Genomic DNA, 57671 nt, shown 5'->3' with positions numbered 1-57671 from the left:
CCTGACCGCCCTGCCCGCGCGGCCCGAACAGGAAGAAGCTCAGGTTCGGGTACGCGTGCCCGCTCGGCGCGTCGGCCACCCGCCGGTAGTGCTCGGCCAGGAACTCCTCGATCGTGACCGCCCGGTCGTACGCCGCGCCGTTGCCGTCGGCCAGCTGCTCGGCGAGCCGTTGGATGGCGTCCGGCACGTCCGGGCCCACCGCGAGATAGCGCGCGACCGCCTCACCCGACGGTGACTCCGCCGTGGGCAGCAGGTTGAGGTCCGGCGTCTGCAGCTGCGAGGTCACCACGTACTTGAGCCCCGGCGTCAGCCCCTCGGGCCGGATCATCGTGCCCGTGGCCGCGTCGAAGGCCACCCGCGCCCCCTGCACCGCCGTCGGCGTGGGCACGACCGGCAGCAGCCGGCCCGTCAGCCCGTTCACGATCACGCTCTGGTGCACCTCGGTCAGCTGCGTGTCCGGCAGCCGCGGCTGCGCCGGCAACACCCGTCCCGCGTTGCGGTAGGTCGCCCCCACCCGCCACGTCACACCGTCGTAGTCGGGCAGCACCGCCAGCCGCAACCGCAGCCTCTTGCCCGGCGACGCCGACGCCCGCGACACCTTGAGCAGCGGTTCCTTCGGCGTCAACGCCCATCCGGAGATCCGGTTGAGCGGGCTCTCGTCCAAGCTGTCCACCTGCGGCGGTTGCACGTACTGCCGCGGATCCACCGGCGTCGTCCCGACCCGTCCACCGATCCACGGCCCCACCGCGACGATCAGCGCGAGCACCGCCGCCAGCCCCGCCGCGGCCCTCGCCCGTACGGGAACCCGGGTCTTTCCCGGCCCGCCGTCGCCCCGGTCCGCGCTGCGCGCACTCGCCGCCAGCGCCACCACCGCGAGCCCCGCGAAGACCAGCGTCGGCGTGCCGCTGGTGTCCGCGTTCGGACCCACCACATAGAGCGCCCCCGCATAGAGACCGGTCACCGGTACGAGGCCCAGCAGCACCCGCCCCGCGCGGACCCCCACTTCCGCCGCCGCCAGCCCCGCCAGCCAGGCCGCCACCACCGGCACCACCACGGTGTCCGGCGTGGCCTCCACCGGGATCATCGCCGTCAGCAGCCGCGGAATCCCGTTGCGCACGCTGTCCTCGACCACCTCGGCCAGCGGCTCCACGTTCCCCGCCCGCGCCGCCGCGATCTTCAAGGCCACGACCGTGTACGCCGCCATCAGCACAGCCGACAGCGGAGCCACCACCCAGTTCGGCAGCCGCCGGCACGCCAGGCTGAGCCCCACCGCCCCCACGCCCGCGCCCGCCATCAGCTCGACGAGCAGCGCCCCCGCAAAGATCCGCCCGAGGACGACCCCCGCCAGCCCGATCATCCCCGCCAACACCGCCGCGACGACGGCCGCCCGCACCCACCTACCCATCAGCGCAGCCCCGCCCGGGCGCGCGGCAGCCCGCCCTCCGCCTCAGTCCTCGAACAGCGTGCCCGACGACCCGATCCAACGCCACGGAGCCGTACCGCCTGAGCCGGGCCACTCGCCCAGCCCGTCCGGCACGCGGGTCCCTCTGTGCCGCTTCTTCCGGAGGCGCCTTCTCGGGGCGCGCTTCTCCCGGGCGTGCTGCTTCGTCCGGGAGTGCTGCTTCTCGGCGTGCTGTTTCTGCCGTGCGCGCTGCTTGCGTGCGTGCTGTTTCGTGCGGGCGCGCGGCGAGGTCCGGGCGTGCTGTTTCTGCCGCGCGCGTTGGTTGCGGGCGTGCTGTTTCGTCCGGGCGCGCTGTGTGGTCCGGGCGCGCTGTTTCTGCCGTGCGCGCTGCTTGCGTGCGTGCTGCTTCGTCTGGGCGCGCTGCGCGATCCCGGCGCGCTTTGTCCCGGCGAGCTGCGGGCGCAGATCGCCGCGCCGCCGACCCAACCGGGTGGGTCACCGCCCTCCACGGCATGGGTGCGCCCGGAGACGCCCGCCGGTCGTCCCGCGTACTCACCATCCGCGGACCCCGTCCCACGCGGCCGCGAACTCCGTGCCGTCCGCCGCCTCGACCACGATCAGCCCGTCCCCGCCCGACACCGGAGCCCCGTCGCGGTCGCCGAACAGCCCCGCCATCACCACCGGGTACGGCCCCCGCAGCGCGCTGACCGCCCCGAGCTCGTCCCGCCCGCCCGGCCCGGTGAGGAACACCAGCGTGTCCCCGAGCCGCTGCGCCCGGACGCGCCGCAGCGTCGCCGCCAGATCCCCCCGCTGCAGCGTCGCCTGCGTCAGCACATCCAGATACGGCCCGCTCGCCACGCTCGTCACCAGGTGCAGGCTGACCGGAATGTCCTCCCGCACCGCAGCCGCCACGATGGACGCCGCCGCCTCGCACGCCGACTCGAACGAGTCCGCCACCCCGTCCCGCACGTCCGGGTGCGCCTGCGCCCGGTCGTCGAGCAGCACCACGATCGTCGGCTCCGACGTGTCGAGCTGCTCGCGCACCATCAGCTCGCCGACCTTGGCGCTCGACCGCCAGTGCACCCTGCGCAGCTCGTCCCCGACCACGTACTCCCGCAGCGAGTCGAACGTGATCGTCCCGTGCGGCACCTTGTCGATGCGCCCGTCCAGGCTGCGCGCCATCCCCGCCGGCACCGCCCGCAGCAGGTGGATCCGCGGGTGCACCCACACCTCGGCGATCCCGCCGTACGTCCGAGCCAACGTGACCAGCCCCAGCGGATCCCCGCGCGTGACCCGCAACGGCCCGACCGGCACCACCCCGCGCCGGCTCGTGGGCACCGGATAGTCCACCGTCGTGTCCTTGCCCGGCCGCAGCCGTAACAGCGGAACCGCCACCGCCCGGTTCCCGCACCGATCCGAGGCCACCAGGTTGGCCGCCCGCAGCCGGCTCGCATTACGCACCGTCAACGTCATCCGCGCCGGTTCGCCCCGGGCCACCCGGTCCGGTTCCGCCACCCTCTCCACCCCGAGCCGCGGCCGCCACAGCGCCACCACCACCGCGCAGGCCAGCGCTATCCCCGCAGCCGCTCCCAGCAGCGCCAGGTCCGGATACCCATACCGAAACCCTGCGACCAGCAGCCCCACCGTCGCCAGCACCACGCCATACCCACGCGCCGTGATCCCGGTCGCCCGCCGCCACTTCCGCAGCCCCTTGCCCGCCCGCCCCGGCATCCGCCCGCGCTGCCTCCTGCCGCGCGCGGCTTCCGACGTACGCGGGGCGCCGCCCGTCGCGCTCCCGGCACCCATCTCAACCTCGGCGCCTGGAATGTTGTGGGAGCCCATTCCGTCTCCGGTGCCCGCCGTGTTGTGGGGCGTCGCGCCGGTTCCGGTGCCCGCCGCGTATCGGGGTTTCGCCGCAGTTTGCTTGCCCGGAGCACCTCCAGTGGCCGGCGCTGTCCCACCGCCCACTGTCACCCCACCGCCCGGCGCGATCCCTTCGCCCGATGCGGGCGCGGGCGCGGAGGGGCCGCCGCCGGTCGGCGGAGCGCTGCCGTCCGGCAGCGGCGGCTCTCCGTCGGCTCCCCGCGCGCTCACGCCCCCGCCGCGACGCGGTTGCTGTCCGGCAGCGGCACCGGCACCGACCGCACCGCGTCCGCCAGCACCTCGCCCGCGGTCACCCCCCGCAACTGCGCGTCCGCCGACAACAGCACGCGATGCGCGAACACCGGCTCGATCAGCTCCTTGAGGTCCTCCGGCAGCACGTACCCCCGCCCGTTGATCAGCGCGTACGCGCACGCCGCCCGGGTCAGCGCGATCACCCCGCGCGGGCTCACGCCGACCCGCACCTGCGGATGGTTGCGCGTGGCCGCCGCGAGCCGCACCGCGTACGTGTAGAGCGGGTCCGCGATGTGCACCCGCATCGCCATCCGCACCATCTCGCCGACCGTGGCCGTGTCCGTGATCGGCTCGAGCGCGTCGGGGGAGCGCAGCGCCGCCCCGCGCAGCACCTCGACCTCGACGTCCTCGCTGGGGTAGCCCACCGACAGCTTCACCAGGAACCGGTCGAGCTGCGCCTCCGGCAGCCGGTACGTGCCGTCCATCTCGACCGGGTTCTGCGTCGCCACCACCAGGAACGGCTGCGGCACCGGATGCGGCACCCCGTCCACGGTGACCCGCCGCTCCTCCATCACCTCGAGCAGCGCCGACTGCGTCTTGGGCGACGCCCGGTTGATCTCGTCGGCGATGACGATGTTCGCGAACACCGGCCCCGGGTGGAACTCGAACCCGCGCGACGCCTGGTTGAAGATCGTCACGCCGGACACGTCGGAGGGCAGCAGGTCGGGCGTGAACTGGATGCGCCGCCACTGCCCGCGGATCGACGCGGCCAGCGCCCGGGCCAGCGTCGTCTTGCCCACGCCGGGCACGTCCTCGAGCAGCACGTGCCCCTGCGCGAACAGCGCGGTCAGCGCCAGGCGCACCACCTCGGGCTTGCCCAGCACGACCGCGCCGATCCGGTCGGCGAGCGCGGCCGCCACCTCGGCGAAGCCCTGGACGTGCTGCGGCGGCAGTGGTTCTGTCACGTTCTTACCCTCATGTGGCTCAGCAGGTGGGCAGGTCGTTCAGGTCGTCGCCGCCTTCGAGGTTGAGCCACGCCCACGGGATGTAGTTCTTGCCCTTGTAGTTCACCTGAATCCACCAGGGACTGCGCTTCTCGTTGTTGTAGATGTACGCGTAGATCGACTCGCCCGACTTCTTGCAGTACGCCTGGAGCCGTGTGCCGGGCTTGGCCCAGCCCACCTGCTTGTCGTTGTCCTGTCGGGCCACGCTGAAGATCTCGTTGCCGTTGCGCCCGTCCACGTCCTTGTCGCAGTACGTCGCTTCCTCGCCCGACGAGCCGTTCTTGCACGTGGCGATGCCGTAGAGCGCGTCGGTCGTCGCGGTCGTCGTCGCCTTGACCGTGCCGGCGGCGTTCTTGGCCGTGACCGTGAACGTGTATTTGGTGCTCGGCTTGAGGCTGCCCACCTTGAGGCTGGTGCAGTTGCCGTCCGCCGAGCCCGCGCCCGAGGCCGCCACCGAGCAGCTCGCCGTGCCGCCGCCCGCGTCCACGCTGAACGACACCGTGGCCGTGTTGAAGGTCGGGTTGACCCCGGTGACCGTGATCCGGGGCAACGCGACCGTACGCGCGGTGGCCGTACCCGGCTCGCTCTCGCCCGCCTCGTTGACCGCGCGCACCTCGACCGCCACCGTGGCGCCCGACTCGAACCCGGTCAGCGTCGCCGCCGTGCCGTCCACGACGTCGGTGTTCTTGCCGCCCGCGCTCACCACGTACTTGGTGATCGGCCGCCCGTTGTCCGCCGACGGCTGCCACGCCACCGAGATCGAGCCGGCCTGGTCGCCCGCGGTCGCCGCGTCCACCCCCTCGGGCTTGCCCGGCTTGGTGAACGGCACCACGCTGCCGCTGACCGGCGACGCCTTCGACCCCGCGCCGCGCTCGTTGACCGACACGACCGTGAACGCGTACTGCTTGCCGTACTCGAGCTGGCCGTCCTTGATGGTCAGCGTCGGCTCGGTGGTGTCGCCGATCGGCGCGCTGCCGCCCTCGGAGATCGCGGTCACCGTGTAGCGCCGGATCTCGAGTCCCTGCCCGTTCGCCGGCGGCCAGCCGACCACGACCGTGCCGTCGGGCTTGGCCTCGGCGGTCACCGCGGTCGGCGCGTCGGGCACCTCGGAGGTCGGCCGCACGGCGTTGCTCGTACGGGCGGGTCCCTGCCCCTTCTTGTTCACCGCGGACACCGCGAACTGGTACGTCTGCCCGTTGACCAGCCCGGTCACCGTCAGCGCCCGCTGGTCGGCGCCCACCTGGAAGCTGCGCCCCGCGCCCACCACGACGTACCGGGTGATCGCCGCGCCGTTGTCCTGCGCCCGCTGCCAGGTCACGCGCGCCTCGGCGTTGCCCGCGGCCGCCCGCACGTTGCGCGGCGCGCCCGGCTTGGTCACCACCGGCTTCTTCGGCTTCGGCGGCGGGGGAGGGGCCTGCGGCGGCGTCGGCGGCTTGTCGCCCCCGAGCACGTCGTCGGCGTACTTGTCGACCGTCCGCACCGCGTGCGAGCTGTCCACGACCCGCGCGCTCGACGAGCCTGGCGCGTTGATGAACAGGTAGCCCTCGCGCACCTCGAGCTCGAGCTTGCCGCCCGGGTCCGGGAAGCTGATGCCCTTCTGCGGCTTGCCCGCCGCGTCGAACACGTGCACCCGCCCGCTCGCGTCGGCGACGTAGAAATAACCCTCCCACGCCACCGCCGGCTGCAGGCCCTCGCCGTCGCCCGGCACCACGAACTCACTGCGCAGCCCCTGCTCACCCACCACGTAGACGTGGCGCGAGTCGGTCACCGTCACCGGCACCTGATCGCCGTCGGTGTGCGGTGCCAGCGACCCCGGCCCGGCCAGCGGCAGCTCCCGCTTGTCGGCGCCCGGCTCCCCGTCGCGCACCGTGGAAAGCATGTTGTTGGTGCGGTTGAGCACCGCCACACCGTCGTCGAGCGTGGACAGCGTGAGGTCGTGCGCGGGCGGCGCGACGGACTCGGTCCGTACGCTCTGGGGACCCGGCGCCGCCGCAGCGCCCGTGCCCCCGCCCTCGGCCGGCGCCGCCGACGAGGTCGCCCCCGGCTCGATCGCCGTGACGGTGCCCTCGCTCGGCGAGGCCACCCACAGCTTGCCCTCGCCGTCGAACACGCCACCCGCGAGCCCCGGCGCGAACCTCAGCGGACTGCCGATCGGGCCCAGCGTCTTCGGGTCGAGCTGCTGCACCTGCCCCTGCACGGCGTCGATGACGAACACCGCGTCCTCGTGCAGCGCCACCCGCACCCCGATGCCCGAGGTGGAGGTCGCGTTCCAGTACTCCTGCAAGGTCGTCAGGTCCATCGAGCCGATCGCGCCCGTGTTCACGTCGCGCAGGATCACGAAGCGGTCGTTCTGCACCACCTGCAGTTCGTGACCACGCGCCTTGGGCACGTCCACCCGCGTGTCGACCTTGGCCGTGACGCCGTTGATCCGCGCCACCTCGCCCTTGGCCCGCGACCACACCCACGACGCGGCATCGAAGCTCGCCACCGCCTGGTCGGCCGAGCCCAGCCCGAACACGGTGAGCCCGAGACCGCCCGCCAAGCTCAGAACGGTGGCCATAGTGACCAGATAACCGCGGCGCCATCGACGCCTCGGCCGGTCCACTGTCACCTCGTCTGCGCTGGTCACTGCGGCTTCCTCCCCCGTCGGCCGGCTGTGGTGCTCTCCAGGACCCGGCCATCATAGGGGGACTGCCGTCGGCGTCGATAGTTCGCAAGTGACTCTTGTGGATAACTCCCGTCGCGGTCCGTGATCAACCTCTCGGAGAGCGACGACCCTCTATCGCGGCGTAGCCGACGCCCGGCTCGTACACGCCTGCGGCGACGTCGCGAACTGGTTACCGCTGTAGACCGCCACCACCGCGAAGCAGTAGTTCAGTGTCCGATTGAGCCCACTCATCTCGAACGATGTCCGCCCAGGCACCAGCGTCCCCACCGGCTTCAGCTCCTGCTCCGGATGACCCATGATGACCATGAACGACACGGTGCCGTCCGTCGGGTCCTGCCACGCGATCCGGACAGCCGTCCCGTTGTCGGTAAGCTTGACGTCGCTGGGCGGGGGACCGGCCAGAGTTGGCACATCGGGCCCGTTGCCCGGGTCACTCGTCCGGTTGGCGAGCACGAACACCAGCGCCGCCACCGCGATCACCGCCGCCAGCACCGCGGCGATCGCCGCGAAGACCCCGAGCCCCTTGCGCCCCGTCGTGGTCGCGCTTCCTTGCCCGTACGCGGTGACGCCCCCCATCGCCGCAGCCGGGCCGGGCTGGGGAAGTCCCGGCATGTTCCCGTACGCCGGCCCGCTGCTCGGCGGGTTGGGATAGGGCGGCGCGCTCGAATAGCTCGGCCCGCTGCTCGGCGCTTCCGGATATGCCGCCCCGCTGGCGGGCGTGCCCGGGTAGCCGGGTGTCTGCCCGCTGGTGGGTGCGCTCGGATAGCTAGGTGTCTGCCCGCTGGTGGGTGCGCTCGGGTATCCCGGCGTCGCCCCGCTGGAAGGCGTACCCGGACGGCCGGGCGCAGGCCCGCTGGTGGGCGCGCTCGGATAGCCCGGCGCCGACCGCTGCGTAGGCACGCTCCCGACCTGCGGCGGCGCTTGATACCCCCGCGGCTCGACGACCGGCTGGGCGACGGTCGGCTCGTCGATCGGACTGCTCCGCGGCGCAGGCACCCTCCTCCCCGGCGTCGCGTCGGCCGGCGGCCCCGTCCACACGTGCTGGTTGCCCGCAGACGGCGGCTGCACAGTCTGCCCGCGAGGCTCCGCCGGCACCGCGCTGATCACAGTTGTCGGCGCGTCCTCCTCGCCACGTACGGGAGCCCCCAGATACGCCCGCGCTCGGGCCACCGCCGGATGCTCCCCACCCAGCGCCGCAGCCCCTAGCTCCGCCACCCGCCCGAACGCCTTACGCGCCTCGTGCCGGTTGCCCAGCTCCTCCGCCACCACCCCGATGTCGTGCGAGATCAGCACCATCAGCGGATCGGCGTCCCCCAGCCGCCACTGCCCGGCCGCGTACGCCTCCTCCAGCACCCGCCTGGCCGCCGACGGATCGTCCGCTTGCTGCAGCACCGTGCCCAGTTCGTAGGCCGTGCGCAGAACGTCCGGATCGTCCTCGGAGAGGTTCACCTTCCCCAGCTCGACCGCCTGCTCGAGCAACGCCCGGGCCGCCGCCAGGTCCCCGGCCGAGGCCAGCGCGTGCGCCCGCTGCCGGGCAGGTGCGAGGGGTGAGGGCTGAGACACCCCGCCATGCTGCCCGCTACCTTGCGTCAATGCCAGGCCACCCCCGCCGGCTCCCCGCCTATGCCCCGCTTTGTCCCCACCCCCACCCTCCCTGCATCCCCCTGTCGAGGCCGTGTACAGTTCTCTCCTGTGCGGCCCGCCGGGACGCCGACTCCGTCGGCCCCGACAGGCTCGCAGTGCAGGTCCGGGTGGCGGAATGGCAGACGCGCTAGCTTGAGGTGCTAGTGCCCTTTATCGGGCGTGGGGGTTCAAGTCCCCCTCCGGACACACACCAAGCAAACGGCCGAGGTCGGCGATGACCTCGGCCTTCAGCGTCTTTGAACTCGGTTTGCAGGTCATCCGGAGCCCAATGCGGCTGTAGAGTTCCGCCTTGTCGCGCGGGTCCGGCCTCCCGAGGACAGTTCCTGCTCGTCGCGGCGGTTGGTGGCGATGTCGCCGCCTTGCCGTAAAAGATGACGCAGTCGGCGCGGTTCCCGGATTCGACGACGTTGAGGTTCTCGAGTTCGCGCGGGCGCGCCATCCGGCGAGCACCCGTGTGGCGACGTCGTCGAACAGATCACCGGGCAAGCCGATCGTCCGGGTTGCGCACAGCTTGCGGATTTCGGCGACTATCGACTCCAGGCTCACGTTGCCCGACACCGAGTTGAGCAGTGCAAGCAGCGACTCCTCGCCGGCGTCGTCGTCCGGGACGTCGACCGCGACCAGGTGCGTACGTGGCCCGCGACGGCAACTGGCGGCCTAGCCGCGATCGGGGCGGTCAGTGCCTGGACGGCCTGGTGCGGCACCGAGCGCACGCTCCGGTCGATCCACCCGGTCGCAGGCGGCTGGATCCGCTCGGCCGGGCAGCGCACCAGCACCTCGTCGCAGCCCAGCTCTGGGTGCCGCTCGACCTTGCACACTGCGGCGGCCGTGCGAGCAACCAGATCCTCAGCTGGTCAGGACCCATTCGGCGCGCACTCATGGGCAGCGGGCGAAGAACTGCTGCGGCGTGCGGCGGATAGCATCGATGGTAATCGTCACGCACGCGTTGTGGTCGAGCATTCTGTTGATAAGAATGATGTCCGCGCCGATGGTAGCGGCGGTGATTTTGCCGATACCCGGGATGAAGCCGGATCCGATGCCTACGACGCCGATCCCGCCTGCGAAATCTCTTGTCTCCCTCTGGTCCAGGTACCAGGTGCACTTGACGCCGGACCAAGTGCACTTGCGCCTGGCGGCTTGGGCCGGGGCGGCCGGAGAGGCGAGCGTGAGGGCGGTGATCGCCGCAAGGGAGGCCGCGGCGGTAGCCGGCATTCGGCGCCTGAGGATGCTGGAAGACATTCGATTCCTAAGGTCAAAAGTACAACTTTTCCAATCGTCTCAAATCACAATATTTGCCGCATCTCTCTCAAGGATGATCACCCGGGCGGTGATCACGACGATCTGGAGCGGCTGGTCGCTGCGCCGGCGGAAGGGGCATCAGGGCGCCTGGCCGGCATCATTCGAGCCCTGGGCGACGTGTTCTCCTCCGTCGCCGGCCATCGTCACCCTCGTCGCTGTACTCAATTCCCGCAGCGGCGACTGGCCCCGGAACCAATCGGATCCGATGAAGGCCGGAAGGCAGGTTTGGAAAGGTGCGCGTCACGATTACCGGGTGATGAGCATTGCCTGTGGCTGCGCACACGTCGTCAACGTCGCCCGCGAGAAACGGCACGGACCAGTTCGACAGGCGCAGATCTCTCACAGGCTTGAGGCAGTTCGTTGAGCGCCTTGATCCGATCGTCCCGTCGGATGCACGGGTCATGGCCTGCTGAGCGCCGCGGTGGTGCGCCGGACGGCCAGGGTGGGCGACAGCTTCACGTGGACCGTCCGGCGTTCCCGGTCGGCGATGCGGGCGACGAGCAGCCGGGCGGCGTCGGCGCCCATCTGGCGGCCGTCCTGGTCGACGCTGGTCAGCGAGACCGGGCCGAACGCGGCGAGCGCGCTGTTGTCGTAGCCTGCCACCGAGATGTCGCCGGGCACGGACAGGCCGGCCTCGGCGATCGCCTCCAGGGCGCCGAGCGCGACGACGTCGGCGCCGGCGAAGATGGCGGTGGGCAGCCGCGGGCGGGCCAGCAGTTCCTTGGCGCCGAGGTATCCGCCCTCGTGGGTGTAGCTGGTCGAGGCGATGTCGATCTCGGCTTCCAGGCCGCGGCGGCGCATCGCGTCTTTGTAGCCCTCGGCGCGCTGGGCGTTGGGCATCTCGGCGAGGCGTACGCGGTCGGTCTCGTGGTGTTCGATGTGTGCGATGCGCCGGTGCCCGAGGTCGGCCAGGTGGTCGACGACCAGGGCGGCGCCGGCGACGTCGTCGTCGGTGACGGTGTCGTAGGCGGGTGACGAGCCGTGCCGGCCGACGACCACCGTCGGTACGCTGCAAGCCACCTCGGTCAAACGCTTCTTCGCCGACACCGGGGCGATGAGGATCAGGCCGTCCATGTTCCGGTCGGTCATCGCGTCGATGACGCGGGCCTCGGCCTTCTCGCCGTTGCAGCCGGGCGCGATCAGCACCTGGTAGTCAGTACCGCCGAGCTGGGCCGTGATGCCGTCGATGATGTCGGCGAAGAACAGGTTGCGCAGCTCCGGGATCATCACGCCGATGGTGTAGGTCTGCCCGCGCAGCCCACGCGCGGCGGCGGAGGGCCGGTAGCCGAGCTCGGCGATCGCCTGCTGCACCTTGGCGCGCATGGCCGGGCTCGCCCCGTACGCGTTACGCAGCACCTTGGACACGGCCGTCGTGGAGACCTGAGCGTGGCGGGCGACGTCGACGATTGTGATCCGCCTGGTTGACGGCTTGTCCATGGGTCCGAGCCTACTGATCACTCGGCCGCACCCGCCGTCGAGTGCCGAACGACCAACTTGGGGGAGAGCCTCACCTGGGTCGTCGGACGAGCGGGGTCGGCAATGCGGTCGAGCAGCAACCGCGCCGCGGTGGCGCCGATGCGGTGCCCGTCCTGGTCGACGGTCGTCAGCGAGATCGGCCCGAACGAGGCGAAGGCGATGTTGTCGTAGCCGGCCACCGAGAAGTCTCCGGGTGCCGACAGCCCCGCCTCGGCGAGAGCGTCGAGCACCCCGAGGGCAACGACGTCGGCACCTGCGAAGATCGCCGTCGGCGGCCGCTGACGGGCGAGAAGCGCACGAGTGCCGAGGTAGCCACCCTCGCGGGTGTACGACGTGGAGACGACATCCTCGGGCAGGCCGTGAGTGCGCATGGCGTGGCGGTAACCGTCGGCTCGCACCGCATTGGGCATCTCCGCGAGGCGGACCGGATCAGTCTCCGCATGTTCGATGTGAGCGATGGCGCGGTGTCCAAGACCCACGAGATGTGTCACCACGAGCCCCGCGCCACCGAAGTCGTCGTCGGCGACGGTGTCGTATGCACCGGAGTTGCCGTGCCGGCCGATGACCACCGTCGGCACGGTACGCGCGACGTGCTCGAGGCGAGAGCGCGCCGATATCGGCGCGATGAGGATGACGCCGTCCATGCTGCGGTCGATCATCGCGTCGGCGACGCGGGCCTCGCTCTCCTCGTCGTCGCAGCTCGACGCCATGAACAGCTGGTATTCGGAACCGGCCAGGTGGTCGGCGGCGCCGTCGAGCACGTCGGCGAAGAAGGGGTTGCGGACGTCGGGCAGCATCACGCCGATCGTGTAGGTGCGGCCGCGCAACGCACGCGCGGCCGCCGAGGGGCGATAGCCGAGCTCGTCGATCGCGGCGCGTACTCGGCTGCGCATCTGCGGGCTCGTGCCGTACGCCTCCCGCAACACCTTGGAGACCGCTGTGGTGGAGACGCCTGCTCGCCGGGCCACGTCGACGATCGTCACCCGTTTGACCATGCGCACTCCTCATCGTGTAAATCGTTGCCCACTCTAAGGACTGCTGCCGGAGAAGGCCAAGGCCAGGAGAGCAGACGAATCAGCCACGTCGAGGTCTTGACGGCGTTCGGCACGCGCTCGTAAGGTCGGCGAAACATTTGGAAAACGTTACCCACGTCTCACCCCCCGCATCTGAAACGCTTCAACGAAGTGGGTTCCCGTGACACTCGACGTGAAAGACCCCCCGGCGGCCAAGACCGTCACCGCGGCCCGATCCGGTGGCCGGCGCACCGCACCGCCCTGGTGGTTCGTCCTTCCGGCCCTGTTGCTGTTCGCGTTCGTCGTGCTGGTGCCCAGCGCGCGTGGCGTGTACTACGCCTTCACCGACTGGGACGGCCTCGACCCCGACTTCGCTGTCATCGGCCTGCGCAACTTCACCGACATGCTCAGCGACGGCGACGCGTTGTCGGCCGTCTGGCACACCGTGATCATCGCGGTGGCCATCACGGTGATCCAGAACGGTATCGGCCTGCTGCTCGCCCTCGGCGTCAACAGCATGATCAAGACCCGGAACTTCCTGCGCGTGCTGCTGTTCGCGCCGGCGGTGGTCACGCCGATCGTCACCGCCTACCTGTGGCGCAACCTGCTCGGCCCGGACGGCGCGGTCAACAGCCTGCTCGGCGCGGTCGGCCTCGGCTCCTGGCGGCAGGACTGGCTCGGCGACCCCGACCTTGCCCTCTGGATGATCGTGCTTGTCGTGGTCTGGCAGTTCGCTGGCTACTCGATGGTCATCTTCCTGGCCGGCCTGCAATCGATCCCGCGCGAGATCTACGAGGCGGCCGCCATCGACGGCACCGGAGCCGTCCGCCGCTTCTGGTCCATCGTCCGGCCGCTGCTGGCGCCGGCCATCACGATCAACCTGATGCTGTCGATCATCGGCGGCATCAAGCTCTTCGACCAGGTGTACGCGCTGACCGGCGGCGGCCCGGGCCATGCCACCGACACCATCTCGACGCTGATCTACAAGGACGCCTTCACGCTCGGCGAGTTCGGCTACAGCATCGCCCTGGCCGTCGTCCTGACGATCATCGTCGCGATCGCCTCCGGCGCCCAGTACACCGTCCTCAACCGCAACGAGAGGGCGGCGTCATGAACCGCTACACCAGGCGCACGTTCGCCCTCGAAATGGTCATGGTCGCCGTCGGCATCATCTTCGCCTTCCCGGTCTACGTGCTGGTCAACCTCGCGATCCGGCAGCCCTCGGACAACTCGTCGCCGATCAGCCCGACCACCTCGCCCACATTCGCCAACTTCAGCGGGGCGTGGCGCGAGGCCGGGCTCGGCGGCGCCCTGATCAACAGCGTGGTCGTCACCGCCGTCAGCACGGCTATCGTCCTCGCCGTCTCCGCGCTCGCCGCCTACCCGCTGGCGAGAAGCGCGGCTCGCTGGTCGCGCGGCACGTTCCTGCTGATCATGCTAGGGCTGATCTTGCCGTTCCAGCTGGCGTCGTTGCCGCTCTATCAAACGGTGCGCGATCTGGGTCTGCTGGGCTCGGTCTGGTCACTCGTGCTGTTCTACGCCGGCCTGCAGGTCCCCTTCACGACCTTCCTGTACGTCGGGTTCCTGCGCGCCCTGCCCCGCGACTTCGAGGAAGCGGCGTCGATCGACGGCGCCACGCCGTTCACCACGTTCCGCCACGTCGTGCTGCCGATGCTCAAGCCGATCACGGTCACGGCCCTGGTGCTCAACGCCGTCGCGGTCTGGAACGACTTCTTCACCCCGCTGCTCTACCTCAGCGGCAGCGACCAGCAGACCGTGCCGGTCGCCGTGGCGGGCTTCGTCGGCCAGTTCGTCTCCGACTGGAACCTCATCTTCGCCGCCCTGCTGATCAGCATCATCCCCGTTCTGGCGGTCTACCTCGCGCTGCAGCGCTCCATCATCAACGGCTTCGCCGGAGGGCTCAAAGGATGACACCGTACGGCCTCACGACCGAACAACTCACCGAGCCGCTCGGCCTCGGCGAACCCCGGCCCCGGCTGTCTTGGAAACTGCGATCCGACCGCCACGGCGCGGCGCAGAGCGCGTACCGCATCACCGCGACCGTGGAAGGCCGGCTGGTGTGGGACAGCGGTCGGCGCGACAGCGACGAGACACTCCTGATCGAGTGGGACGGCCCCGCCCTTCAGTCGGCGACCCGCTACCAGTGGCGCGTCGAGACGTGGGACGAGAACGGCCGACCGGCCGGCCACGCGCAGAGCTGGTTCGAGACCGGCCTCCTGCACCGCGAGGACTGGACCGCCGTGTGGATCGGCCGCGACCCGGTCGGCCTGCCGATGGTCGACCCGCCCAGCGACGAGGAACGGTCGTTTCCCGATCCGGCTCTGGCACCGCTGTACCTGCGGCGCAGCTTCGAGGTGGCGGAGCGGCCGGTACGGGCCCGGCTGTACGCCACTGCCCGCGGCGTCTACGAGCCGAACCTCAACGGCGGCCGCGTCGGCGACCTCGTGCTGGCCCCCGGCTGGACCGAGTACCACCACCGGCTGCAGTACCAGACGTACGACGTCACCGAGCAGGTACGCGTCGGGACCAACGAGATCGGCGCGATCGTCGCCGACGGCTGGTGGAGCGGGCACGTCGGCTTCGACCCGAGCCGGCCGGCCCGCCACTACGGCCTCGCGCCGGCCTACCTCGCGCAGCTCGTCCTCGATTTCGCCGACGGATCCCGCCGGGTGATCGCCACCGACAGCACCTGGCAGGAGGGTCCCGGTGCCATCCGGGCGGCCGACCTGCTCATGGGCGAGTTCGTGGACGCCCGGCAGTCGCCGCAGTTCCGGCCGGTCGCGGAGCTCGACCGCGAGCCCGGGCCGCTGGTGGCCGAGCCGGACCGTCCGATCCGGGTCACCGCCGACGTTCCCGCCGTGGCGGTCGACGGCAACATCGTCGACTTCGGGCAGAACCTGACCGGCCGCGTCCGGCTGCGGATCCGGGGCGCTCGGCCCGGGCAGCGGATCGTGCTGCGGCACGCCGAGGTGCTCGACGACGGCGAGCTCTACGTGGCCAACCTGCGCCGGGCCAGGGCCACGGACACGTACGTGTGCGCGGGCGGCGACGAGGAGCTTTTCGAGCCGCGGTTCACCTTCCACGGCTTCCGCTACGCCGAGATCACCGGGTATCCCGGCGAGGTGACGGCCGATGACGTGACGGCTCGCGTTCTGCACAACGACACGCCCTTCACCGGGACGTTCACGTGTTCCGACCCGATGGTCGAGCAGTTGCAGGCCAACATCGTGTGGGGGCAGCGGGGCAACTTCGTCGCGGTACCCACCGACTGCCCGCAACGCGACGAACGGCTGGGCTGGCTCGCCGACGCCCAGGTCTTCGCGCCGACCGCGACCCGCAACGCCGACGTGTCCGCGTTCTTGGCTCGCTGGATGAAGGACGTGGTGGACGGCCAGGACGCTGACGGCGCGTTCCGCGACATCGCGCCGGTCATGGTGTTGGACCGGGAGGGCGCGCCGGCGTGGGGCGATGCGGGCGTCATCATCCCGTGGCTGCTGTGGCGCACGTACGGCGACCGGCGCACGCTCGAGCGCAGCTTCGACGCGATGGCGGCCTGGATCGGGCACATCCGCCGGCACAACCCCGATCTGTTGTGGCGCAACCGCACCGGCAACTCGTACGGCGACTGGTTGCAGGTTGACGCCGAGACGCCGCGTGACGTTCTTTCCACCGCCTACTTCGCGTACAGCACGCGGATCGTCGCCGACGCCGCCGACGTGCTCGACCGGCCGTCGTCGGAGTACCGGGCTCTGCACGCCGCAATCAAAGAGAAGTTCATCGAGACGTACGTCGGGGACGACGGCAGCGTCGAAGGCGGTACGCAGACTGCGTATTTGCTGGCCCTGGCCTTCGATCTGCTGCCGCCGGATCTCGTCGGTCCTGCCGTCGAGCATCTGGCCGCCGACGTCGAGAAGCGCGGCAACCGGCTCACGACCGGCTTCGTCGGGGTGTCCCTGCTGTGTCCGGTGCTGACCGAGCACGGCCGCGCGGACCTGGCGTACGCGTTGCTGCACCAGGAGGAGTTCCCGTCCTGGGGCTACTCGATCCGGCACGGCGCGACCACGATCTGGGAGCGCTGGGACGGCTGGACCGAGCACGGCGGCTTCCAGTCGGCCGCGATGAACTCGTTCAACCACTACAGCCTGGGCAGCGTCGGCGAGTGGCTCTACGGCCGCGTCGCCGGCATCGACCAGGCGCCGGGCTCGGTCGCCTACCGGGAGCTGCTGCTGCGGCCCACGCCGGGCGGCAAGCTCACCTGGGCCCGGGCCGAGCAGGAGACCGTACGCGGTTCGGTCTCGTGCGGCTGACAGGTGGACGGCGACCAGATCACCGTCGTCGTCGCGGTGCCACCCGGCAGCACCGCCGTCCTCGAGATTCCCACCCCCGACCCGGGAAGCGTCCGCCACGACGACGCTCCCGTCGCGGCCGAACCTTCCGCCCACGGCGCCACCGTGCGGCTGACGTCCGGCCGTTTCACCCTCACCGCCACCTCTCATTGATCTCCAACGCAGGAGCGATCATGAAGACACGTAGATTCGCGGCCGTCGTCTCCGCCTTGACGGCGGTCACCCTTGCCGCAGCGTGCAGCAGCGGCACCAACGCCAACTCCGGCTCCGACAGCGGCGGCGACAACAAGACCCTCACCCTCGCCTCGGTCGACCAGGGTTCCATCGAGGAGGTCATCAAGGCGTTCGAGGCGGCCAACCCCGGCGTGAAGGTCAACTTCACCACCAGCGGCGCCGACCAGTACCAGGCCCAGATCCGCACCCAGCTGTCCTCGGGCACGGCGCCCGACGTGATGACCGTGTGGCCCGGCAACGGCAACCCTGGCGCCACCTACGTGCTGGCCAAGCCGGGCTACCTGCTCGACCTGTCCGACCAGCCGTGGGCGGCCAAGCTACCCGACGCGTTCAAGCAGGTCGCCCAGTACGAGGGCAAGACCTACAACGCGCTGTTCGGCCTCAACGGCATCGGAGCGGTTTACAACGACGAGGCCCTGTCCAAGTCCGGCCTCAAGGCGCCGACGACCTGGACCGAGCTGCTCGGCTTCTGCCGCGACGCCGCGGCCAAGGGCACTCCCGCGTACGCGCTGGGCATCCAGGACAACTGGGTCACCCAGTTGGTGCTCTACGGATTGGCCGCCACCGTGGTCTTCGGCCAGGACAAGGACTTCAACACCAAGCTCGCCGCCGGCCAGACCACTTTCGCCGGCTCCGCCTGGACCCAGGCCATGGCCAAGTACCAGGAGATGAACACAGCCGGCTGCTTCCAGAAGAACCCCCTCGGCACCAGCTACGAGGCCAGCCAGACTCTGGCTGCGACCGGTAAGACGCTCGGCATCGTCCAGGGCAACTGGATCATCGGGCTGCTCAAGGGCAAGAACCCCAACGGCAAGTTCACGATGACTCCGCTGCCGGCCACCGACGATCCGACCACCTTCCTGATGCCTGCCGCCGCGGGTGCCGGTTACGGCGTGAACGCCAAGGCCAAGAACAAGGAGCTGGCGCTCAAGTTCATCACCTTCGTCATGTCGCCCGAGGGCATGAAGCTGTTCAACGAGAAGCAGGGCAGCCTGCCGACCCTGCCCGACGCCGGCACCACCGTCGACCCGGGCCTCAAGCAGCTGACCACCTTCGTGCAGGAGAACCGCACCGTGCCGTTCATGGACCAGCTGTGGCCCAACGCCAAGGTGCAGCAGACCATGCTCAGCGGCCTGCAGGAGGTCTTCAGCAACCAGGCCACCCCCGACGCGGTGCTCAAGGACATGGACGCGGAGTACAAGAAGGGCTCCTGAGGTGACCGATTTCCCGGAGGACTTCCTGTGGGGCGCCGCCACCGCTGCCCACCAGGTCGAAGGCGGCAACACGAACAACGACTGGTGGGACTTCGAGCACGATCCCACCACCGCGGCCCGGGAGTCCTCCGGGGACGGCATCGATCACTTCCACCGCTACTTCGAGGACTTCGAACTGCTGTCCTCGCTCGGGCACACCGCGCACCGCCTCTCGGTGGAGTGGTCGCGCATCGAGCCCGCGCCCGGCGAGTTCAGCCGGGCCGCGCTGGCCCACTACCGGCGCGTCCTCATGGCGCTGCGCGACGAAGGTCTGACCGCCTTCGTCACGCTGCACCACTTCACGCTGCCGCGCTGGTTCGCCGCCCGCGGCGGGTGGCTGGCAGCCGACGCCACCGCCACCTTCGCCCGCTACGCCGGTCGCGTCACCGCCGAACTGGGCGAGCTGATGCCGTACGTCTGCACCATCAACGAACCCCAGATGATCGCCCTGCACGGCTATCTCGAGGGCTACCACCCGCCTGGCATCGCGAACCCGGTCCTGTGGAGACGGGCCGGCGAGGCCTTGCTGGAGGCCCACTTCGCCGGCGTCCGGGCCGTGCGCAAGGAAGCGTCCTCGTTGACCGGCCTCGCGGTGCAACTGCCGTTGCTCGCGCCGGCCCGCGAGGACGACGCCTGCCGAACCCTGTACGAGCACCTGCAGTACGAGATCGTCGACCGGTACCTCGACGGGCTCACCGGCCCCGACCGCGGCGACTGGCTCGGCGTGCAGTACTACCGCAAACAGTGGGTCGACCCGGCTTCGCCCACCTGGTTCGGCACGCCACCGCCCGGAACCGAGACGACCCAGATGGGCTGGGCCGTGCACCCCGACGGGCTGCGGCAGATGCTGCACCACGCCGCCCGCACCGGACTGCCCCTCTACGTCACCGAGAACGGCATCGCCACCACCGACGACACCGAACGCGTCACCTACCTGCACACCCACCTGGCCGCGCTGGCTCAGGCGATGGCCGAAGGCGTCGACGTGCGCGGCTACCTGCACTGGTCGGCCTTCGACAACTTCGAGTGGAGCGAGGGCTACCGCCCCAGGTTCGGGTTGATCGCCGTCGACCGCGACAACGACTTCGCCCGCATCCCCAAACCCAGCGCCCACGCCTTCGCCCGCGTCGCCGCCACCCACCGGCTCGACGCCCTTCCCAGGCTCGTCAGTTCCCCACCACGGATGGAGTAGGAATCTGATGTCCCCGATCAGAAGACCCGTGATCCTCACGACGACAGCGCTACTGCTCACCCTCGGAGCCGCCGTGCCGGCCCAGGCCCACTCCGGATCCGCCGGCGGCGTGCGTGTTACCCGGCTCAGCGTCGACGGCCGCTACGACTCCCCGCTGGGCCTCGACAACGTCCGCCCCACTCTGGCCTGGCAGATGACCCAGACCGGCGACTGCCGGCAGCGGGTTTGCGCAGCCGACCGGCAGACCGCGTACGAGGTCCAGGCTGCCTCCACCGTTGCCGAGCTGCACGCCGGGCGGCTGCTGTGGCGTACCGGAAAGGTCGCGGGCGACAACCAGCAGGTGCGCTTCGGCCGCGACCTGCGCTCCCGGGACACCGTCGCCTGGCGCGTACGAGTATGGGACGCCAACCGCAAAGCCTCCGCCTGGTCAGCCGCGTCGACTTGGACCACCGGCCTGCTCAACCAGGCCGATTGGGGCACGGCGCGCTGGATCGACTACCCGGACCGCGCCGAGAACCAGCCGATGCCGATCTTCGCTCGCCAGTTCGCCGTGCCCCGGAGCAGGAAGGTGGCCGACGCCCGGCTCTACCTCTCCGGTGTCGGCCTGCACCACGCCACCGTCAACGGCCGCGAGATCACCGACGAGGTCCTCGCCCCCGGCAACTCGAACTACCAGCTGTCGAGCGAGTACCGCACCTACGACCTGACGTCCGCGCTGCGCTCCGGTGCCAACGCCGTCGGCGTCGAGCTCGGCAACGGCCCGGCCTACGTACGCCGCAGCGTCACCAACCCGGCGGTCGGCCGCACCTCGCCGTACTCGTGGTGGCAGAGCCAGCTCAAGGGCAACGGCACCCTCACCGCCGACGCCCCGGCCGGCGCCACCAGCATCGCGGTCAGCGACACGGCCGGCTACCACGTCGGTGGCACCGTCAACGTCGACACCGGCGGGGGAGGCGACCGGCTCGAGTCGCGGGTCATCACCGCTGTTTCCACCGGGACAATCGCGTTCACCCCAGGTCTGACCGGCGCGCATGAGGCCGGTGCCAAGGTCACTGGTTCGGGCAACAACATCGCCGCCAGCGACGCCTCGGCCGGAGCGGCCGTCACCCCGCGCTTCATCGGCCGCCTCGAGATCCGGTACCGCGATGGCAGCCGCGAGACGATCGTGACCGACCGGTCCTGGCGTACGGCGCTGGGCCCGCTGGTCACCGACGCCTGGTACTCCGGCTCCGACTACGACGCCCGCCGCGAGCAGCCCGGCTGGAACACGCCGGGCGCCGACCTCGGCGCGTCCGCGAAGCGGCGCGACGGCACCGCCACCGGCTGGATCGCCGCCGGCATCGCGCCGCCGCCCAACCTTGCCACCAAGCTGGTGGCCCGCACCGCCGAGCCGATCACCGTGCAGGAGACGTTCAAGCCGGTGTCGGTGACGAACCCGGCCCCGGGCACCTGGGTGTTCGACTTCGGCCAGAACATCGTCGGCTGGCCTCTTCTGCGGGCGAATGAACTCCCGGCCGGCACGACCGTGAAGATGCAGCCGGCCGAGTCGCTCAACCCCGACGGCACGGTCAATCAGGCCTCGCTCATGGGCGGGGGCGGCTCGCGCGGGGTCGACCTGTTCAACACCTACACCGCCGCGGGCGGCCGCACCGAGACGTGGCACCCGAACTTCAACTACTTCGGCATGCAGTGGGTCCAGGTCAGCGGCCTGCCCGCGGGGTTCACACCCACCAAGGACCTGATCACCGGCGTACGCCTGCAAGCCGACACGCCGATCGCCGGCACGTTCAGCTCCTCCAACGCGCGCGTCAACCGTGTCCACACGATGTCGCGGTACTCGTTCGCCTCGAACATCATGAGCGTGTTCACCGACTGCCCGGGCCGCGAGAAGCTGTCCTACCCGGCGGACTACACGATGCCGATGGGCGCGATCCACCGCGACTTCCAGCTCAACGCCTTCATGAAGACAACCATGAGGCACCTCGTCGAGGGGCAGTCCATCGCGGACACGCCGATGGCCGGCAACGTCGCGCTCAAGACGCCGGTGTACGACTGGGGCTACAGCGGCCGCTTCGGCGACGAGATCAACTGGGGCAACGCGATCGTGCTCGTCCCGGCGATCCTGCATCAGCTCTACGGCGACACCGCCACGATGAGCGCCTCGTACGACCGGCTGGTGCGCTTCGTCGACTACATCCAGCGGCAGAAGGTGGTCGACGGCTACTACGTCGACGCCGCCCTGGCCGACTGGGTCAGCGCCGAACCGGTCTCCGGCCGCATCACCGGCACCTGGGGCTACTACCTCACGATCCAGTCGATGGCCCGGATCGCCGCGCTGACCGGGCACACCGCCGACGCTTCCCGGTATGCGGCGTTGGCCGAGGAGATCAAGGCGGCGTTCAACCGCGCCTTCTTCGACGCTTCGGCTGGGCGCTACGCCGGGCCCCAGACAGCGCAGGCGCTGGCCCTCGACGCCGGGCTGGTGCCGGCGGGGAGCGAGGGCAAGGTGCTCGACGCTCTGGTCGAGCAGATCTATGCGTTCCACCCGAATGGCACCGGGCCGCACTTCAGTGGCGGCACCATCGGGATGGGCCCGATCGTGCGGGCGCTCATGAACGGCGACCGCGACGACGTGCTGTGGGACGCTCTCCAGCAGAACGACGAGCCGAGTTACGGCTACTTCATGGAGTCGACGCCGGCCAACCCGGGCGGCATGACCACCATCGGCGAGCGCTGGAACCGCGGCGACTCGAAGAACCACATGATCCTGGCCCAGATCGAGGAGTGGTTCCACGCCGGCATTGCCGGGATCCAGGCCGCGCCGGGCTCGGTCGCCTACGACCGGCTCGTCTTCAAGCCCAAGCCGGTCGGCGACTTGACGAAGGCGAGCGGCTCCTACGAGACCCCGGCCGGCTCGGCGCGCTCGGCGTGGACGAAGACCGGCAACCACTTCGCCCTCTCGGTCACCGTGCCGGCCAACACCCAGGCCGAGGTATGGGTGCCCGCGACCGACAAGCGCCTGGTCGACGCGTCGAGCCGGGCGGTGTTCCAGAGCTCCCAAGGCGCGTACGTCGTCTACACCGTGTCGTCCGGATCGCACACCTTCACGGCACGTTCGGCTTCCTGATCCGCATCACCCGGGGCGCCGCCGTTCGCGGCGCCCCCTCGACTCGAGGAGATCCCTTTGAAGATCACCCGCAGGGCCATGATCGGAGGGTCGCTCGCCGCGGCCGCTGCAGTCGGCCTGCCGCTGCCGGCGCAGGGGCACGGAAGGGGCGGGACCGACGAGGCTGTCACCCGGTACGGCCGCGTGCGCGGCCGGCGTGAGGACGGCATCGTGAAGTTCCTCGGCGTCCCGTACGCCACGCCGCCGCTCGGCAAGCTGCGGTTCAAGGCTCCGAAGCCGCCGCGACCGTGGTCCGGCGTCCGGGACACGGTCAACTTCCCCAACCGCGCCTACCAGGTCGCCGGCGCCGAGATGGGCACCGGCCGCATGCCGGCACCCTCCGAGGACTGCCTCTACCTCAACATCTGGACACCCGCCGCCGACCGCAGGCGACGGCCGGTGATGTTCTACAACCACGGCGGCGGCTACATGATCGGCTCCGGCTCCGCCACCGGCCAGGACGGCACCAACCTCGCCAGGCTCTACGACGTCGTGGTGGTCGAGTCCAACCACCGGCTCGGCCTGCTCGGCTACCTGTTCCTGGGCGACCTCGCCGGCGGTGACCACGCCGCCAACCAAGGGATGCTCGACATCCTCGCCGCGCTGCGCTGGACCAGTGAGAACATCCAGCACTTCGGCGGCGACCCCGACAACATCATGGTCTGGGGCGAGAGCGGCGGCGGCGCCAAGACCGCAGCCGTCTACACCATGCCCGCCGCCGCACCGCTGTTCCGCAAGGCCTCCATCGAGAGCGCCGCGCCGCTGCGCTTCCCGACCCGCTCCGGAGCGACTGCCCGCGCTGAGCGCACGCTGTCGCTGCTGGGCCTGACCAAGGCGGAGATCCCCAAGCTGTACGACATCCCGGCCGCGCGGCTGCTCGAGATCCAGCAATCCGAAGCGGCCAACGGCGTCGCACCCTGGGGCGACCCCGCCCCGCTGCCCGGCTTCGGCGCCTTCGTCGACGGCCGGATCATCCCGCGGCACCCCTTCGCCGACGGCGCCGCACCCTGGTCGGCCGGCAAGCCGCTGATGGTCGGCACCTGCCGCGACGAGACGGTGTTCTTCAGCCTCTTCGGGCCGCCCGACATCTTCCGCATCGACGAGGCCGGCCTGCGCAGCCGGCTCAGCGGCACCTATCAGGGCGCCGAGCTCGACCGCATCATCGCCACGTTCCGCCGGTCGCGACCGGGGGCGACGCCGGCCCAGCTCTACTTCGCCATCACCACGTCACCGATCTGGCGCGACGCCATCAAGATCGCCGAAGCCAAGGCGGCCCAGCACGCCGCTCCGGTGTTCATGTATCAGCTCGCCTACCGGAATCCCACCGTGGTGCCCGGCACCGACTTCCCGCTCGGATCCCCGCACGCCTCCGACATCAACCTCAAGTTCGCCAACACCGACAAGAACCTCGACGACATCCTGTACGCCGACCGGTCGCCGGGACGGCTGGCCACCGCACGGCACATGAGCGGCTTGTGGGCCGGCTTCGCCCACACCAGTCGCCCGCACGCGGCCGGCGTACCGAGGTGGCCGTCGTACACGCCGAAGACCCGCTCCACGATGTGGATCGACGCGCAATGCCGCATCGTCGACGACCCGGATCGGGCTGAGCGCCTGTTCTGGGAGAACCGACCCTCCACCGCAGGATGACGGAGCGAGGCTGAGGGCCGGCCGTCACCGCCCCTCAGCCTCGCTCGTGTTGTCGATGGCCGCCGGCGAACCGCGGATGCCGAGGCCAGGCCAGACGCCTTCCGCTGCGCTCGCCACCCATGCTACGACGCAGACGGCGTAGCAGGGACGCACTATCGGTACACCCTGCGGACAGCTCGGAACGAATGAGGCGGTCGCTCGGCACCGCCGCCAGGGGGAGGTCACCGGTGGTGAGGCCGTCGTCCTCGCGGTAGCGCTCATACAGCGGGATCGGCGCCCCGGACGCCACGAAGACAGTGACCAGCGGCGCCACGGCGGCGTTGAAAGACAGAGGCCGGCGCGCACCGGGAAAAGCGACGTTCGTGGTCACCGCTTGTTCGCGACCTCGTACACATGGTCGGCGACCGGCTCCAGCCACGTCGTCGGGTCACTGCCGTCCGGGTTCGCCTCGAGCATCGCGAAATGGTTCATGAACGTGTCAGCGGTTGCGCCGTGCCAGTGCTCCTCGCCGGGCGGGCAGATCACGGTGTCGCCGGCCCGGGCGCGGACCACGCTGCCGTCGCGGGTGCCCACCAGGGCGACGCCCTCGGTGACGTGCAGGGTCTGACCGACGTCGTGCCGGTGCCAGTTCGTACGGGCGCCGGGCGTGAACCGCACCAGCGCCACGGTCATCCGCGACGGGGCGGACCCGAAGTAGATCGGCGTCATGTAGACGTCGCCGGTGAAGGTGGTTCCCGGCTGCTTGACGGTCGGGCTCACAGTCTTGAGTTCCATGGCTTTGGACAACTCCAGTCATCGGGCTCGTGGGAGGGCTTGGCGAAGCACGGCCCGTCTACGCTCTGCGACGTTGCATGACAGCCGACCTCGCATTTCGATCAACAGGCAAGGCGCAGCCCGCACCGAGTCGGTTGAGGCTTCGTTGTGCGGCCCGGCTGGTAACCGGTGCGGCAGGACCGTGCCGCGCGATTCGCACGAGCTCGTCCGGCGCCTGGTCACGAAGTCGCGCGTACTTCCGACCGGCTGTCGATGCGTCGAGCCTATGCCGCTCGACAGCGATCAGGGATTCCCTGTCGGTACACCCATCATCAAGGACTTCTTCGTCTGTGGGCGGGCACGTTGACTCGATGCGTAGGCCCTGGGGGGCGAGCCCGATCTGAGTGAACGGAGCACACCACGATGCGTGGAGTCGTCATGTACAAGCCCGGGGACGTACGGGTGGAACAGCGCCCGGACTCGGTGATCGTCGAGCCGACCGACGCGATCGTCCGGCTGGCCGCGACCTGTATCTGCGGCAGCGACCTGTGGCCCTACCGCGGCACTGAGCCGGTCGACCACCAGGTGATGGGGCATGAGTACGCCGGTGTCGTGGAGGCGGTCGGGTCCGAAGTACGTACCGTGAAGGTCGGTGATTTCGTCGTTGGCTCCTTCTGGGCGTCGGACAACACCTGCGAGATCTGCCAGGCCGGCTACCAGGCGTACTGCGTGCACCGCGTCCTGATGGGCACCATCGGCACCCAGGCGGAGTTGGCCCGCATCCCGCTGGCCGACGGTACGCTCGTCGCCACCCCGGGGCAGCCGTCGCCGGATTTGATTCCTTCGCTGATGGCGGCCTCTGACGTGCTCGGGACCGGCTGGTTCGCGGCCGTCGCCGCCGAGGCGGGGCCTGGCAGGACCGTCGCGGTCGTCGGGGACGGTGCGGTCGGCCTGCTCGGTGTCCTGGCCGCCCGGCAGCTCGGCGCCGAGCGCATCATCGCGGTCAGCCGCCACCCCGACCGGCAGGCCTTGGCGCGGGAGTTCGGCGCCACGGACATCGTCGCCGAACGCGGCGACGCCGGTGTCGCGGCAGTCAAGGAACTGACTGGCGGCCTCGGCGCGCACAGCGTGATCGAAGCCGTCGGCACGCAGCAGGCCATGATGCAGGCCATCGGGTCCGCCCGCCCCGGCGGCCACGTCGGCTTCGTCGGAGTCTCGCATGACGTCGCCATCCCCGGTGACGAGCTGTTCGGCTCCGGCGTGCACCTGCACGGCGGCCCGGCGCCGGTCCGGCGGTTCCTGCCCGAGCTGATCCAGCTGATCTGGGACCGAACGATCGACCCGGGCAAGGTGTTCGACCTCTGCCTGCCGCTCGACCGGGCAGCGGAGGGCTACCAGGCCATGGACCAGCGCACCGCCACCAAGGTCCTGCTCACCCTTTGATCGGGAGATGCCATGGTCACCGCACGCACGCACGACCGTCCGCGTGGCGTTGCCGGCGGTCCTCGGCCTGATGCTGGCCGCCTGCGGCGGCAACGGTCGGGCCGGCGCCCCCGGCGACGCAACGCCCACGACGGCGCCTGGCAGCACCAGCCCGGCCACAGCAGCGCCGAGTGCCACCGCCGCACCTCGAAGAGAGCAGATGAAGATCCAGATCACCATCAGCGGTCAGCGCCTGCAGGCCACGATCTTCGACAGCGATGCCGGCCGCGACCTGTTCGCCCAACTGCCGCTGACCATCGACATGACCGACCACGGCGGCGTGGAGAAGACCGGCCCACTGCCATCGCCCCTGTCCCTGGACGGCCAGCCGGAAGGTGCTGACCCCGGCGTCGGCGATGTCGGCTACTACGCCCCCGGCAAAGACTTCGTCCTGTACTACGGCGACCAGTCGTACTTCCCCGGCATCGTGGTCATCGGCCACCTCGACGGCGATGCCGCGAGCCGCATCGCCGACATGGGCGGCGCCGTTACCGCGACCGTCGAACCCGCCTGACCTCTCCGGGGGACATCATGAACCCCACCTAAGACCTCACCGGCCAGGTCGCCATGGTGACCGGTGCCGGCTCCGGCATGGGGCCGGCGACCGCGCAAGCGTTCGCTCAAACCGGAGCCGCGGAAGCTCGTCGATCGCTGCTGGTTGAGGCTGCAGCCGGGGGAAAGGCAAACCACCGGATTTGCGGATTCGCTCCCTCGCACTCTGTCAACGCCTCAGTGAGCAGACGCGTTTTGCCACGGCCTCCGGGCCCGGCAACCACGACGACTGCGGGATAATTGTTCGATCGGTCGAGCGCAGTCCGCAGGGCGGCAAGTTCGGCGTCCCGTCCGATGAGGGGTCCACGGTCGTTGAGCGGCGCGGACCTGCGCGCACATCGCGGCGCTGGTGCGAAACCGGGAGCGCAGCACCTCCCGCTGTGACTGGTGCCCGAGCAGCAGAAGCAGCGCCTGGTGGGCGGGGTCGGCCAGGTCGATCGTTCCATCGGCTTCAGGGAGCCAGACGGCGATGTTGTGCCGTTGGAAGAACGGCATCAGCTTGTGGAACTGGCGTCCGTAGAAGGCAAATCGAAGCCGGCCCGGGGCGGGCGTCGCGTGCTGTCCTCGAATGCATTTGCGGGCGGCGGTCTGCAGCCAGCTGTCGAGGAGGTCGTTGTTGTTGGCGTCAACAGGGGCGTCATCGCGATCACCTCATCCAGAGCCTGATACAGAACCAGACCTGGTTTCCCTTCGTCGATGACGCGATCCCAGCCGACGTCACCCAGGCGGCAACGACACCCGTCCGCTGAATTGACCGACGCCGAGAGGTCCCCCGTGCGCTGGTCTTCAGCGTTCGCCTGATCAACTGAACTGGCCAGTGAGCTCGTTCCATCACCGGACCGGCGAGTGGTCGCCGCCCCCTACGTAGGCGTCGACGGGTGCCATTTGAGAGTCAGGTGGCCTGTCCGGCGATGGTCACGCGGCTGTCTGTACATGTGTGATCACTGTCGCTCGGGCTGACGCCGGCTGTTGCTTTGTCCGGGCGTGCCGCGACGCCCCGCGTCTCCATGCCCATCCGCGCCAGCAGCGCGTCCAGGAAGCCCCGGGACGGGCACACGTTCACGCTCGACCTCGAACCGAGTGACAAGCTCACCGATCTGTCCGTACGGGCGGCCGGCAAGCGCGCCCATCTTCTCCCGGAGTTGTTCCGCCAAGCCGGCGCTGGGCGCATACGGCCGATGCGCCTGGCCAGGATGGGCTGGCTCCGGCCGGCGCCCTGGCTGCGACGATAACTATTACAGTCGCATTCGTGAGCGCAGATCAGGGTCTTGTCCGGGTGTCCGATTCGTTCGGCGTACGCCGTGCCCGAGCTGGATCAATCCTTGCGGATGACGGGACGAACTATCAGGTCAAGTGGGATGACACCGGTGAGGAAGAGCTTGTCCCACGGGGCGCCGGCGTTCACGTCGCGACGAGGGGTTCGCTGCGTTTCCTGGCTCTGTCCGACTCCCGGCTGTTCCACGCCGTCTTCGCCCAAGAGCCCCTCGCGGTGGTTCTCCACCTGTTGGCCGAGTCGTCGGTCCCGCTGAAGGTGCGGGAGATCCGGGAGCGTCTGGCCGAGCTCGGTCTCCGGAACGAGACCTGGGCCCGGCACGGGCCCCGGGCGCTGGCGGTTCTGCCCAAGTGGCCGAATGTCGTCCGACGGCAGAAGGGCGACACTCTGGCCTACGCCTGGGTGGGGGACGACCTTCCCGAACTCCCGTCAGCGGCCGAGCCTGACCCGGGGCCGGCACCTACGCCCGCGCCTGTGTCGAAGCCTGCTCCTTCTCCCGCCAAGCCGATCGCGGCTGCGACACCGGCCGAACCGGCTGTGCCGTCCGCCGAGCGCCTTGGGCGCCAGATGAGCGCCGCGCGGAGCCTCGGCGAGGTCGCTCGCCTGCTCACGCTCCCGAGAGAGTTCGTGGCTGAGTTGTCACCGGAGGTGGTCGCCTCCGCGCTCCGGCGGGTCGCCGCTGAGGACCGGCTGGTCGCGGGCTGGCTCGACGCCCTGACCGCCTCCGGGCCGATCGGTGCGCTGACCGAGGAACTGGCGACGGCCCGGGCGGCGAACGCCGCACTCCAGAGCCGGGTCGATGAGCTGGAGGAGTGGTGGACGGCCCTTGAGCAGAGCACCGATCCGGGCACCGCAATCCGTCAGCCGGGTAGCTGAGGAGCTCCTGGTGCGCCGGCTCGGAGTGCTGGCCTGGTTTCGCTTACCGCGCCAGGGCCGCGAAAGTTGAGGCCGTCGCCCGCGCCTTGCTCCTCGAACTCGACGAAGGCATCTACCGCGCCGTAGCCGCCACCACCCCTGGCGGCTACCCCGGCCTGCGTTGCGGGCAGCGCGCCTACGCCGTGCCGTTCGCCGCCGATCCGCCGCAGCGAATCCTTATCTCTCTGTCGTTGTCATCGGTTGAACACGCCGACCGCTGACAGCAACGCGGTTGCGTCCGGACCGCTTGGCGGCGTAGAGCGCCTCGTCCGCCGTCCGGACCAGCTGCGCGCCGTCTACGACGTGCCCGAGCCCTGTTGCCACGCCGACGCTGACGGTGATCGCGCAGTCCCAGTGTTGCGACTGCTGCTCGACATTGCGCCGCACCTCCTCGGCGAGCCGTTCGGCGTCGTGGGCCGAGCAGCCCGGAAGGATCAGCCCGAATTCCTCGCCGCCCAGGCGGGCCACCAGGTCGGTCTTGCGGGCTGTCCCCCGCAGCACCCCGGCCACCCGGGCGAGCGCGTCGTCCCCGGCGGCGTGGCCCCGGCTGTCGTTGAGCTTCTTGAAGTAGTCGAGGTCGAGCACGAGCACCGACAGAGGCGAGTCCGGAAGGTGCTGGCGGGCGCACTCGTGGGCCAGCCTCTCGTCCCAGCCCCGCCGGTTGTACAACCCGGTGAGCCGGTCGGTCCGGGCCTCCAGCTCGCTGGCCGCGAGCACCGCCGCCAGCCGCCGGCGCAGATTGGCCACGATCAGCATGGTCACGACCGACGTACCGACCAGGTACGCCGCCGGAGTGATTCCCGGGTTGCCGAGCAGGTTGATGGCCATCGGCGGGTACAGCAGGGCGATCAGCGCGACGTTGAGCAGTGCCGCCCGGATCGACAGGAAGTAGGCCGCGTACAGCACCGGCCAGATGTAGAGCAGCTCGCTGCCGTCGGCCGCGCTCGAGTTCAACACCGACGCCATCGTGATCAATAGCGTCCCGAACGGCGCCAGGACCTGAACACCCATCGGCGGCACCCGCTGCGGCACGGCCATGCAGAACGCGCCGAACACCACTGCCAACGACCCGAGGACGAACGTCGGCACCAGCCGCCCGTTGGCGAACGACTCCACGGTCAGCGCCAGCATGAACGGCAGCAGGCCGCCCGTGAAGAGCATGGCGCCACCCACGCGTGCAGCGATCTGCGCTTCGCGCGCCTCCCGGCCGAACATCACCTGCTTCACGCCTGAGTCATCGGCAGACCCCCCACCGACGTGAGCAGGTCGCCCTCGTGGCTTCGTTCGCGCTTCACAGGAAAGAAGCCGATGTGCCGCCCGGATGATCGCTCCGGGCGGGGGCGCCGGTCAGACCGTGTTCTGCAGCGCGGGACTGCGGGCGTACGGCAACGTCTTTCTGCCTTGTCGCAGCAGCACCGCGAAATATCAGGCCGGACAACAGTGACGGGGTGCCCGGTCAAGTGCCCGAACGGGTGAAAGCACTCGATCGCGTAGCCGTAAGCCGACGGCCGTACGGGCGGAACTGTGGACGGCGGCCGGTGCGGAGCAGAGCCCTGTGTCGATGCTGCGATCTCCCGAAAAGGATTAAGGCTCAACTACTGCGGCAATTCGGTCCGGCTCGCCTTCCCGCGGGTGACGGATGGTGACGAATGCGAGCTGAGCAGCGGTGATTCTCCGGTTGTACAGTCGTGCGGATCTATTGCGACGGAGCGAGGCGGAAGGCAGATGGCTAAGCACCGCGCCAAGGTGACCCGGCGATGGGTGTGGCCGGCGGCGGCGCTGCTCGCTGTGGGGGGGCTTTACCTCGCGGGCGTCCTGGTGTCGGGCGGGCGCTCGAACGGGACCGGCGCGGTAGCCCAAGCCCCCTGTGACCGGCCGGTACGGGTGGTCACCGCCAGCTCGTACGCGCCGGTGCTCGCCGCCCTCACCACTGGTGCCCGGGCGCGCGACTGCCTGCAGGTCGAGGTGACCGAGGCGGACGGCCGGGGCGCGGCGAAGCGTGCCGCTGATGTGAACGCTGACGTCTGGATCGCCGACGACAGTTCGTGGGCCGCCGACGCGGGCTCGGCCGGCCTGGCTCAGGCGCCGACGGCCGGCACCGGAACGGTGCTGGCGACCAGCCCGATCTACATGGTGACCGACTCGGCGACCGGGGCCTCGTTGCAGAAGGCCGGTGGCGGCTGGCTCGGGCTGGCCCGGCTTGTCAGCGAGAAGGCGGCCCGCCTGGTCGTGCGTGATCCGGAGGGCTCCGGCGACGGCCTGGTGAGTGCGGGCTCGGCGGCCGAGGCGGTCTGGCTGGACAAGGACATGGACGCCTCCGCGCTGTGGCTGGCCGAGGCCAAGCAGACGGCCCGCACCGTGACCGGCGACAGCCCGGCTCTGCCCGCCAAGGCCGGTGAGGTGGGCCTGGTGCCCGAGTACGAGCTGCTGCGCGACCCGAAGGCGGCTGCGGATCACGCTGTCCTGCCGGGCACCGACCACACCGCCCTGCTGCGCTACACGTGGCTGCCGCTGGCCGCGGCCACGGCCGACCCGGCACGTGCGGCCGCGATGGAACGCCTGCGCACCCGGTTGACGGGCGACGACGCCGCGGCCCAGGCGCGGGCCGCCGGGCTGCGGCCCGCGGACGCGAGCCGGACCGCCGGCGACGACTCGCTGCCCTCGCCCACAGCGGCACCGTTCGACGTGCTCGGCCCGCACCATGTCGACCACGTCTTCGCCACCTGGTACGCCGTCGACCGGCGGACAAACCTGCTGGTGGCGGTGGACATCTCCGGCTCGATGGCGGCGCCCGCGGTGGGTTCGGCCTCGTCCCGCATCGAGCTGGTCCGGCAGGGCTGCCGCTCGGTGGCCGGCCTGCTCCCGGACGACTCCCGGATGGGATTGTGGGAGTTCGGCAGCGAGCTGGACGGCGCGCGGGACTACCGCTCGCTGCTGGCGATGACCCCGCTGACCGCGCAGCACCGGTCCGCGCTGGCCGGCGCCGTGACGGAGCTGACCTCGCGCCGTACGGGCACCGGCCTGTACGACACGATCCTCGCGGCGTACACCTCGGCGCGGGACGCGTTCCAGGAAGGTGTGCCCAACCAGGTTCTCGTGCTCACCGACGGCCGCAACGAGTCGGACAAGAAGACACTGACCGCCGCCCAGCTCTCGGCGGCACTGCTCAAGGCGTCGGACAAGAACCGGCCGGTGCAGCTGAGCGTCGTGACGTTCGGCACGGCCGGGGACGCCAAGGCGATCACCGATGCGGTGGAGCCGATCGGCGGATATGTCGACAATCTGTCCACCGCCACGGAGGTCGCGGCGGTGTTCATCCACGTGGCAGCCGGAGGCCTGCACCACTGAGTGGCCGCGAGCCGAGGGTGGCGCCGAGCAGCTCACCAATTGATCGAGCTGAGCCTCGACCAGGTTGCACCGAAGAGGTCTGCCCTTTTCTCAGTGCAGGACTTGTGCCGCCGCTTCGGCGAACTCGGCGGGCTGCTCGACGTGCCCGAAGTGACCGCTGCGCGCGAGCACTCTCAGTTCGGCTCCCGGGATGCCGTCGGCGAGTTGAGCGGTCCAGGTCGGGCCACAGATGAAATCGTGCCGGCCCGCGATGACCACGGTGGGCGCGGCGATCTCGGCCAGCCGCGGGCGCAGGTCGAACGGCTCCGGGTCCTCCGCCCCGGACGGCTCGGCCCAGGCGCGGAGACCGGCGCGGAACGGCGCGAACTCTGCTTGCCGAGACCAGAAGTCGGCGAAGTAGATAGGCACGGCGGCGGCCAAGGCGCGGCTGACGGTGTCGTCGTCGGTGGCGGTCTCCAGTTGCTGGAATGCCGCCGGGATGGCGGCCGCCTCCGGGTTGTCCGGGAACTGCTGCGGGTAAGCGGTCACCGCATCCGTCGCTGCCGCCCAGAAGTCGGGCCCGGTCACGGGGGACGTGGAATACAGAATGAGGCCGGCCACTCGGTCGGGGTGCTGGAGTGCGTATTTCATGACGACGAAGCCGCCGTGTGAATGGCCCAGCAGGTACACGGGGTCTTGACCCAGATGATCGATGACGGCGGCGAGGAAGCGGACGTAGGTGTCCAGGCGATAGTCGTCGGCGGTGGCCAGCGGGCCGGACTCGCCGGTGCCGACCGGTTCCAGGTAGACCATCGTGAATCGTTTTTCGAGCTCCGGCGAGCGTAGGTAGGCCCAGTGCATGCCGGGGCCGCCGGGGTGCGCAACGCAAACGGGGCCACGCCCTGCCACGTGATAGACCTGCCGTATCCCGTCCACGCTGAGAACCTGCATGAATCTCTCCCGATCGACTACTTGACCCGTTCGTCCTCAACGGGATGCTGAAGATCCTTCTCGGCCGCCACTCCACCCTGCCACGCAGCGGCATGACCGTCGATCAGCCGAGGGACGTGTCCTCCCTGACGTGGAAGGCGATGCTGCTGACGCCGGCGCGTCACTTCGCGGGCACTTTCGTTCTGAACAGTTTTTCTGCGTTTCGGAACGCTATCTTTTCCTTGTCCTCGCGTGGCAGGTCGACTCCGCGGAACCAGTCGGTCTGCGCCTTGATGTCCGCGAACGGGTAGTCGGTTGCGAACATCACTCGATCCACGCTTATGTGCTTCAGCAGTAGATCGAGCAGTTCAGTCTGGGGGAATGCGCTGGTGGTGACCCAGAAGTTGTCCCGGAAGTACTGCCCGAAGGGCTTCTTGAGCGAGTCCTCGGTCGGCTCGCCCATGTCATTGACGATCCGCTCGTAATAGAAGGGAAGGCCTTCGCCCATGTGGCCGATGATTATCTTCAGTTTGGGGAATCTGTCGAAAACCCCGTACGTGATCATCCTAATGCATTGGGTCAGCACCTCCTGGTGCCAGCCGTATCCCGACCCGCTGAAAATGTAGGGTTGGAACTCTTTCGTGTATTGAGACCGTGTGGTGCTGTAGAGAATCTTGAAGATTTCGTCAGCCGGATAGCCGGGATGCAGGTAGATCGGCACATCGAGAGCAACGGCACGTGCCAGCACGGGTTCGAAATCGGGATGATCGAGATATTTCTTCGTGATGTGTCCGTTGGTGAGTGCGCCCAGGAAGCCATCTTCCCGAACCGAGCGTTCCAGTTCATCGGCCGCCGCCTCCGGGCTCTGCAAGGGCAAGGTGGCGAAAGCCTTGAAGCGGCCCGGATACTTGGCGATCGGCCCGTCGACAAGTTGCCGGTTGAGACGATAGGCAAGGTCGATGCCCCTTCGCCCCGGGATGTTCTGTACGGACGGTGTATGAGCCGAGAGGATTTGAACGTCGAGTCCCCCCGCGTCCATGTCGCCGATGCGGCGTCGGCCCAGATCCGCAAGACCGATCTCCTCGAGGAACGCCATGTGATCCGCGTTGATGGAGTTCAACTTCAACAACGCAGGAGTCGAAAATGTCTCCTCCGTGCCGATGAAGGGCAGGTCGCGGTCTCGCTGGTAAATTTCCGCGGTCTTGTCCGCGTTCTGGTCCGGAGCCTGGTCCGGAGTCTTTTTGCTGTCGCTCGCTGCCGAGGCAATGGCATGCGAGGACACGCCGGCGCCGATGCCGAGTGCCGTGGCGGCGGCCAGGAAGCTGCGGCGTCCCATGGGCTTCATGTCAGTCTCTCTTCCGGTGTCGTGTGATGGGGTATCCGTACGGCATCCGTTGGCGAGATGCTCCAGATCGAGCCTTCGTCGCCCTCGGCGCCGACGGATTACCTCAGTTGTCGGACGCCGACTTCGTACCTGGCGAATCTGAGACGATCGTTAATGCGGTGCTCAGGCCGGTTGTCGGAACCAGGTGCTGAGATGGAACGGCTTCGCCAGGCTGCCGCCACCGCAGCGCGGAGCGGCTATCCCGGCCGCGGACGTCAATGCCCGGATGCGCCCTGACGCCGGCAGCGCGCAGTCGCGGAGCGCCGGAGAGATTAATGATCGTCTCAGATTCACTCGGTACGAATTCGGCCTCGGACAAGCGATGTGACGCCTGCTCAGGAGGATCGATGAAAGTCAACGTAGCGTCGACGAAGGAAACGCCGCCCGGCCGGTGGGTGCCGTGGTTGGTGATCGGGTTGTGGATAGCCCTGGCGGCGGTCATGGTGCCGTTGAGCGGAAAGTTGAGCTCGGTCACCACCGACAAAGCCGTGGACGCCCTGCCGGCCGGCGCCGAGTCCACCAAGGTGGCGGTGCTGGAGGAGAGCCTCCCGGGCGCGGAGGACAACACGTTCGTCTTCGTGTACCACCGCGCCGGCGGCATGACCGACGCCGACCGCGCCACGGTCGAACGCCACTACGACACCCTGGCCAAGCGGTACCCGCCGAAGTCGGCGACGTCCGGCGAAGAGGATGACGACGGTCCCCCGATCAGGCCGTCCACCAACGGCAAGGCGATGATGTTCGCCCTCGAGCTGAGCACGACCTACGGCCCGCCGGAGGAGCTCGTCGGCCCGTTGCGTGACGCCGCGAAGGACCGCCCCGCCGGCCTGCAACTCGAGGTGACCGGCCCGGCTGCGATCGACGGCGACCTGGACGCCGTCTTCGACGGCATCGACCTGCAGGTCTTCCTCACCACGGTCCTCGTCGTCACGATCCTGCTGATCCTCACCTACCGCAGCCCGGTGTTGTGGTTCGTCCCGCTTGTGGCCGTGGGCGTGGCCGCCCTGACCTCGATGGCGACCGTCTATCTGCTGGTCAAGGGCTTCGGCATCGTGGTCGACAATCAGAACTCGGCGCTGCTGACGATCCTGGTGTTCGGCGTCGGCACGGACTACGCGCTGTTGCTCATCGCCCGATATCGGGAGTCACTGCACCACCACCAGAACGTCCGGGTCGCGATGGTCCACGCCCTGCGCGGCGCGGCGCCGGCCATCGTCGCGTCCGCGGCCACCGTGATCGCCGGCCTGCTCTGCCTGCTCGTCGCGGACCTGAACAGCATCAGGGGGCTGGGCCCGATCGGCGCAGCCGGCATCCTGTGCGCGCTGGTGGCCATGCTGACCCTGTTCCCGGCGGTGCTCGTGGTGCTCGGCCGCCGGATCTTCTGGCCGGCCATCCCGCGGTTCGGCACGGCCATGCAGGAGAAGCCGGGGCTGTGGGGACGGCTCGGCACCGCCATCAGCCGCCGCCGGTGGGTGGCGACGCTCGGCTCGTTCACCATCCTCGCCGCGCTCTGCATCGGACTGACGGGCAACACCGGCGCCCTGCGGGAGCAGGACCAGTTCCTGTCCGCGCCGGAGTCGGTCACCGGCTTCACCGTTCTGCGCCAGAACTTCCCGGAGCTCGGCGGGCAGCCGATGACCATCTACACGCGGCCGGCGTACCAGGAACGGGTGCTTGACGTCGTCAGGCGCATTCCCGGCGTGGCGCAGGCCGAACCGGGCCAGACCGTTCAAGGCTGGACCGACATCTCCGTGTACCCGACCGACGCCCCGGACACCGTCGCGGAGTACGACACCATCAAGCGGGTGCGCACCGCCGTGCACGCGGTGAACGGGGCGGAAGCGATCGTCGGCGGGCCGAGCGCGGAGAACCTCGACACCGAGGTCACCACCAGCCGCGACGAAAAGCTGGTGATCCCGCTGGTGCTCGCCGTGGTCCTGATCGTCCTCGGGTTGCTGCTGCGGGCGATCGTGGCCCCGCTGATCCTGATGGCGACGGTGATCGTCTCGTTCGCCGCGGCCTTCGGCGGCAGTGTGTTCGTCTTCGAGACCATCCTCGGGTTCAAGGGCGTCGACTATTCGGTGCCGCTGCTGGCATTCCTGTTCCTGGTGGCGCTCGGGGTCGACTACAACATCTTCCTGTCCAGCCGGGCCCGGGAGGAGACCGTACGTCTGGGCACCGGAGACGGCATGCTCAGAGCCCTGTCCGCCACCGGCGGCGTCATCACCTCGGCAGGCCTGGTCCTGGCAGCGACGTTCGCGGTGCTCGTTTCACTTCCGCTGGTGATGCTGGTCGAGGTCGGGTTTCTGGTCGCGTTCGGCGTGCTGCTCGACGCCCTGCTGGTGCGGTCGGTCCTGGTGCCCGCCCTCACCCTGCTGATCGGCCGGCGGATGTGGTGGCCGAGCCGGCTGTCCCGTCCCGTGGCGGAGCCGCCGGACGGGCGGCACTCGCCGGCCGACGACGAGGAGCCCGCGCTGCAACGGTGAGCGCGTCCGCACGGAGGAGATCCGGGACGGGAACCCAGGCCCGTTCCGGATCTTCTCCCGGGCGACCACCTCCTGCCGGCGTTCCCCGTACATGCAGACCAGGGCTACCGTTCCTGTTGCCGCGGCTCGTCGATCAGGACAGAGCCCGGTAGACGGCGCCGACGTAGTCGCGGCTGCGGTCGGATCCGAGAATGCCGGGTGCCATCTTGTTCATGACGTAGGCGATGGTCACCTGTCGGTCGAGGTCGACGATCGCCATCGATCCGCCCCAGCCGCCCCAGTAGGCGATCCGCCCCTGCGGCACCCACGGCAGCGTGCGCGGGTCTGTGACGGCGAAGCCGAGGCCCCACCGCAGGAACAGGCCGTTGACCCGGTCGACGCCTTCGGTCCGGACATCGAGGATCGAGGCCGCCGTGCCCTTGCGAAGAAGCCGGCCGGTGCCGGTCCTGCCGTCACGCGCCAGCGGGGAGAGGATCGCGGCGACGCCGCGGGCGCTGCCGTGGCCGTTCGCCGCTCCGATCTCCGCGGCGCGCCAGCCGGGCGTGTTGGCGTCGTCGGCCGAGAACGCGGGCCCGGTGAAGGTCTTCGCCGCCGGACTGCCGGGGTCGACCTCGCCCAGCGGGAACGGCGGGGGAGCGATCACGTCCGCGACCCGCGGAAGGTCCCGGGCGGCGACACCCAGCTGGAAATCCGCGCCCAGTGGCCCGGCGAGCTCCTGCGCGATGAAGGCGCGCAGGGGGCGCCCGTCGACGCGGCGGACGATCTCGCCGAGCAGGTGCCCGTAGGACAGCACGTGGTAGCCCGAGGCGCTGCCCGGTGTCCACCACGGTGCCTGGGCGGCGAACCGGGCGGCGGCGCGCGGCACGTCGTAGAGGTCGCTCAGCGTTGCCGGCTGCTCGAGGCCGGAGACCCCTGACGCGTGGCTGAGCACCTGCCGCACCGTCACCCGCTCTTTGCCCTGGGCCGCGAATTCGGGCCAGTAGCGGGCGATGGGCGCGTCCACGTCGACGACGCCGCGATCCGCGAGCACCAGGACCGCGAGCGCGGTGACGGTCTTGGAGATCGACCAGACGTTGGTGATGGTGTCGCGCTGCCAGGCGCTGGTACGAGCGGCGTCGCGGTGACCTCCCCAGAGGTCCACGACGGTTTCGCCGTCGACGTCGACCACGATCGAGGCGCCCACCTCCTCGCCGTTGCTCAGATTCTTCTCGAGGAGGTCGCGGACGGGGGCGAAGGCTGGATGCACTGTTCCGGAAGTCATGGATGGAGCGTCCGGCCGTGACATCAGTGTCAAGGTCAACCGGATGTCGTGCGGCTCACTCTCTCGGCGTAGGCGACGATCGCCTTGTGCCGGGCGGTCAGCTGGTCGATGCGGGCCTGCAACGCCGTCGCCTCGTCGCACAGGGCCTGCAGCACGTCGCCGGCTGGACCGCTCAGGTGCGTGATGTCGGGGCCCTCGAGCCGGGGGAGCAGATCACGGATCATGCGGGTCGACAGACCGGCGTCGAGCAGGGCCCGGATCTGCGCGATCCGTTCGACGCCGAGAGCACAGTACTGCCGGTAACCGTTGACGTCGCGGCCCGGCGTGATGAGCTGCTGCTGCTCGTAGTAACGGAGCAGGCGCGCCGCGATGCCAGTGCGCTCGGTCATCTGCCCGATCGTCATGGTCACAGCAGCCGAGATTAGCTCGCTCAGTCCTTGCAGGCCGCGGCCAGCGCCTCCAGCTCGCGCATCAGCCGCTCGGTGCGCTCGGCGCCGAACGCCGCGGAGACCCGGGCCTGGTGCGAGGCGACCCGTCGGTCGAGCCGGGCGACCAGGTCACGGCCGAGGTCGGAGAGGTAGACGGCGACCCGCCGCCGGTCGGCGGTGTCCTGACGGCGGTACACCACCGCGTCGTCGACCAGGCGGTCCACGGCCTTGGTCAGCGTGGGGTGCGGCATCAGCACGGCCTCGGCGAGGTCGGTCATCGAGTGCCCGTGCCCGTCGGAGAGCGCCCGCAGGATGCGCCACTGCTCGACGCTGACGCCCTCGGCCGCCAGCCCCTCGGCCAGCTGCCGGTTCAGCTGGCGTTCCACCTCGCTCAGCAGGTACGGCAGGGATGTGCGCAGTGTCGTGTCGGTCATGGCGCCGCCCCCTTTTGCCGTCGGCCTGCAAGCGAAGATACTCGGCGGATGCCGCACGACGTCGTTCTGATCACCGATCCGCTGGAGGCGCTGCTCATGGCGCCCCCGCCGGATCAGGCGGTGCGGGTCGGGATCGTGGTGCCGGCGTCCGGCACGCTGGGGCTGCTCGCCCCGTCGACGCTCAACTGTGCCGCACTGGCCGCCGCCGAGCTCAACGCAGCGGGCGGCGTGCTGGGCCGGCCGGTGGAGCTGGTGCTCGTCGACGGGGGCCGGCCGCCCGCCGAGGTGGCGGCCGAGGTCGGCGGCCTGGTGCAGGCTCGTGCGCTGAGCGCCCTGGTCGGCACGCATGCCAGCGACGTGCGGGTGGCCCTGGCGTACGCCGTGGGCGGCGCGGTGCCGTACGTCTACACCCCGCCGTACGAGGGCGGCGAGCGTACGCCCGGGGTTTTCCTGCTCGGTGAGACCCCGGAGCGGCAGCTGCGCCCCGCGCTGGACCAGCTGGTGGCGGCCCGCGCGCAGCGCTGGATGCTGCTGGGCAACGACTACGTGTGGCCGCGCCGGGTGCACGCGGCGGCGCACCGTCAGCTGGCCCGGGCCGGCGCCCGGGTGGTGGCCGAGCGCTACGTGCCGCGCGGCGGCGCGGACGCCGCGGAGCTGGTCGAGCAGGTGGCCACGGCCCGGGTCGACGCGGTGCTGCTGAGCCTGGTCGGCAGCGACCTGGTGGCGTTCAACCGGCAGTTCGCCCGCTCGCCGATGGCCGGGCGGGTGGCCCGGGTCTGCGCGGCGCTGGAGGAGAACGGCCTGCTCGGCGCGGGTGGCGACGGCAGCGGCGAGCTGTACGCAGCGATGGGCTACTTCGCCGCGCTGGCCACCGACGCGTCACTCGCGTTCGGCGAGCGGTACGCGGCGCGCTTCGGACCGGATGCGCCCGTGCTGAACGGGCACAGCGAGGGGGCGTACGACGGCGTGCACCTGCTGGCCACCCTGGCGCGGCGAGCCGGCACCCTCGCTGCGCCGGCCCTGGACGCGGTGGCCGACGGCACCCGGGTCGCGGGCGGCCGGGGCCCGTTCGTGATGCGCGGGCGGCACGCCGAGCAGCCGGTGTACGTGGCCCGCGCCGACGGGCTGGACTTCGAGGTGATTGCAAGCGGGTAAAAGCTTCCGGCAGAAATCTTTTCTGTTTCAAGCTTTTGGCATAGCGTGCGCCCTCAGACGTAAGGAGGGCCGTGCGATGGCTCAACCCCCGGAGGCACCCGCCGCCGCCGATCTGCAGAAGTTCGGCTACAAGCAGGAGCTCAGCCGCTCGCTGAGCTTCAGCGACCTGCTCATCTACGGGCTCATCTTCATGGTGCCGATCGCGCCGTTCGGCATCTTCGGCAGCGTGTTCAACGGCTCGGGCGGCATGGTCGCGCTGGCCTACGTCATCGGCATGGTCGCCATGATGTTCACCGCGCTGTCCTACAGCCAGATGGTCAGGGCCTTCCCGATGGCCGGATCGGTCTACACCTACGCCGGGCGCGGGATCGCCCCGCCGGTCGGCTTCCTCGCCGGCTGGGTGATCCTGCTCGACTACGTACTGGTGCCCGGTCTGCTCTACCTGATCGCCGCGGTCGCCATGCACTCGCTGGTGCCGGCCATCCCGGTCTGGCTGTGGCTGGTCGGGTTCGTGCTGCTCAACACCGTGGTCAACTACATGGGCATCCAGATGACCGCGCGGATCAACAAGTACATGCTGATCGCCGAGCTGATCATCCTGGGGATCTTCCTGGTGGTCGGCGTCGTGGCGCTGGCCAACGGCAAGGGCAACGGGTTCTCGTTCGACTCGTTCTACAACTCCGAGACCTTCTCGTGGTCGGTGGTGTTCGGCGCGGTCTCGATCGCCGTGCTGTCGTTCCTCGGCTTCGACGGCATCTCGATGCTCGCCGAGGAGAGCCGCGAGGACGCGCGTACGATCGGCCGGGCCATGGTGGCCGCGCTGCTGCTGGCCGGCACGCTGTTCGTCGTGCAGACCTGGGTGGCCTCGCTGCTCGTGCCGGACACCGCGGGCCTGCTGGCCAACGGCGACCCGGAGGGCACCGCCTTCTACGACGCCGCGCGCGTCGCCGGCGGCGGCTGGCTGGCCAGCCTCGCCGCGCTCGCCACGGCGATCGCCTGGGGCTTCGCGAACTCGCTGGTCGCGCAGGCCGCCACCAGCCGGCTGCTGTACGCGATGGCCCGCGACGGGCAGATGCCGCGCTTCCTCCGCAAGATCAACGAGAAGCACAAGGTGCCGGCCAACGCCACCCTGCTGGTCGCCGCGATCTCGCTGGTCCTCGGCCTCTACATGGCCAGCCGCGACGACGGCATCTCGCTGCTCTCCACGCTCGTCAACTTCGGCGCCATGACCGCGTTCCTCGCGCTGCACGTGGCCGTGGTGGTGCACTACGTCGTGCGCAACAAGAGCCGCGACTGGTGGCGCCACCTGGTGGTGCCGGTGATCGGCTTCCTGATCCTGCTGTACGTGGTGATCAACGCGAACATCGCCGCCCAGGTGCTCGGCTTCGCCTGGCTCGGCATCGGCGTGATCGTGCTGATCAGCTTCTACGCCACCGGGCGGCGACCCGTGCTGGCCGGGCTGAACGAGACGGAAGGGAGCAACGCGTGACCGACGTTGTCAACTATCGCCCCGCCGAGGACGAGCTGTCCTACACCTTCGGCGGCCGTGAGGCGGTGCGCCGGGTCAAGCCGGGCACGATCCTCGAGCTCTACACCGAGGACTGCTTCGGCGGCCGGGTCCGCGGCGTCGACGACCTGCCGTCGGTGGCCTGCGAGTTCCCGTTCCTCAACCCGGTCACCGGACCGATCCACGTCGAGGGCGCCGAGCCGGGCGACACGCTCGCGGTGCACTTCGTCGAGATCGTGCCGGCCCGCGACTGGGCCGTCTCCTCGACGTTCCCGCACTTCGGGGCGCTGACCGGCACGCACACCACGGCCACCCTGCACCCGCCGCTGGACGAGGTGGTCTGGCGCTACGACGTCGACGTGGCCGCGGGCATCGTGCGCTATCACGCCCGGCGCGGCGACTACAGCGTCGATCTTCCCCTCGATCCCATGCACGGTACGGCCGGAGTCGCGCCCGCGGCGTTCGAGAGCCGGGCGACCATCGTCCCGGACGTGCACGGCGGCAACATGGACACGCCCGAGCTGCGCGCCGGGGTGACGGCGTACTTCGGCGTCAACGTGCCCGGCGCGCTGTTCGCGCTCGGCGACGGGCACTGCCGGCAGGGCGACGGCGAGGTGTGCGGCACCGGCGTCGAGGCGGCCATGAACACCGTGGTGATCCTCGACGTCATCAAGGGCGCCGCCACGCCGACGCCCCGGTTCGAGACCGACGAGGCGCTCATGTCGGCCGGTTCGGCACGCCCGCTCGAGGACGCGTACCGGATGAGCCAGCACGACCTGGTCACGTGGACGGCGGACCTGATCGGGCTCGACGTGCTCGACGCGTACCAGCTGATCAGCCAGGCGGGCGAGGCGCCGGTCGGCAACGTGTGCGATCCGAACTACACGATGCTGGCCAGGGTGGCGAAGAACTACCTGGGCTCCGCCTCGGCGTACGAGGGTGTGCACGGCCGGCTGCGCACGTCGGCGCAGCGCTACCTGGCCACGCGGTGAGCGGCCCGGGGGCCGCGGCGTGTGCCGCGGCCCCCGGCGCCGATCAGCTGTAGCCATACGGCCGAGGTCGGCGATGACCTCGGCCTGATCCTGGTCGATCCAGTTCCGCAACGCCTCAGGATGCACCCCGAGCTGCTCGGCCAGACGTCGAATCACCGGCTTCGGATCCGACTCCCGGGGTACGCGATCCAGCGCTGCTGCACCTCACGGATGGGAACCGGGTTCCGGTGGTGCCGCTTCCCCGGCCGTGCTGGACCGCACTGATCAGGTCGGCGTCCTGCGGCATCCCCGTCTGCCGGGTCATGAGTGAGAACCGTTCCGTCCCCATTGGTGGGCTCATCCATGACCGGTGTATTCGGGCCTGATTGCCCTCGATGCGTCCGGGGACGCACGCCGATGAGGGTGCGGAGAGGACTCCGCCCCGCGGCTCCCAGGAGGCACAATGTCAGTGCGTACCGTCGCGGTCCTCGGCCCCGTCCCGTTCGACCGCATCACCACCCACCGAGACGAAGTCCTCAGCAAGTACGGGTGTGCCCTCTACACCGTGGCCGCGCTGTCGGCCCTGTTGGAGCCGAGCGACCGCATCTGTCCCGTCGTGCACGTCCGCCGGGTCGACGAGGAACCGATCAAGGAACTGCTGTCCCAGTTCCCCAACGTCGACCTGACCGGCGTGCGCTCCGACACCGACCGGGGCGACGCGGTGGAGCTCGTCTACCTCGATCAGAACAAGCGGGACGAGCGTCAGACGCACTTCATGGCCCCGATCCTGCCCGAGGACGTGGAGTTCGTGCTGGACGCGGACGCGTTCGTCTGTGTCCCGATCACCGATTACCAGGTGAGCCAACCTACGCTCCGGTTCATCCGGGAACGTAGCTCGGGTTTCATTCTGCTGGACGGCCACGGACCGACAGTCGCGCTCACCGGCGGGGGCGAGCGGGTCCACCGCTTGTGGATCGACCGTGACATGTGGTTGCCGTACGTGGACATCTTGAAGTTGAACCTGGAGGAGGCCGGCTGCGGCTGGTTCCCGCCGGGGTCCGCCGACAGCACCACGTCAGCCGCACCGCTCACGGTGCGGGATCTGCCGCGCTTCGCGGAGCACTGCCTGGACCGGGGCGTCCGCTCGCTGTGCGTCACCCTCGACGAGCACGGCTGCGCGGTGTACTACAAGGACGCCGACGGCGTCGTGCGCGAGGAACTCGTCGACCGCCTGCCGGTGGAGAACGTGGTCGACACCACGGGCTGCGGTGACTCGTTCGCCGCCGGCATGGCTTTCGGTTATCTGCACCGCAACGACTATGTGCGAGCGGCCCAGTACGGCAACGCCATGGGCGCCCAACGCTGCGCCAGCAGGGAGCTGAAGGGCTACAAGTCCCTGGCCGAGACGGACCGTCAACTGGCGGAGGCGTACGGGATATGAGGGATCAGCTCAGCGACGCGGAATGGCTGATCAGGGAATCGGGTTTCGATCCTCTGCGGGCCAACACGTTCGAAACACTGCTCACCGTCGGCAACGGCCACCTCGGTACTCGCGGCACGTTGGAGGAGGGCTGGGTCGGCGAGCGCTCGGGAACCTTCCTGAGCGGGGTCTACGACAGCCACGACGCGACGGTGATCGATCTCGTCAACGCACCCGACTGGCTTCCGCTGGTCGTCTTCGTGGATGGTGTGCGCCTCGACGTCGAGACGTGTGAAACGGTGGAACACGAGCGCGCTCTCGACATCCGGCAGGGCGTCCTCTGGCGGCGCACGATTTTTCGGGACCGGCGCGGCCGGCGCACCCGGATCGAGAGCCTGCGCTTCGCCAGCCTGGCCGACCGCCGGCTGTGTGCGGTGCGGCTGGAGGTCACCCCGGAGGACCACTCCTCGACGATCACCGTGGAGAGCGGGATCGCCGGGCGACGGCGAAATCTGGACCGCCTGCCGTTCTATCCCGAGGGCACCGTCTTCGACCCCGAGGTGCAGTGGGAGAAATGGGCCTGGTCGAACCACCTGCGGCCGGTGACCGTCGATGCTGCCGACGACATGCTGTACCTGGAGACCCGCACCATCGCCGGCGGGGTGAGCCTGGGCTACGCGGCCTCGCTCGACGCCGGCCCGGAGCCGCTGCGGCGACGGTTGCGCCTGAGCGCCGAGCACGCCGAGGAGCAGGCCGACTTCGTCGTGGCCGCGGGGGAGACGCTGCGGCTCGACAAGCTGGTCACCATCGTCACGTCCCGGAACCACCCGGAACCGGTGCAGCGGCGGTGCCTGGAGACGCTGCAGGGCCACCGCCGGACGGGGTTGGACGCCGCGCTCTCCGCCAACAGGCAGGTGTGGGAGTCGATGTGGAACGACTGCGACTGCCAGGTGGTCGGCGACCCGGTGGCGACGCAGGCTGTGCGGTTCGGCGTCTACCAGCTCCTCATCGCCGCGAACGGGGAAGACCCGACGGTGAACATCGGGGCGAAGTCGCTGACCGGTGAGGGCTACCGCGGGCACGTCTTCTGGGACACCGAGATCCTGATGCTTCCGTTCTTCATCTACACCCAGCCCGACACCGCGCGGTCGCTGCTGCGGTATCGGCACCACACCCTGCCCGGAGCGCGCGAGGTGGCCCGCGAGAGCGGCTTCCGCGGCGCGCGTTTTCCCTGGGAGTCGGCGGACAGCGGACGGGAGGAGTGCCCGCGGTACACCACGGACGGGGCGAACCGCTTCTGGACCCGGGACGAGGAGGTCCATGTCTCCGCCGACGTCGCCTACGGCATTCTCACCTACGTCGCCGCCACGGGTGACCACGACTTCCTCGTCGACTTCGGTGCGGAGGTGCTGTTCGAGACCAGCCGCTTCTGGGTGAGCCGGGTCGAGCATGACCCGGCAACGGACCGCTACGCCCTGAAGCAGGTCATGGGCCCCGACGAGTTCCACTCCCACGTCGACAACAACGCCTTCACCAACCGGTTCGCGCAATGGCACCTGGACCAGAGCGTTCAGCTGTACGAGGACCTGTCGGCTCACCATCCGCAAGCCCTGCGGTCGATCGAGGCCGCGATCGGGCTGGACGGCGCCGAGGTGCGGCACTGGCGGGAGGTGGCCGAGCGGATCATCCTGCCGATCGACCCCGAACGCGAACTGGTCGAGCAGTTCGAGGGCTACTTCGAACGTAAGGACGTGCCCATCACGCAGTGGGACGCCAACAACATGCCCCGCTACCCGGCCGGCTACCACCACTTCAACTGCGAAGACACCATGTTGTTGAAGCAACCCGACGTGGTGATGCTGATGTACCTGCTGCCGGACGACTTCACCGCCGAGGTGAAGCGGGCCAACTTCGAGTTCTACGAGGCTCGCACGCTGCACAAATCCTCGCTCAGCCCGGCGATCCACGCGATCATGGGCATCGAGGTCGGTGACCATGATCGCGCGCTCGAGTATTTCTACCGGTCGGCGCTCGTCGACCTCGCCGACAACCAGGGCAACACCGCGTACGGCATCCACATCGCCTCCGCCGGCGGTACGTGGCAGACCCTGGTGAACGGCTTCGGCGGCCTACGGCTGAGGCACGGGCGGCTCACCTTCGACCCGTGGCTGCCCGAGCAGTGGGAGGAGATCCGCTTCCGGCTGCGCTGGCGCGGCAACTCCCTCTCGGCCGCCATCCGGCAGCGGGATGCCACCTTCTGCCTGCACGGACCTGCGGCGGCCACCGAAGAAGTGGTCGTGGCGGGAGCACCTCTGACCTTGACGGCAAACGAACCGGCGACGGTGTCGACAGCGAAGGGAGCACGGACATGAGCCACGGCGGTGCGGTGGGCCCGGAAGCCTCGATCTACGACGAGGGCGACGTCAAGGGCAGCGGCGTAGTCCGGATCGCGGTAGTCGCGGCCCTGGGTGGTTTCCTCTTCGGCTACGACAGTGCCGTGATCAACGGCGCTGTCTCGGCCATCTCGGACCGGTTCGACGTCTCCGCCGCGCCACTGGGCTTCGCGGTGGCGTCCGCTCTGCTCGGCGCGGCCGCCGGTGCGCTGCTGGCCGGCCGGATCGCGGACCGCGTCGGGCGACTCGCGGTGATGCGCATCGCCGCGGTCTTCTTCCTGGTCAGCGCGATCGGCGCCGGCGCGGCCAACAGCCTGTGGGTCCTGGTTGTCTTCCGGGTGATCGGCGGTCTCGGCGTCGGCATGGCTTCGGTCATCGCGCCCGCCTACATCGCGGAGATCTCGCCCGCCCGGATCCGCGGACGTCTCGCCTCGCTGCAGCAGCTGGCCATCGTCTCGGGCATCTTCATCTCCCTGCTGGTCGATTTCCTGTTCGCCCGGGCGGCCGGCTCGTCGATGGATCCGTTCTGGTTCGGGTGGGCCGCATGGCGCTGGATGTTCCTCGCCATGGCGGTTCCCGCGCTGATCTACTTCGCGCTGTCGCTGACCATCCCCGAGTCACCCCGGTTCCTCATCGCCAAGCACCGCATCCCGGCCGCCACGGCCATCCTGACGAAGCTGCTGGGCGAGGCCAACATCGAGCTCAAGATCAAGCGGATCCGGGAGACGATGGAGCGCGACACCGAACCGTCGTGGAGGGACCTCAAAGGGCCGTCGGGCAGGATCGCGGGGATCGTCTGGGTCGGCCTGCTGTTGTCGGTCTTCCAGCAGTTCGTCGGCATCAACGTGATCTTCTACTACTCCAACGTCCTGTGGGAGGCCGTCGGGTTCAACGAGGGCCAGGCGTTCATCATCACCGTGATCAGCTCAGTGATCAACATCGCCACCACGCTGATCGCGATCGCGACCGTCGACAGATTCGGGCGCAAGCCACTGCTCATCATCGGGTCCATCGGTATGACGATCACCCTGGCCACCCTCGCCGTGATCTTCGGCAGCGCACCTGTCGTGAACGGCAACCCGGTGCTCGAGGGCGCACAGGGCCCGTTGGCCCTGATCGCGGCCAACCTGTTCGTCGTCGCGTTCGGCATGTCCTGGGGACCCGTCACCTGGGTGCTGCTCGGCGAGATGTTCCCCAACCGGATGCGGGCGGCTGCGCTGTCGCTCGCCGCCGGCGGTCAATGGGTCGCCAACTGGCTCATCACCGTCAGCTTCCCCAGCCTCAAGGACGTCTCACTGGCCCTGGCCTACGGCCTTTACGCCATGTTCGCGTTGCTGTCGCTGTTGTTCGTGGCCAAGTTCGTCGCCGAGACCAAGGGCAAGCAACTGGAGGACATGACCGCGGACCGCCCCGCCGTCCCCGTGCGCAAAGGGTAGACACGGCACCGCAGAGGTGTGACGGCAGCGGGCTCCGGTCGTCCGGAGTCAGCTGCCGATCCCCGTCCAGTCGGCGTCGAAGGCGACCATTGCGCCCAACGTCCAGGCCTGCACCCGTGTCGAGATCGGCAGCTCGCGCAGTTCACCCGTCCGGGTGACTGCGTAGAGCTCCGGGAAGCCGCCCAGTTCGGTGAGGGCACGGCGGACACCAGCCCGGACCCGCTCCGCGTCGTCGTGGCGGCCCGCGGCGCGCAGGCCACCCCAGGCGAACCAGTTGTCGAACGGCCAGACCGAGCCGCGGTGGTAGCCGTCGACCTGGAACGCGGGTTCCGACGCCGCGAGCGTCCGCACCCCGTACGGGGTCAGGAGGTCAGGCTGAGTGAGCCGTTCGCTGTGGTCGAGCACGCCCGACCACAGCAGCCAGCCAAGCTGCGACCCCGCGCCGACGACGGTCCGTCCGGTTCCGTCGAGGGCCATCACGTCTGCGGTGAACGCTGCCCGTACCCGTGCTGTCAGCTGCCCCGCAAGTGCCGCCCACTCCTCTCGTCGCGGCACGTCCAGCCTGGCCAGCGCTCGCAGGGCGACAATCGCGGCGGCTTGCGAGTCGGCATCCGCCAGCGGTGGTTCCGGCATCGACCCGTCGGGGTGCACGATCCCGCCCCCACCTGTGTCGTGGGCGGGGTCCCGGCTGTCGCGCCAACCCTGTTGGGCGAGACCCCCGGGGTGCCTGCGCGGCCCGCACCGCACGAATCCGTCCCCGACCGCCCGTCGAAGCCACCCGGCGGCTGCCTCCCGCGCCGGGCTGAGCTCGTGCTGCAAGCTCGGGTCACCGGTGGCGTCGAGCAGTATCAGAAACCACGACGTCGCATCGGATGTGCCGTAGTACCGGATCGCTCCGTCGCGGACGGGCCACCCGTGGTCGACGAGGTGCTGTGGCGCCACGGGGCGGTATTCGTGCACGATCCGGCCCGGCTGTTCCTCGGTCTCCGGGTCCTCGACGCGCCCCTGCAACCGGGCGTGCACTCGCAATGTCGCCGCGGCCACGTCCGGTCGCACCGGCAGCACCTGAAGCGCGAAAATGAGCGAGTCCCGCCCGAACAGTGCGTGGTACCGGCCAGGGACGGAGGCGTACGCCCATCCGTCCGGCGACAGAACATCGTCAATCCGCATGCCCTCATCATCCTGCCGGCTGTGGTGAATCAGCGCCGCGCCGGAGCTGCACTCGTCACGGTCCCTCCACCGGGTTCGAGCCGCCTGCCGGTGCAAGTGCCGAATCCGGAGTCCGGCATCGCGTTCCGCTCGTCCGATGTCGTTCTTGGCCATGCCGCCTGGTCACTCGCGCACCTCGACGGTGAAAACGGTGGTCAGGACCTTTCCGTCCGCGTCACGGAACTGGCCCCACAGCCGGTACAAGCCGGGCCGCGGCAGATCGGTGTGCACCTGCAGTGCCGGGCCGAACCGCCGACCGGGCATCGCGAACACCGGCCGGCCACGGTCGTCGACCGCCTCGGCGTGCTCGTGCGCGAAGCCGGACCCGTCCAGCGGCATGACCACGATGTGCCCCGCCGCGGCCAGGTAGGGCCGCAGGCCGGCGACCGGCTCACCGGTCGCGGCGTCGGCGAACCGGTAGGTGAAGCTGCTCTCGCCCAGCGACGCGTCGCCCTCCAGGGTTACCCGCAGGCCGCCCACGACCTGCGTCCGCGGGGAGGCCGACGCGGGCGTACGCGGCAGCAGCCCGTCCACCACCACCTCCTTGCGGGCGACCAGGTCGCTCATCGCCCCGCGGCGGCGGAACTCGGTGTGGATCAGGTGCCGTCCCGCGGTGGGGAAGGTCAGCCGCACGGCGAAGACCCCCGGCTCCCCGGTCGGCTCCGGGTGCAGGTGCTGGAAGGTGACGAGGTCCTCGCGGGTGACGATGAAGTGCATCCACGCCTCGTGACTGCGCCCGACGTCCTCGATGGGCCGGCCGGTGCCGTCGGTGAGCCGGATCCGGGCGGTGACCGGACGGCCGGGCATCGTCCCCGTGGGAACCTCGACGGCGACGTGCACACCGTCATCCTCGGCGTGCCGCGGCGGGGCGTCGGCCTCCATCATCACGCTCATGGCCGGGCGCATCGGCATGCCGGTCTCCTGCACCCAGGCGAGTGCGCCGTTCATGCCGCGCTGCGCGGCGTCCGTACGGCTGAGGGCGGTGAGCCCGGCGCCCACCGCGACGGCCAGCAGAGCCACCCCGGCGAGATAGGCGTAGTCGCCGATGCGGGCCGTGGCGCGGCCGTCGAAGCGGCGCAGCCGGGCCGCGTTGGTGATCACGCTGACCGAGCTCATCGCCATCGCGGCGGCCGCCAGCGACGGGTCGAGCAGGGTCGGGTACAGCAGGCCGGCCGCGATCGGGATGAGCAGCACGTTGTACGCGAACGCCCAGAGCAGGCCCTGCTTGATCGTGGTGACCGTACGCCGGGACAGCGCGATGGCCGTGCCGATGCCGCGCAGGTCGCCGCCCACGAGGGTGATGTCGGCGGCCGCGATGGCCACGTCGGTGCCGGTGCCGATCGCGATGCCGAGGTCGGCCCGGGCCAGCGCGGGCGCGTCGTTGATGCCGTCGCCGGCCATCGCCACCACCGCGCCGCGCTCCTGCAGGCGGGCGATGTGGGCGGCCTTGTCCTCGGGCCGTACGTCCGCGATGACCTGGTCGATCCCGACCTGCCGGGCCACCGCGCCGGCGGTGATCGGGTTGTCGCCGGTGAGCATCCACACGTCGAGTCCCTGCTCGCGCAGCCGGGTCACGGCCTCACGGGCTTCCGGCCGTACGGTGTCCGCGACCGCGATCAGTCCGGCGAGCCGGCCGTCGACGGCGACGTACATGGGGGTGGCGCCCTCGTTCGCCGCGTGGTCGGCGTCTTCCGAGACGTCCGAGATATTGATCTGGTGGCGCGACATCAGCGCGGCATTGCCGATCAGCACGGCCCGTCCGTCGACGCGGGCCTCGACGCCGTGCCCGGGCAGCGCCTCAAAGGACTCGGCCCGCGGCGCGGCCGGGGCGTGGGCGACGATCGCCGCACCCAGGGGATGCTCGGAGCCGGTCTCTGCCGCCGCGGCCAGGCGCAGCATCTCGTCCTCCGGCAGCGGGCCGGTGGTGACGACGCGGGTGACGGCCGGGCGACCCCGGGTGAGCGTGCCGGTCTTGTCGAGCACGACCGTGGTGAGCCGCCGTGCCTGTTCGAGGGCCTCGCCTCCGGAGAGGAGGATGCCCAGCTCGGCGGCCTTGCCGGTGCCGACCATGACGGCCGTCGGGGTGGCGAGCCCCAGCGCGCACGGGCAGGCGATGATCAGCACGGCGATCGACGTGCCGAGACCGAGGGTGACGGCCGATCCGGTGGGGCCGAGCAGCGCCCAGCCCGCGAAGGTCAGCACGGCGGTCACGATCACCGCGGGGACGAACCACGCCGACACCCGGTCTACCAGGCGCTGCATGGGCGCCTTGGCGTTCTGCGCCTCCTCGACCAGCCGCACGATCTGCGCGAGGGTGGTGTCGGCGCCGACCGCGGTGGCCCGCATGAGCATCGACCCGGTGCCGTTGACGGTGGCGCCGATCAGCACGTCGCCGGCAGCCTTGCCGACCGGCAGGCTCTCGCCGGTCACCATGCTCTCGTCCACCGCCGACGCGCCCTCGGCGACGACGCCGTCGACCGGCACCTTGTCGCCGGGCCGGATCCGCACGATGTCGCCGACGACCACCTCGGCGAGGGGGATCTCGGTCTCGGTGCCGCCGCGGACCACCCGGGCCGTGGGCGGCTGCAGGTCCATGAGCGCGCGGATCGCGGCGCCGGCCCGGCGCATCGCCCGCGCCTCCATCCACCGGCCCATCAGGACCAGCGCGATGACCACCACGGAGATCTCGAAGTACACGTGCAGCGGCAGGCCCGCGCGCTCGGCGGCGGCCGGCCAGAGCGTGACGAAGGCGCTGTAGCCGTACGCGACCGTGGTGCCCAGGGCGACGAGGGTGTTCATGGTGACCGCTCGGTGCCGCGCCGCCTGCCAGGCCGCCTCGTAGAGCGGGCGGCCCGCCCAGAACTGCACCACCGTCGCCACCACCAGCAGCACCGGCATGAGCCAGTCCATCGTGTCGAGCGGCAGCGGCAGGTACATCAGGATCATCATGGACAGGCCTACCGGCAGGGCGATCTGCCAGCGCCGGCGCAGGGCCTTCACCGGGTCCGTACGGGGTTCGGCGGGCTCGTCGGGCGTGGGCGTCGCCGTAGGAAGCGCGGCCTGGTAGCCCGCCGCCCGTACGGCCTCGGTCAGGGCGTCCGGCCCGACCGCGGCCGGGTCGTAGTCGACCGTGGCCGTCTCGGTGGCGAGGTTCACCGAGGCCGATGCCACCCCGTCCAGGCGGGTCAGCGCCTTCTCCACCCGGCCCACGCAGGAGGCGCAGGTCATCCCGCCGATGTCCAGCCGGCAGGACACCACCGTCGGTGTCGTCATGTCGAACTCCCTCGTCTCGTGGGCTGATGCCGCCGAGGGTGCGCCGGAGGGCTGTCCACCCGCTGTCGTGGGCGGACAGCGGCCGGACAGCGCAGTCCCGCACGGTGATGTCCATCGGATCCACCGAGTGAGGGAGTCACCATGAACGACCTGCTGTTCTCCGTGCCGGGCATCGCCTGCGGGCACTGCGCCGCCGCCATCCGGGACTGCGTCACCGACGTGCCCGGCGTGCGGGCCGTCGACGTCGACGTGCCGGCGAAGACGGTCCGGGTCGCGGGCGGCGCCGACGCCGCCGCGGTGCGCGCCGCCATCGCCGAGGCCGGATACGAGGCCGCCTGATGGACACCGTGATCATCGGCGGTGGTCAGGCCGGGCTGGCCACCGCGTACCACCTGCGCAGGAACGGCGTGGAGTGCGCCGTGCTGGACGCCCACCCGCGCGTCGGGGAGGCCTGGCGGCGGCGCTGGGACTCGTTGACCCTGTTCACCCCGCGGCGGTTCTCCGCCCTGCCCGGCATGGTGTTCCCCGGCGACCCGGACGGCCACCCCGGCAAGGACGAGACCGCCGACTACCTGGCCGCGTACGCGTCGCGGTTCCAGCTGCCGGTTCATCTGGACACGACGGTGACAGCGGTGCGCCCCTCGGCGGACGGGTTCGTGGTCGAGACGAACAACGGCACCTGGGCGGCGCGCCAGGTCGTGGTGGCGTCCGGGGCCTTCCACACACCGCGGGTGCCGGCGTTCGCCGAGCGTCTCGACGTGGTCCAGGTGCACAGCAACGACTACCGCAACCCCGCGCAGCTGCCCGACGGTGACGTGCTGGTGGTCGGCGCCGGAAACACCGGCGTACAGATCGCCGGTGAGCTCGCCGCGGCCGGGCGCCGGGTCACCCTCGCGTACGACGAGCTGGGCCCTCGCCTGCCGCAGCACCTCCTGGGCCGCGACATCTTCTGGTGGTTCTCGGCGCTGCGCACCATGGGTCTGTCCGGCGACAGCCGCATCGGCGCCCGCATCCGGGCCACCAACCCCATCATCGGTACGGACGTACGGCGGTTGCTGCGCGACGTCCGCCGAGCAGGCCGCATCATGGACGCCGAAGCCCGGGCGCTGCGATCCGCCGACGGCACCCGCCACCCGGTCGGCGCGGTCGTCTGGGCGACCGGCTTCCGGCCCAGCTACCCGTGGCTGCACGTGCCGGTCCTCGACGACCGCGGTGCGCCCGTGCACCGCGGCGGGTTCACCGCCCATCCGGGCCTGTCCTTCGTGGGACTGCCCTGGCAGCGCACCCGCGGGTCGGCCGTGCTCGGCTGGGTGGGCCGCGACGCCGAGATCATCGCCGCGGCGGCCGGGCGCAAGGCCGTACGGCTCTGCGTATGATGACCCGCGTCATGGGTGATCGATGGTAGAAGCGCTGATCAGGGTGCTCGGACCGGTCGAGGTCCAGGCAGTCGGGCACCCGCCGGCCTCGCCCGCGCCGGCCCTGCGCGCCGTGCTCGCGCGGCTGGCCCTCACGCCGGGCCGCGTGGTGTCGGCCGACGCCCTCACCGACGCGCTGTGGGGCGAGGACCTGCCCGCCGACGCCGCGAACGCCCTGCAGATCCGCGTGTCGAAGCTGCGCCGGGCCCTGACCCGGGCGGGTTTCCCGGACGACGTGATCGTCACCCGGGCTCCCGGATACGTGCTGAACGTGCCGCCCGGCGCGGTCGACGCCCACCGCTTCGAGGAGGCGGTCGCTGCCCGCCGCCACGACGAGGCGCTCGCGCTGTGGCGCGGCCCGGCGCTCGCCGACGTCGGCGAGACCGACTGGACCCGCGCCGAACGCACCCGCCTGGAAGAGCTGCGGCTGGCGGCCATGGAGGACCGCTTCGAGCTGCTCGTCGACGCCGGCCGCCCGGCCGAGGTGGTGGCCGAGCTGGAGCGCCTGGTCGCCGAGCACCCGCTGCGCGAGCGCCCGCACCGGTTGCTCATGCTGGCGCTGTACCGCGCCGGCCGCCAGGCTGACGCCCTGGCCGTCCACCAGCGGTTGCGGCACCGGCTCGCCGAGGAGCTCGGCATCGACCCGTCACCGGAGCTGCAGGCGCTGACGGAGGCCATACTGCGCCAGGAGGTGCCGGCCGCTGCTCCGCGAGCGCCTGGCTTGGCGCAACCGCAATTGCTGCCGCCGCCGCGACCGTCTTCGCCGCAGTCGCCGCGGTTGCCCGTGCCGGCGGCGCCGGTGCCGGCTCGGCTGGCCTCGTTCATCGGGCGCGACGACGACCTGCGCACCACGCTCGAGCACCTCAGCGAAGCACGGGTCGTCACGCTGACCGGGCCGGGTGGCGTCGGCAAGACCACCCTCGCGCTCGAGGCCGCGCGGCGTGCCGGGCCGGAAATCGCCGACTCGGTGCACGTCATCCGGCTCGCCGCGGTCGGCCCGGACGCCGACGTCGCCGAGGCGTTCGCCGTCCAGCTCGGACTGCAGAGCGGCGGGCCCGCCGCCGAAGCCGTCGCCGAGATGCTGCGGACCCGGCGGGCGTTGCTGGTGGTGGACAACTGCGAACACCTCGTCGACGCGGCCGCCGCCATGGTCGACCGGCTCGTCCAGGCCGCGCCCGGCGCCCGCGTCCTCGCCACCAGCCGGGAGGCCCTCGCGGTCGCCGGCGAGACACAGATCGCGGTCGGTCCCCTCGACGTCCCGGACGAGACGGCCGGACCCGCGGAGATCGCGAGTGCCGCGGCCGTGCGGCTGTTCCTCGACCGCGCCCGCAGCGTGCGTCCCGGTTTCGAGGCGGACCTCGAAGCGGTCGCCGGCATCTGCCGCCGGCTCGACGGCATTCCGCTCGCCATCGAGCTGGCCGCCGCCCGCACCAAGGCGCTGCCGCCCGCCGAGATCGCCGCCCGGCTGCGGGACCGGTTCGCGCTGCTGACCGCCGGCCCGCGCAGCAGCGAGGCCCGACACCGGACACTGCGCGCCACCATCGACTGGAGCCACGACCTGCTCGCCGAGCCGGAACGGCAACTGCTGCGCCGTCTCGCCGTGTTCCGCGGCGGCTGGACCCTCGACGCCGCCGAGCAGGTGTGCGGGCCCGGCGACGTGGCCGACCTGCTGTTCCGGCTGGTCGACCGGTCGCTGGTCAGCGCCGACCCGGCCACCGGCCGGTTCCGGCTGCTGGAGACGATCCGCGAGTACGCCGGGGCGAAGCTGCGCGAAGCCGGCGAGGAGACCGGCGTCCGGCGGCGGCACCTGGCGCACTACACCGAGGTCGCCGAGACGTACGGCCCGCAGGTGCGCTTCGTCGGCCCGGCCTGGGACCTGCTCGCCGGGGAGCAGGACAACCTGCGCGCCGCCGTGGACTTCTGCGTCGAGCACACCGACGAGCCGCCGGAGACCGGGCTGCGGCTGGCCGCGGCGCTCGTGCAGTTCTGGAACTACGGACCCCGGTTCGAGGGCGTCCGGGCGATCACGGCGCTGCTCGAACGCGGCGGGTCGGAGCGCGCGCGGGCCCGGGCCCTGCAGGGGTACGCGTTCCTGCACGTGTACTACCCGACCGACGCGTCCCGGTCGGCGGCGCGGGAGAGCCGCGCGATGTTCGAGGCGCTGGACGACCGGGCGAACGTCGCGATCTCCGACCTGATCATCGCCTTCGAGGGCCAGTACGGCGGTGACCCCGCGGAACACCGCGCGCTGGTGCACCGCAGCCGCGACGTGCTCGGCGAGACCGATCGCGGCTGGTGGCGGGGCATGACGTACTACCTGGAGGCGCTGCTCGACCTGCGGTCCAGCGACTTCGTGGCGTCGGTGCGGCACTGGGAGCGCTGTCTGGAACTCCTCGGCGCCGCGGGCGACCGGATGATGAGCAGCGCGGCCGAGGCCCACCTGGGCATAGCGCTGCGCGAGTCCGGCCGCCGCGACGAAGCCCTCGCCCTGCTGCGCCAGGCGGTCGCCGACTGCCGGGCGCGCGGTTCCCTGCACGGCTTGGCCTTCGCGCTGGTGCATCTGGCCCACACCCGCCTGGACCGCGGCGAGCCCGCGGGCGTCGAGGCGGAGCTGGCCGAGGCCGACGAGGTGGCGCAGCGGGTCCGCAACCCGCGCAACCCGGCGTGGGCGGCGTGGGGACGGGCGCGACTGGCCCTGTCCCGGGGTGACGCCGCCGCCGCGGCCGACGGCTGCCGCCGAGCCATCGACCTCCTCGCGGACCGCGAGTTCCCGTGGGCCCGGGCGCGCCTGTGGGCGACCTACGCCGAAGCATCCCAGGCCGCCGGCCGCCCCGCGGAGGCGGCCCGGGCACGAGCCGAGGCATCCGCAACGGCGTAGCGCCACAATTCCGCCCCCACACCTGGGTTACAGCCGGCAGCTTGCGCGGTCGCGGGCGGACAGCAGCGCGGCCCGGTCCACCTTGCCGGTCACCGACAGCCTGCCCCGCGCCGCCTCCACCTCCAGCGACACCACGCCCGGCAGGTCCGAGACGTAGTGGCTGAGACGTCGCACGCAGCGACGGCACAGGCCCATGGGCACCGGGACGGACGTCTGCTCTCGCATGCGCCCATGCTCCCGGCGCGCGCTGTCCGTTCGCTGTCCGCCCATGGCCAGCCCGCGGACAGCGGCCTCCCCCAAGCTCGG

At 70.5% G+C, this 57671-nt stretch carries 43 protein-coding genes, 1 tRNA gene and 1 pseudogene (1 of these 45 cut by a window edge); 24 read left to right on the top strand and 21 right to left on the bottom strand.

The window, feature by feature from the left end:
* The 5 genes from ACSNN8_RS33995 to ACSNN8_RS33975 all read right to left on the bottom strand — a co-directional run.
* On the bottom strand, nucleotides 1-1405 hold the 5' portion of the coding sequence (locus ACSNN8_RS33995) for a DUF3488 and transglutaminase-like domain-containing protein (protein WP_436654217.1). It extends 800 nt beyond the left edge of the window; 1405 of the gene's 2205 nt are visible here — the first part of the coding sequence; its start codon is at nucleotides 1403-1405; its stop codon lies off the left edge, out of view.
* Between the two features lie 549 nt (nucleotides 1406-1954).
* Nucleotides 1955-3133, bottom strand: a complete 1179-nt coding sequence (locus tag ACSNN8_RS33990) for a DUF58 domain-containing protein (protein ID WP_436654215.1) — start codon at nucleotides 3131-3133, stop codon at nucleotides 1955-1957.
* Between the two features lie 359 nt (nucleotides 3134-3492).
* Complete coding sequence (locus ACSNN8_RS33985) at nucleotides 3493-4482, bottom strand: AAA family ATPase (protein ID WP_436654213.1); 990 nt, start codon at nucleotides 4480-4482, stop codon at nucleotides 3493-3495.
* A gap of 19 nt (nucleotides 4483-4501) precedes the next feature.
* The gene (locus tag ACSNN8_RS33980; RefSeq protein WP_436654212.1) at nucleotides 4502-7081 is read right to left on the bottom strand and encodes a fibronectin type III domain-containing protein; all 2580 of its coding nucleotides are present in this window, start codon (nucleotides 7079-7081) and stop codon (nucleotides 4502-4504) included.
* A 219-nt stretch (nucleotides 7082-7300) separates the two neighbouring features.
* Nucleotides 7301-8752: a tetratricopeptide repeat protein gene (locus ACSNN8_RS33975; RefSeq protein WP_436654210.1), complete on the bottom strand. Its 1452-nt coding sequence runs from the start codon at nucleotides 8750-8752 to the stop codon at nucleotides 7301-7303.
* Between the two features lie 182 nt (nucleotides 8753-8934).
* Here ACSNN8_RS33975 and ACSNN8_RS33970 point away from each other — a divergent pair.
* Nucleotides 8935-9019: transfer RNA gene (locus tag ACSNN8_RS33970), tRNA-Leu, on the top strand.
* A gap of 690 nt (nucleotides 9020-9709) precedes the next feature.
* Here the strand turns inward: ACSNN8_RS33970 and ACSNN8_RS33965 are convergent.
* The 3 genes from ACSNN8_RS33965 to ACSNN8_RS33955 all read right to left on the bottom strand — a co-directional run bounded on the left by ACSNN8_RS33965 (nucleotide 9710) and on the right by ACSNN8_RS33955 (nucleotide 12603).
* Nucleotides 9710-10072 (bottom strand): hypothetical protein, encoded by a 363-nt coding sequence (locus ACSNN8_RS33965; RefSeq protein ID WP_436654209.1) that lies wholly within the window; start codon nucleotides 10070-10072, stop codon nucleotides 9710-9712.
* A gap of 459 nt (nucleotides 10073-10531) precedes the next feature.
* Nucleotides 10532-11569, bottom strand: a complete 1038-nt coding sequence (locus ACSNN8_RS33960) for a LacI family DNA-binding transcriptional regulator (protein WP_436654207.1) — start codon at nucleotides 11567-11569, stop codon at nucleotides 10532-10534.
* A 17-nt stretch (nucleotides 11570-11586) separates the two neighbouring features.
* Entirely contained in the window at nucleotides 11587-12603 is a 1017-nt protein-coding gene (locus ACSNN8_RS33955) for a LacI family DNA-binding transcriptional regulator (RefSeq protein ID WP_436654205.1), read from the bottom strand.
* Nucleotides 12604-12802: 199 nt separating this feature from the next.
* Between ACSNN8_RS33955 and ACSNN8_RS33950 the strand changes: the two genes are divergently transcribed.
* Genes ACSNN8_RS33950 through ACSNN8_RS33915 form a run of 8 tightly spaced genes read left to right on the top strand, consistent with a single transcriptional unit; the run spans nucleotide 12803 to nucleotide 24483 of the window.
* Nucleotides 12803-13735 carry a carbohydrate ABC transporter permease gene (locus ACSNN8_RS33950; protein ID WP_436654203.1) on the top strand — a complete coding sequence of 311 codons (933 nt, stop codon included), beginning with the start codon at nucleotides 12803-12805 and terminating at the stop codon, nucleotides 13733-13735.
* On the top strand, nucleotides 13732-14553 hold the full coding sequence (locus ACSNN8_RS33945; protein ID WP_436654202.1) for a carbohydrate ABC transporter permease: 822 nt from the start codon (nucleotides 13732-13734) through the stop codon (nucleotides 14551-14553). The genes ACSNN8_RS33950 and ACSNN8_RS33945 overlap by 4 nt, the downstream gene beginning before the upstream one ends.
* A complete protein-coding gene (locus ACSNN8_RS33940) occupies nucleotides 14550-16949 on the top strand; it encodes a family 78 glycoside hydrolase catalytic domain (protein WP_436654200.1) in 2400 nt (799 codons plus the stop codon). The genes ACSNN8_RS33945 and ACSNN8_RS33940 overlap by 4 nt, the downstream gene beginning before the upstream one ends.
* 3 nt (nucleotides 16950-16952) lie before the next feature.
* Entirely contained in the window at nucleotides 16953-17141 is a 189-nt protein-coding gene (locus ACSNN8_RS33935) for a hypothetical protein (protein ID WP_436654198.1), read from the top strand.
* 20 nt (nucleotides 17142-17161) lie between these two features.
* On the top strand, nucleotides 17162-18436 hold the full coding sequence (locus ACSNN8_RS33930; protein ID WP_436654196.1) for an ABC transporter substrate-binding protein: 1275 nt from the start codon (nucleotides 17162-17164) through the stop codon (nucleotides 18434-18436).
* 1 nt (nucleotide 18437) lies between these two features.
* On the top strand, nucleotides 18438-19667 hold the full coding sequence (locus ACSNN8_RS33925; protein ID WP_436654194.1) for a glycoside hydrolase family 1 protein: 1230 nt from the start codon (nucleotides 18438-18440) through the stop codon (nucleotides 19665-19667).
* A gap of 7 nt (nucleotides 19668-19674) precedes the next feature.
* Entirely contained in the window at nucleotides 19675-22794 is a 3120-nt protein-coding gene (locus ACSNN8_RS33920; RefSeq protein ID WP_436654192.1) for a family 78 glycoside hydrolase catalytic domain, read from the top strand.
* Nucleotides 22795-22851: 57 nt separating this feature from the next.
* Nucleotides 22852-24483: a carboxylesterase/lipase family protein gene (locus ACSNN8_RS33915; RefSeq protein ID WP_436654191.1), complete on the top strand. Its 1632-nt coding sequence runs from the start codon at nucleotides 22852-22854 to the stop codon at nucleotides 24481-24483.
* Nucleotides 24484-24849: 366 nt separating this feature from the next.
* Here the strand turns inward: ACSNN8_RS33915 and ACSNN8_RS33910 are convergent, their stop codons facing one another.
* Nucleotides 24850-25257 (bottom strand): (R)-mandelonitrile lyase, encoded by a 408-nt coding sequence (locus tag ACSNN8_RS33910; RefSeq protein WP_436654189.1) that lies wholly within the window; start codon nucleotides 25255-25257, stop codon nucleotides 24850-24852.
* Nucleotides 25258-25674: 417 nt separating this feature from the next.
* Between ACSNN8_RS33910 and ACSNN8_RS33905 the strand changes: the two genes are divergently transcribed.
* Together ACSNN8_RS33905 and ACSNN8_RS33900 are read left to right on the top strand one after the other, a co-directional pair.
* Nucleotides 25675-26679 carry a zinc-dependent alcohol dehydrogenase family protein gene (locus ACSNN8_RS33905; RefSeq protein WP_436654187.1) on the top strand — a complete coding sequence of 335 codons (1005 nt, stop codon included), beginning with the start codon at nucleotides 25675-25677 and terminating at the stop codon, nucleotides 26677-26679.
* A 199-nt stretch (nucleotides 26680-26878) separates the two neighbouring features.
* Complete coding sequence (locus tag ACSNN8_RS33900) at nucleotides 26879-27232, top strand: cyclophilin-like fold protein (protein ID WP_436654185.1); 354 nt, start codon at nucleotides 26879-26881, stop codon at nucleotides 27230-27232.
* A 106-nt stretch (nucleotides 27233-27338) separates the two neighbouring features.
* On the opposite strand, the gene ACSNN8_RS33895 is transcribed toward ACSNN8_RS33900, so the two are convergent.
* Nucleotides 27339-27716: an ATP-binding protein gene (locus tag ACSNN8_RS33895; RefSeq protein WP_436654184.1), complete on the bottom strand. Its 378-nt coding sequence runs from the start codon at nucleotides 27714-27716 to the stop codon at nucleotides 27339-27341.
* On the opposite strand from ACSNN8_RS33895, the gene ACSNN8_RS33890 reads away from it, so the two are divergent.
* Nucleotides 27658-27936, top strand: coding sequence for a hypothetical protein (locus ACSNN8_RS33890; protein WP_436655610.1), 279 nt, complete (start codon nucleotides 27658-27660; stop codon nucleotides 27934-27936). The genes ACSNN8_RS33895 and ACSNN8_RS33890 overlap by 59 nt on opposite strands.
* 583 nt (nucleotides 27937-28519) lie before the next feature.
* On the top strand, nucleotides 28520-29419 hold the full coding sequence (locus ACSNN8_RS33885; protein ID WP_436654183.1) for a hypothetical protein: 900 nt from the start codon (nucleotides 28520-28522) through the stop codon (nucleotides 29417-29419).
* 216 nt (nucleotides 29420-29635) lie between these two features.
* On the opposite strand, the gene ACSNN8_RS33880 is transcribed toward ACSNN8_RS33885, so the two are convergent.
* Nucleotides 29636-30685 (bottom strand): diguanylate cyclase, encoded by a 1050-nt coding sequence (locus tag ACSNN8_RS33880; protein WP_436654181.1) that lies wholly within the window; start codon nucleotides 30683-30685, stop codon nucleotides 29636-29638.
* A gap of 498 nt (nucleotides 30686-31183) precedes the next feature.
* On the opposite strand from ACSNN8_RS33880, the gene ACSNN8_RS33875 reads away from it, so the two are divergent.
* Nucleotides 31184-32806, top strand: a complete 1623-nt coding sequence (locus ACSNN8_RS33875; RefSeq protein ID WP_436654180.1) for a substrate-binding domain-containing protein — start codon at nucleotides 31184-31186, stop codon at nucleotides 32804-32806.
* A 90-nt stretch (nucleotides 32807-32896) separates the two neighbouring features.
* Here the strand turns inward: ACSNN8_RS33875 and ACSNN8_RS33870 are convergent, their stop codons facing one another.
* The 3 genes from ACSNN8_RS33870 to ACSNN8_RS33860 form a co-directional block, all read right to left on the bottom strand.
* Nucleotides 32897-33736 carry an alpha/beta fold hydrolase gene (locus ACSNN8_RS33870; protein ID WP_436654178.1) on the bottom strand — a complete coding sequence of 280 codons (840 nt, stop codon included), beginning with the start codon at nucleotides 33734-33736 and terminating at the stop codon, nucleotides 32897-32899.
* Between the two features lie 160 nt (nucleotides 33737-33896).
* Complete coding sequence (locus ACSNN8_RS33865) at nucleotides 33897-35060, bottom strand: amidohydrolase family protein (protein ID WP_436654176.1); 1164 nt, start codon at nucleotides 35058-35060, stop codon at nucleotides 33897-33899.
* 103 nt (nucleotides 35061-35163) lie between these two features.
* Nucleotides 35164-35577 carry a hypothetical protein gene (locus ACSNN8_RS33860; RefSeq protein ID WP_436654175.1) on the bottom strand — a complete coding sequence of 138 codons (414 nt, stop codon included), beginning with the start codon at nucleotides 35575-35577 and terminating at the stop codon, nucleotides 35164-35166.
* Between the two features lie 10 nt (nucleotides 35578-35587).
* On the opposite strand from ACSNN8_RS33860, the gene ACSNN8_RS33855 reads away from it, so the two are divergent.
* Complete coding sequence (locus tag ACSNN8_RS33855; RefSeq protein ID WP_436654173.1) at nucleotides 35588-37585, top strand: MMPL family transporter; 1998 nt, start codon at nucleotides 35588-35590, stop codon at nucleotides 37583-37585.
* Nucleotides 37586-37718: 133 nt separating this feature from the next.
* Here ACSNN8_RS33855 and ACSNN8_RS33850 read toward each other — a convergent pair whose 3' ends face one another.
* Genes ACSNN8_RS33850 through ACSNN8_RS33840 form a run of 3 tightly spaced genes read right to left on the bottom strand, consistent with a single transcriptional unit; the run spans nucleotide 37719 to nucleotide 39708 of the window.
* Nucleotides 37719-38846 carry a serine hydrolase domain-containing protein gene (locus ACSNN8_RS33850; RefSeq protein WP_436654172.1) on the bottom strand — a complete coding sequence of 376 codons (1128 nt, stop codon included), beginning with the start codon at nucleotides 38844-38846 and terminating at the stop codon, nucleotides 37719-37721.
* 35 nt (nucleotides 38847-38881) lie between these two features.
* Complete coding sequence (locus tag ACSNN8_RS33845; protein WP_436655506.1) at nucleotides 38882-39250, bottom strand: MerR family transcriptional regulator; 369 nt, start codon at nucleotides 39248-39250, stop codon at nucleotides 38882-38884.
* 26 nt (nucleotides 39251-39276) lie between these two features.
* The gene (locus ACSNN8_RS33840; protein ID WP_436654170.1) at nucleotides 39277-39708 is read right to left on the bottom strand and encodes a MarR family winged helix-turn-helix transcriptional regulator; all 432 of its coding nucleotides are present in this window, start codon (nucleotides 39706-39708) and stop codon (nucleotides 39277-39279) included.
* A 48-nt stretch (nucleotides 39709-39756) separates the two neighbouring features.
* Between ACSNN8_RS33840 and ACSNN8_RS33835 the strand changes: the two genes are divergently transcribed.
* The 3 genes from ACSNN8_RS33835 to ACSNN8_RS33825 all read left to right on the top strand — a co-directional run bounded on the left by ACSNN8_RS33835 (nucleotide 39757) and on the right by ACSNN8_RS33825 (nucleotide 43362).
* Nucleotides 39757-40863 (top strand): substrate-binding domain-containing protein, encoded by a 1107-nt coding sequence (locus tag ACSNN8_RS33835; protein WP_436654168.1) that lies wholly within the window; start codon nucleotides 39757-39759, stop codon nucleotides 40861-40863.
* Between the two features lie 76 nt (nucleotides 40864-40939).
* Nucleotides 40940-42352 carry an APC family permease gene (locus ACSNN8_RS33830; RefSeq protein WP_436654166.1) on the top strand — a complete coding sequence of 471 codons (1413 nt, stop codon included), beginning with the start codon at nucleotides 40940-40942 and terminating at the stop codon, nucleotides 42350-42352.
* Nucleotides 42349-43362, top strand: a complete 1014-nt coding sequence (locus ACSNN8_RS33825; protein ID WP_436654164.1) for an acetamidase/formamidase family protein — start codon at nucleotides 42349-42351, stop codon at nucleotides 43360-43362. The genes ACSNN8_RS33830 and ACSNN8_RS33825 overlap by 4 nt, the downstream gene beginning before the upstream one ends.
* 90 nt (nucleotides 43363-43452) lie before the next feature.
* On the opposite strand, the pseudogene ACSNN8_RS33820 reads toward ACSNN8_RS33825, so the two are convergent.
* Nucleotides 43453-43554, bottom strand: a pseudogene (locus ACSNN8_RS33820) (transposase); the annotation flags it as partial.
* 250 nt (nucleotides 43555-43804) lie between these two features.
* On the opposite strand from ACSNN8_RS33820, the gene ACSNN8_RS33815 reads away from it, so the two are divergent.
* The 3 genes from ACSNN8_RS33815 to ACSNN8_RS33805 are packed head-to-tail and all read left to right on the top strand — an operon-like array spanning nucleotide 43805 to nucleotide 48590.
* Complete coding sequence (locus ACSNN8_RS33815) at nucleotides 43805-44782, top strand: carbohydrate kinase family protein (RefSeq protein WP_436654162.1); 978 nt, start codon at nucleotides 43805-43807, stop codon at nucleotides 44780-44782.
* A complete protein-coding gene (locus ACSNN8_RS33810) occupies nucleotides 44779-47133 on the top strand; it encodes a glycoside hydrolase family 65 protein (protein ID WP_436654160.1) in 2355 nt (784 codons plus the stop codon). Before ACSNN8_RS33815 ends, ACSNN8_RS33810 begins: the two co-directional genes overlap by 4 nt.
* Complete coding sequence (locus ACSNN8_RS33805) at nucleotides 47130-48590, top strand: sugar porter family MFS transporter (RefSeq protein WP_436654159.1); 1461 nt, start codon at nucleotides 47130-47132, stop codon at nucleotides 48588-48590. Before ACSNN8_RS33810 ends, ACSNN8_RS33805 begins: the two co-directional genes overlap by 4 nt.
* Before the next feature lie 48 nt (nucleotides 48591-48638).
* Here the strand turns inward: ACSNN8_RS33805 and ACSNN8_RS33800 are convergent, their stop codons facing one another.
* Together ACSNN8_RS33800 and ACSNN8_RS33795 are read right to left on the bottom strand one after the other, a co-directional pair.
* The gene (locus ACSNN8_RS33800) at nucleotides 48639-49913 is read right to left on the bottom strand and encodes an amylo-alpha-1,6-glucosidase (RefSeq protein WP_436654157.1); all 1275 of its coding nucleotides are present in this window, start codon (nucleotides 49911-49913) and stop codon (nucleotides 48639-48641) included.
* Between the two features lie 9 nt (nucleotides 49914-49922).
* Entirely contained in the window at nucleotides 49923-53072 is a 3150-nt protein-coding gene (locus ACSNN8_RS33795; protein ID WP_436654155.1) for a heavy metal translocating P-type ATPase, read from the bottom strand.
* 141 nt (nucleotides 53073-53213) lie between these two features.
* Here ACSNN8_RS33795 and ACSNN8_RS33790 point away from each other — a divergent pair, with 141 nt between their 5' ends.
* From ACSNN8_RS33790 to ACSNN8_RS33780, 3 genes are read left to right on the top strand one after another with little or no spacing between them, the layout of a single operon-like run.
* Nucleotides 53214-53411, top strand: coding sequence for a heavy-metal-associated domain-containing protein (locus ACSNN8_RS33790; RefSeq protein ID WP_436654153.1), 198 nt, complete (start codon nucleotides 53214-53216; stop codon nucleotides 53409-53411).
* Nucleotides 53411-54448, top strand: coding sequence for a flavin-containing monooxygenase (locus tag ACSNN8_RS33785; RefSeq protein WP_436654151.1), 1038 nt, complete (start codon nucleotides 53411-53413; stop codon nucleotides 54446-54448). Before ACSNN8_RS33790 ends, ACSNN8_RS33785 begins: the two co-directional genes overlap by 1 nt.
* 22 nt (nucleotides 54449-54470) lie before the next feature.
* Nucleotides 54471-57365 (top strand): BTAD domain-containing putative transcriptional regulator, encoded by a 2895-nt coding sequence (locus ACSNN8_RS33780; protein ID WP_436654150.1) that lies wholly within the window; start codon nucleotides 54471-54473, stop codon nucleotides 57363-57365.
* Between the two features lie 27 nt (nucleotides 57366-57392).
* Here the strand turns inward: ACSNN8_RS33780 and ACSNN8_RS33775 are convergent, their stop codons facing one another.
* Nucleotides 57393-57590, bottom strand: a complete 198-nt coding sequence (locus tag ACSNN8_RS33775) for a cation transporter (RefSeq protein WP_436654148.1) — start codon at nucleotides 57588-57590, stop codon at nucleotides 57393-57395.
* Nucleotides 57591-57671: the final 81 nt, after the last annotated feature.

Source organism: Actinoplanes sp. URMC 104, assembly GCF_051386375.1.
In the GTDB taxonomy this organism is placed as follows: Bacteria; Actinomycetota; Actinomycetes; order Mycobacteriales; family Micromonosporaceae; genus Actinoplanes.
The sequence above is the reverse complement of the archived record's forward strand: the minus strand, read 5'-3'. Positions and strand labels throughout refer to the sequence as shown.

Bases quoted from the DNA above. Each gene is read 5' to 3' on its own strand.
- ACSNN8_RS33990 (WP_436654215.1), bottom strand. From the start codon at position 3,133: ATGCCGGGGCGGGCGGGCAAGGGGCTGCGGAAGTGGCGGCGGGCGACC.
- ACSNN8_RS33980 (WP_436654212.1), bottom strand. From the start codon at position 7,081: ATGGCCACCGTTCTGAGCTTGGCGGGCGGTCTCGGGCTCACCGTGTTC.
- ACSNN8_RS33965 (WP_436654209.1), bottom strand. From the start codon at position 10,072: ATGTCTTCCAGCATCCTCAGGCGCCGAATGCCGGCTACCGCCGCGGCC.
- ACSNN8_RS33960 (WP_436654207.1), bottom strand. From the start codon at position 11,569: ATGGACAAGCCGTCAACCAGGCGGATCACAATCGTCGACGTCGCCCGC.
- ACSNN8_RS33955 (WP_436654205.1), bottom strand. From the start codon at position 12,603: ATGGTCAAACGGGTGACGATCGTCGACGTGGCCCGGCGAGCAGGCGTC.
- ACSNN8_RS33945 (WP_436654202.1), top strand. From the start codon at position 13,732: ATGAACCGCTACACCAGGCGCACGTTCGCCCTCGAAATGGTCATGGTC.
- ACSNN8_RS33940 (WP_436654200.1), top strand. From the start codon at position 14,550: ATGACACCGTACGGCCTCACGACCGAACAACTCACCGAGCCGCTCGGC.
- ACSNN8_RS33930 (WP_436654196.1), top strand. From the start codon at position 17,162: ATGAAGACACGTAGATTCGCGGCCGTCGTCTCCGCCTTGACGGCGGTC.
- ACSNN8_RS33920 (WP_436654192.1), top strand. From the start codon at position 19,675: ATGTCCCCGATCAGAAGACCCGTGATCCTCACGACGACAGCGCTACTG.
- ACSNN8_RS33910 (WP_436654189.1), bottom strand. From the start codon at position 25,257: ATGGAACTCAAGACTGTGAGCCCGACCGTCAAGCAGCCGGGAACCACC.
- ACSNN8_RS33905 (WP_436654187.1), top strand. From the start codon at position 25,675: ATGTACAAGCCCGGGGACGTACGGGTGGAACAGCGCCCGGACTCGGTG.
- ACSNN8_RS33900 (WP_436654185.1), top strand. From the start codon at position 26,879: ATGAAGATCCAGATCACCATCAGCGGTCAGCGCCTGCAGGCCACGATC.
- ACSNN8_RS33895 (WP_436654184.1), bottom strand. From the start codon at position 27,716: ATGGAACGATCGACCTGGCCGACCCCGCCCACCAGGCGCTGCTTCTGC.
- ACSNN8_RS33875 (WP_436654180.1), top strand. From the start codon at position 31,184: ATGGCTAAGCACCGCGCCAAGGTGACCCGGCGATGGGTGTGGCCGGCG.
- ACSNN8_RS33870 (WP_436654178.1), bottom strand. From the start codon at position 33,736: ATGCAGGTTCTCAGCGTGGACGGGATACGGCAGGTCTATCACGTGGCA.
- ACSNN8_RS33865 (WP_436654176.1), bottom strand. From the start codon at position 35,060: ATGAAGCCCATGGGACGCCGCAGCTTCCTGGCCGCCGCCACGGCACTC.
- ACSNN8_RS33850 (WP_436654172.1), bottom strand. From the start codon at position 38,846: ATGACTTCCGGAACAGTGCATCCAGCCTTCGCCCCCGTCCGCGACCTC.
- ACSNN8_RS33845 (WP_436655506.1), bottom strand. From the start codon at position 39,250: ATGACGATCGGGCAGATGACCGAGCGCACTGGCATCGCGGCGCGCCTG.
- ACSNN8_RS33840 (WP_436654170.1), bottom strand. From the start codon at position 39,708: ATGACCGACACGACACTGCGCACATCCCTGCCGTACCTGCTGAGCGAG.
- ACSNN8_RS33835 (WP_436654168.1), top strand. From the start codon at position 39,757: ATGCCGCACGACGTCGTTCTGATCACCGATCCGCTGGAGGCGCTGCTC.
- ACSNN8_RS33830 (WP_436654166.1), top strand. From the start codon at position 40,940: ATGGCTCAACCCCCGGAGGCACCCGCCGCCGCCGATCTGCAGAAGTTC.
- ACSNN8_RS33815 (WP_436654162.1), top strand. From the start codon at position 43,805: ATGTCAGTGCGTACCGTCGCGGTCCTCGGCCCCGTCCCGTTCGACCGC.
- ACSNN8_RS33810 (WP_436654160.1), top strand. From the start codon at position 44,779: ATGAGGGATCAGCTCAGCGACGCGGAATGGCTGATCAGGGAATCGGGT.
- ACSNN8_RS33805 (WP_436654159.1), top strand. From the start codon at position 47,130: ATGAGCCACGGCGGTGCGGTGGGCCCGGAAGCCTCGATCTACGACGAG.
- ACSNN8_RS33800 (WP_436654157.1), bottom strand. From the start codon at position 49,913: ATGGCCAAGAACGACATCGGACGAGCGGAACGCGATGCCGGACTCCGG.
- ACSNN8_RS33795 (WP_436654155.1), bottom strand. From the start codon at position 53,072: ATGACGACACCGACGGTGGTGTCCTGCCGGCTGGACATCGGCGGGATG.
- ACSNN8_RS33790 (WP_436654153.1), top strand. From the start codon at position 53,214: ATGAACGACCTGCTGTTCTCCGTGCCGGGCATCGCCTGCGGGCACTGC.
- ACSNN8_RS33785 (WP_436654151.1), top strand. From the start codon at position 53,411: ATGGACACCGTGATCATCGGCGGTGGTCAGGCCGGGCTGGCCACCGCG.
- ACSNN8_RS33780 (WP_436654150.1), top strand. From the start codon at position 54,471: ATGGTAGAAGCGCTGATCAGGGTGCTCGGACCGGTCGAGGTCCAGGCA.
- ACSNN8_RS33775 (WP_436654148.1), bottom strand. From the start codon at position 57,590: ATGCGAGAGCAGACGTCCGTCCCGGTGCCCATGGGCCTGTGCCGTCGC.